Below are 56,620 nucleotides of genomic sequence, written 5' to 3' on the forward strand. Positions count from 1 at the left end.
GGGCCGGGAGGCCCTTGGCGGTGATTCTGAGGGGGCTGGGGGTATTGCGGTCCACTCGGGACGCCGCCCTGTGGTGGCTGGGGCGGGAAGCCCTGTCCCGGCGGCGTGCCGTGCGGTTGCTGGGGGCCCGATGTGGAAGGCTGTCCCTCAGAAGAGGATCGGGGTCCCCCGAGCAGGTCCTGGCCTTCGCCGTCCGGCGGGAGGGGATGTCCGTCGGGACCGTGGTGAGGCGGGTTCGGATGCGTACTGATGGGAGTCTCCGAAGGCTCTGAAGGTGGGACTGGTCCGCGGTTCGCCGTTTTCCCGCGCTTGTGGCGTCCGTATGGGGTCGGCGACCGTGACGGGCGTCTCCAAGGAACACGTCATCGCCCGTCATACCGGGCAAAGACCGGCCTTTGAGGGCCAGCGTAACCAACCCGCGGCCGCGAGCAGGACGAAGCACTCCTGACAACGGGCATAATAAAAGGCGGAGAGGTCACGGATGTGAACCCGTCCCGGCGCTTTTCCGCCAAGACGATGATCCCACCGGTTCGGCCCGGGCGCTCGCTTTGACCTGCGCTAGGGTGGGCGGGTAGGATACTTCGTCGTTGTGCGTTGAGTTGCCGTGGGCCCCAAAAACTCCCGAAGTTGGGTGCCGATCCACGCACCATCGTCTGCGCACTCACGACCGGGTCGTCCTGATTGGACATGGGACATCCGGCCAACGTAACAGCCCCGCAACAGCGAGGGCTGTTTCCGGCCCCGCACCCGTTGGGGTGTTCCGTAATACGAGTCCACCATCCCGTTCGGGATGGGGCAGCCGAATGAAGAGCGAAGGCGAACGATCGTGCGTACATACAGCCCCAAACCAAGCGATGTCCAGCGTCAGTGGCACGTTGTCGACGCTACCGATCTCGTGCTCGGGCGTATGGCGAGCCAGATCGCCACGCTGCTTCGGGGGAAGAACAAGCCTTACTACGCGCCCCACATCGACACCGGCGACTTCGTCATCGTCGTGAACGCCGACAAGGTCGCGCTCACCGGTAAGAAGCTCGACCAGAAGCGCGCCTACCGCCACTCCGGTTACCCCGGTGGTCTGCGTTCGGTCTCCTACGCCGACCTGCTGGAGAAGAACCCCGAGCGGGCCATCGAGAAGGCCATCAAGGGGATGCTGCCCAATGGCACCCTCGGCCGCCAGATGGCCAAGAAGCTCAAGGTGTACACCGGTCCTGAGCACCCGCACCAGGCCCAGCAGCCGGTTCCGTTCGAAATGACCAAGATCGAGCAGCCCGCGTAGGCGTTCGCAGACTTTCACAGGAAACACGAGGTTAACCGTGGCCGAGCCCACCGGCATCGAAGAGGTCGCCCAGGACGTCGCTGAGAACCCGGAGGATTTCCCCTCCGAGTACACCAGCGAGTCGGACGAGCAGACCGCCGCTTACGTTCCCACCGCGTCCGGCCCCAGCGCGGGCACCGGCCGTCGCAAGAAGGCCGTCGCCCGAGTGCGCATCACGCCGGGTGCGGGCGAGTGGAAGATCAACGGCAAGTCCCTTGAGGACTACTTCCCGGACAAGGTCCACCAGCAGACCATCAAGGACCCCTTCACCTCCCTCGGGTTCGACGGCGCCTATGACGTCTTCGCCCGTCTGGACGGTGGCGGCCCCAGCGGACAGGCCGGCGCCCTGCGTCACGGCATCGCCCGTGCCCTGGCCTCGCTGGACCCGGAGAACAACCGCCCGACCCTGAAGAAGGCCGGTTACCTCACCCGTGACGACCGCGAGGTCGAGCGGAAGAAGGCCGGTCTGAAGAAGGCGCGCAAGGCTCCGCAGTTCTCCAAGCGTTAATGCTCATGCGCCGACACACGCTCGGCTGAGCTTTGGCCCGTACGTCGTCCCCTCAACAGGGGACGACGTACGGGCTTTTGTTTTTGTCGGTGGCTCTCTTCGCCACGCTGAACTTCACCGGTACCGGACGCCCGGTGCCGCTTTCGAAAGGGGCTGTCCCTGTGGCACGGCTGTTCGGAACAGACGGTGTACGCGGTCTCGCGGGACGCGACCTGACCGCTGCGCTCACCCTGGAACTGTCCATCGCGGCGGCGCGCGTGCTCACCCGCGCCGACGGCGACCGGCGCCCGTTGGCCGTCGTGGGCCGTGATCCCCGAGCCTCCGGGGAGTTCCTGGAGGCCGCCGTCGTGGCCGGGTTGGCCAGCACCGGCGTGGACGTCGTCAAAGTGGGTGTGCTGCCCACCCCCGCCGTCGCCCACCTCACCGGTGTGCTGGGAGCGGACTTCGGTGTGATGCTCTCGGCGAGCCACAACCCGGCCCCGGACAACGGCATCAAGTTCTTCGCCCAGGGCGGTCAGAAGCTCGCGGACGCCCTGGAAGAGGAGATCGAGGGCATGATCGACGTGCCCTCCACCCCGGCCGTGGGCGAGGAGATCGGTCGGGTCACCGAGTCCCACGACGGCGCCGAGCTGTACACCCAGCACGTCCTGAATTCGCTGCCGCACGGTCTCCAGGGCCTGAAGGTCGTCGTGGACTGCGCCAACGGCGCTTCCAGCACGGTCGCCCCGGAAGCACTGCGTCGGGCGGGCGCCGAGGTCATCGCCATCGGTGACGCTCCCGACGGGCTCAACATCAACCAGGGCTGCGGTTCCACCAGCCTGGGCGCGCTCCAAGAGGCGGTCCGTCTGCACGGCGCGGACGCCGGTATCGCCCACGACGGCGACGCCGACCGTTGCCTGGCCGTGGACGCCGACGGCGACGTGATCGACGGCGACCAGATCCTGGCGATCCTGGCCACCGAGGCCAAGGAGGCCGGCCGGCTGGTCGAGGACACCCTCGTGGTGACGGTCATGTCCAACCTGGGACTCAAACTCGCCATGCGGCGCGAGGGCATCAACGTGGTGGAGACCGCGGTGGGCGACCGCTACGTGCTGGAGGAGATGAAGCGCGGCGGGTTCGGTCTGGGCGGCGAACAGTCCGGTCACGTGATCCTGCTGGACCACGCCACCACCGGGGACGGTCTCCTCACCGGTCTGCACCTGCTGGCCGCGATGGCCCACCACAAGCAGGGGCTGGCGGAGCTGGCCAAGGTCATGACCCGGCTCCCGCAGGTGCTCATCAACGTGCCCGACGTGGACAGGGACCGAGCGACCGAGTCCGAGGAGCTCGCCGCCGCGGTGCGCGAGGCCGAGGCCGAACTGGGCGAGACCGGTCGGGTACTGATCCGTCCCAGCGGCACCGAGCCCAAGGTCCGCGTGATGGTGGAGGCGCCCGCGCTGGAACAGGCCACCGCGGTCGCCGAGCGGCTCGCCGGCGTCGTGCGGTCCGCTCTCGGCTAGAGCCCGTTCCAGGCCCTTTCCCTGCTGAGGATTTTTCGGTTTTTCGCGCGCATCCGGGCACAGAGTGGTCCGGGTGCGCGTTTTCGTTGGTGTCGATGCGGCTCTGTCCGAGGAGCGGCTGTCCAGGATCGGTGGAGTGGAACGATCATGACGACGAGCGCGCGCTATGGGCACTCACTGACGATCGGTGTGGACATCGGTGGCACCAAGGTCGCCGCGGCCGTGGTGACCCCGGGCGGACGGGTGCTGGCCCGGTTGCGCACCCAGACCCCCGAACGCAGCAAGAGCCCCTCCGTGGTGGAGGACACGATCGTCGCGGTCGTGTCGGAACTTCGCCAGGAGTACACCGTGCGGGCCGTGGGTGTGGGCGCGGCGGGGTTCGTCGACGAGCGAAGATCCAAGGTCCTGTTCGCCCCCCACCTGTCCTGGCGGGAGGAGCCGCTCAAGGACGCTCTGTCCGTACGCCTGGGGCTGCCCGTGGTGGTGGAGAACGACGCCAACGCCTCCGCTTGGGCCGAGGTGCGAGCGGGCGCCGCCCGAGGCGTGGACGAGGTGGTGGTCGTGAACCTGGGCACCGGGATCGGCGGGGCGATCGTCTCGGAGGGCCGGTTGCGCCGAGGTCGCTACGGTCTGGCGGGTGAGTTCGGACACATGATGGTGGTGCCGGGTGGACACCGCTGCGAGTGCGGTAACCGGGGCTGCTGGGAGCAGTACGCCAGCGGCAACGCCCTCACCCGGGAGGCACGCGAACTGGTGGTGGCCGAATCACCGGTGGCCGAGGCGCTGCGCCAGGAGGTGGGCGGTGACCCGGATCTGATCACCGGGCCGGTGGTCAGTGAACTGGCGCGCAAGGGCGACCGGGCCTGCCGGGAGCTGATGGAGGAGGCCGGCACCTGGCTGGGGGTGGGGCTGGCCAATCTGGCGGCGGCGTTCGACCCGGAGTTGTTCGTGATCGGTGGGGGAGTGTCGGAGACCGGTGGACTGTTGCTGGATCCGGCCCGGCGGGCCTTCGCCAAGGGGCTGACCGGACGCGGGTATCGCCCCGAGGCGCGTGTGGTCGCGGCGGCCCTGGGCAACGAGGCGGGTGTGATCGGCGCGGCTGACCTGGCCAGGGATTCTCTGCCCCGCGCCCGCCGAGGTCTCCGCCAACGCCGCTTGGGTGTCCTGCCCAAGCGGCGGTGAGCTAACGCCGAGCGGTCAGCGCCTGCACGTCGATGTCCATCGCGAAGGGCACGTCGAGCTTGAGCCGTTCCCTGGCGATGGTGATCGGCACGTACCGGGGCTCCCTGGTCCCGTCGATGAGTTCCATTCGAGGGGCCTCTGGAGGAATCCGCTCCATGTCGTCGATGGTCCAGCCCCCGGGCGGGGGGAGGAACCAAGCGGGAAGAGGGCGCTCGGCAGGGGTGTCACCCCGAGGAGTCGTCGGCATGACAGGAACATAGCGCTCCGTGATGACGTCGTCACCGCGATGGCGGTTCACTCGTCCCGGACGGTGATGCCGGTGTTGGCGGCGAGTGCGGGGGCGAGCGCGATGAGTTGGGCCTGTCCGATGACGGCGCCCGCGAGTGACTCGAATCCGGAGGCGAGGTCGAGTTCGCTCGCCCCGCGCAGGTCCACTTCGCGCAGCTTGGCCTTGGCCAGGTGCACACCGCGCAGGGCCGAGCCAGGGAAGGTGACTCGGGTCAGGGACGCCTCGCTGAAGTCCACGTCGTCCAGTACGCAGTCCTGGAAGACCACGTCGACCATGTGCGAGGCCCGGAAGTTGACCCCGCTGAGCTTGCAGGAGGAGAACACCACGCGCTGGATCTCGCAGCCGAAGGACACGGTTCCGGCGAACATGCCGGCCAGGATGTGACTGTCGAGCCAGGTGCACTCGGCGATGTCGGTGCCGATCATGCGCACGGTGTGCATCCACACGTCGACGAACCGGCACCGGCGCATCACCCCGCTGTCCCACTGGGTGGCGGTGAAGGCGCTCTCGATGAACCGGGCACCGGTGAGGTTGATCCTGGTGAAGGTGTCGCCGTCGAAGTGGACGACCTCGTGGAGGTCGGCGTGGAGCTGATCGGGGGCGAAGGGGAGCAGATCCTCGGCGTAGGTCAGGTCTGAGAGCACGGTGGGGATGGTGTGGTCGGTCACGGGGTCCTCTCCCGGAGGCGGCCCTGCGGCGGGTCGCGGGGTGGACACGGGCGAGGCGGCGATTTCGCACCTGAGGGCACCACGGTCTCCTGGCCCATGGAACCTACCACCGCACCGAACGGCATCGCGGCCGGTCCGCGCGGTGTACGGACCGCTGCTTCAGACGCGGGTCTGCGCTGCTCGCGCAGGTAAGTAATGGGAGGCCGGCCGACCAAAGCGGTGAAGCGGCGGGCCGGGTCCTCGTCCATCAGTCGCAGTGCCGGGCCGACCACGGCGTCGCCGTAGGTCCGGTGCCAGGAGGTGGGCGGTGACTCGGATCTGATCACCGGGCCGGTGGTCAGTGAACTGGCGCGCAAGGGCGACCGGGCCTGCCGGGAGCTGATGGAGCCCCAGTTTCATGGTCATGCCCACCAGGACCTCGACTCCTTCGGGCGCGAAGCCTTCGAGCGCGTGTGTCGCCCTCGTCTTCATCCGGGAGTGGAATCTGTTTTGTGGTGTGAGTAGGACGAGGGTTCCGTCGATGAGTTCCATTCGAGGGGCCTCTGGAGGAAGCCGCTCCATGTGTTCGGCGGTCCAGCCCCCGGGCGGGGTGAGGAACCAAGCGGGGAGAGGGCGCTCGGCAGGGGTGTCACCCCGAGGAGAGGTCGTCATGGCAGGAAGGTAGCGCGTGGTGACGACGTCGTCATCGCCGATCTGAACGCCGGGCGCGGCGAGGCGATCACCAACGTCGCCTGGGTGGACTCCGTCGGTTCTAAGCGGCCAGGGAACGTACGTCGAACCTGATGGGGAAAGGCACCTCTACATCGAGATGTTCACGAATGATGGCCATGGGGACGTAGCTTCTGGTGGTCTCGTCCAGTTCGTACACATGGACAGTGGTGACCCCGTCCTCGTCCTCGACCCACCAGAAGTGCGGGATCCCGGCTTCCGCGTACTTCACCGGCTTGACGTTGTGGTCACGGAAACAGGATTCGGGGGAGACGATCTCGATGACCAGGAGTACGTCTTCGGGAGGGATGTGCGTGCGCCTTCGCCTGTCCTTCGAGGACTCGCTCGAATCCCGGTAGACGACGACGTCCGGCTCCGGACGCTGGTACTTGCCCAGTTTGGTGGTCATCTCCATGGACACCCTGATTCCGGATGGGGCCGCCTGTTTGAGCAGGTACACCAGCTCCCACATCGCGTCACTGTGGAACACGGTCCGGGGGGACGTCACGATGGGCCTGCCGTCGATGAGCTCCATCCGGGGAGCTCCCGGAGGAAGGTTGTCCATGTGATCGCCGGTCCAGCCCCCGGGCGGGGTGAGGAACCAGTCGGGGAGCGGCTCGGCCATCGAATCCTCCTGGGTCGATTCCTGGCCCACTAGGGCGTGTCAGTTAATTCGGTCGTCTCGTCAGCGGGCTACCCAGTCCGGTGCCCACACATCGTGCGGGGTTCGCGGGTCTGTAGTACGCAGATGGTTGCGTAGCGCGGTCAGCACAGGGTGCTGGTCTCCGCTGCGGAACAGCAGAACGTGCGGATAGACCGGGGTCGGTTCGTGCAACGGGATGCGCCGTAGATCGTGGGTCTGGGGCCACAAGTACCGGTCCCCGCTGCCGACGAGGGTGGCCAGCGAGGACGAGTCGGCCAGAGCGTCCATCAGGGCCTCGTCACCGAAGTTGGGGCCGAGCGCGTCGATGCTCAGGCCAAAGGCATCGGACAGCGCCTGGTAGAACATCGCCCACTCCGTGCTCGGTCTGATTCCGGGGATCCAGATGCGGTGACCGCCCAGGTCCGCAGGACTGACCCAGGGCATGTCAGCCAGCGGGTGGCCGGGTCCGACCAGGAGCTCCAGCGGTACCTCCAGAAATCGTTCGGCGCTGATTCCGGCCGGGACCTGGTCTGCCGGCAGCGCACGGAAGGACGCGTCGACGATCCCTTCGAGCACCGCATGGGCGGCCTGGGAGGCGTTCTCCTTGCTCAGCGTGACTACGTCCATGTCCGACTCGGAATGGGAGCGGTAAAACCGGTAGACGGCCTGGGCCGGGGCGATGCGCCGGTTGAGCACATCGACGCGCAAGGGACGGCTGCCGGGGCGCACGGCCTGCTCGGCCTGCTCGATGGTCGCCAGGACCTTCTTGGCGTGTGGCAAGAAGACCTGCCCGTCCATGTTCAGCCGGGAGCCTCGGGAAGTCCGCACCAAGAGCGTGACCTCGATGTGCTTCTCCAAGGCCGCGATCCGTTTGGAGACCGCCTGCTGGCTGATCCCCAGCTCGTCGGCCGCAGCCTGGAACTGTCCGGTCTCGGCGACAGCCACGAACGTTCGCAGTACTTCGATATCCACGCTTCCACCCTACTTCCACAACTATTGGTTGTGCCTGGCGTGGCGCAGAGTTGTTTGATCAAGTGTTCTGCGCCGTGGTGGGATCGGTGCATGTCTACCCGTACAGAGCAGACCATGTATGTCCAAACGCCTGAGTTCGCGCGTCACGCCGAGCGGATCGTGGAGGTGACCGATGCGACGTCTCGACTGAACGTGCTTCCCTTCAGCGACAGCGAAGGTCGCGCGAAACTACTTTCTGTTGTGTTCGGCGGCCCGCTGCCAGAGTCGGTGGTGATTTACCCGCCGTTCTTTACCGAGTATGGGCTTAACACGACCTTCGGGGAGAACGTCTTCGTCAACCAGGGATGCACCTTCATGGACAAGGGAGGTATCCGAATCGGGAACGGCGTCATGATCGCCCCGAAGGCCAGCCTCATCACAGGAGGCCACCCGCTACACCTGCCTGAGCGCCGCGAGTACCTCTCCTTCGCTCCGATCGTCATCGAGGACGACGTCTGGATCGGGACCGCTGCCGTGATCACGCAGGGGGTGACCATCGGCGCCGGTGCGGTGGTAGCAGCCGGTGCGGTGGTCACTCGTGATGTTCCTGGCGGCACCGTGGTCGCGGGAGTGCCCGCCCGGGTGATCAAGACGATTGACTGATCCCGGCCGAGCCGCAGACCCGGCTGCGCAGCACCTCAGCCGTCTGATCCAGATGCCTCGATAACGCTCGCTGGCCGCGGGTGTGACGTGGCCGGTCACGGTGTTACCCACGATTAACCGAACCCGGTTCTAGTGTGTGGGTCACATCCTCGGTAGAGTTCGGCACATGGATCTCAATGGAATCTCCGCCCTCGTCACGGGCGGCGCGAGTGGCCTGGGCGAGGCCACCGCCAAGGAACTCGCCTCCGCCGGTGCCACCGTCGTCATCGCCGACCTGAACGCCGAGCGCGGCGAGGCGATCGCCAAGGAGATCGGTGGCGTCTTCGTCTCCACCGACGTCTCCCAGGAGGACCAGGTCAAGGCCGCCGTCCAGGCCGCCGCCGACACCGGTAAGCCCTTCCGTGTCGCGGTGTCCTGCGCCGGCATCGGCTGGGCCACCCGCACGGTGGACCGGAACGGTAACCCCCACGACCTGGACAGCTACCAGAAGGTCATCCAGGTCAACCTGATCGGTACGTTCAACGTGCTGCGCCTGTCCGCGGCCGAGATCGCCAAGACCGAGCCGATCAACGAGGACGGTGAGCGCGGCTCGATCCTCAACACCGCCTCCCTCGCCGGTATCGAGGGTCAGATCGGTCAGATCGCCTACTCCTCGTCCAAGGGCGGCGTGATCGGCATGACCCTGCCGGCCGCGCGCGACCTCGCGGCCGTCGGTGTCACCGTCAACACCATCGCCCCCGGCATCCTGGAGACGCCCATCTACGGCGACGGTCCCGGGTCGGAGGAGTTCAAGCAGAAGCTGGCCGCCCCGGTCCCCTTTCCCAAGCGTTTGGGCACCGCCGCGGAGTTCGGCAAGCTGGCCCGGACCCTGCTGGAGGTCAGCTACGTCAACGGTGAGGTCGTCCGGATCGACGGCGCCCTCCGCATGCCCCCGAAGTAGGAGGACGACGTGTCCGACGAGGTTCTCTACACCCACGAGGACGGCATCGCCGTCATCACCATCAACCGGCCCAAGGCCAAGAACGCGGTCAACGCCGCGGTCGCCGCCCGGATCGCCGAGGCGCTCGACGACATCGACGCCCGCGATGACGTGTCGGTCGGCATCATCACCGGCGCCGGGGGCACCTTCTGCGCCGGGATGGACCTCAAGGCGTTCATGAAGGGCGAGGTCCCGGTGGTCGAGGGGCGCGGGTTCGGTGGGTTCGCCGAGCGCGGCCCGAAGAAGCCGCTGATCGCCGCGGTCGAGGGTTACGCCCTCGCCGGTGGTTTCGAGGCGGTGCTCGCCTGCGACCTGGTCGTGGCCGCCGAGGACGCCAAGTTCGGCATCCCCGAGGTCAAGCGTGGCCTGGTCGCCGGTGCCGGTGGCCTGCTGCGCTTGCAGAACCGCATCCCGCGCAACATCGCGATGGAGTTCGCCCTGACCGGCGACTTCGTCGACGCCGAGCGCCTGGCGAAGCTGGGTCTGGTCAACCAGGTCACCGCGAGCGGCGGCGCCCTCGAAGGCGCCAAGGCGCTGGCCGCCCGGATCACACCGAACGGTCCGCTGGCGCTGAAGGTCTCCAAGGAGATCTTCCAGGCCTCCGACGACTGGACCAGCGACCAGATGTGGGACAAGCAGAACGAGCTGGCGGGCCCGGTGTTCGTCAGCCACGACGCGATGGAGGGCGCGGCGGCCTTCGCCGAGAAGCGCGCCCCCGTGTGGAAGGGCGAGTAGCCTCACCCCGCACCCCGGCGGTCGCCCTCTCCGAGGGTGGCCGCCCTCGTCGTTCTCGGGACTTTCGTCCTCGCACGTGGGTGTCCGGAAGCTGACGAGGCGTGTGTAATCTGGGGGTGTCCAGCGAGCTCCTCCCAGGAAACGACCCAGTGTCCCTTGTTCCCACCTGGAGTCGGGCCGCCGGCGGTTCGCCCGCTGTTCTGGCGATCGCCGACTCCGCTCCGCGCGCACACCTGTCGGCCAAGATGCTCGGCGACCTTCCCGATTCGGGGGGCGCCATGGGGCTGGCCGTGTTGCGCTCGGCCGATACACCCTCACCCGCCCGCATTCGTGCCGCGCTGGAAGGCACCCGGCACGCCGGCCGGCGGATTCCGCTGTTGACCGTTGGTCAGGTGCGCCGGCTCATTCGGCGGCGACGCCCCGACGCGGTGCTGCTCAACTGCTCGGGCCCGCACGTCGAGGCGCTGTCCTGGTCGAGTCGTTCCTTCCTGCGCCGGTACCGGCCGGTGGTGGCCTCGTCCCTGCCCGTGCCCGCGCTTCCGGCTTCCGAGGGCGAGTGGATGCACCGGTCGAGGGTGGACCTGGTGGTGGCGCACAGCCACCGCGAGGTCGACGAGTACACCACCCTGGGGGAGAAGCTCGGCCTCAGGGGCCGGGTCGGGTTGGCGAGCCTGTTCCCCGAACGCGGCGAACGTTCCGGGCCAGGCGCGCGGAAACGGATCGTCTTCGCCGCACGGCCGGGGCAGCCGGCCGGGGCACTGGGTTGTGAGGCGCTGCTCTCGACGCTGTCCGAACTCGCCACCGACCGCCCGGACCTCGAAGTGGTCCTGCACGTGGGCGAGGAGGGCCATCCGGAGTTGATGGGCGTCCGGCAGTCCATGGTGGAGTCGGGGCGGGTCTCGCAGGTCTCGCCGGTGGTGGAGTCTGGGCCCCTGCACGAGCAGTTCGAACGCGCTCGCGGGCTGGCCGCGTTGGGTTCCCTGCCGGTGCTGGCGGCCGTCGCGGCCCAGGTGCCCGCCCTTGTTCTCACCGACTTCGGTGTGGGCTGGGACCAGGGGAACACGGTCTTCGAGGGCAGCGGCCTGTTCGGTGATCTCAAGGATCTGAGAGCCTGCCGGTTCCACAAGCCGAATGATTCCTGGGGCGAGCAGAACCACTTCCACTCGACCTCGGACGATGACTGGGTGGCGCACCTGTACGAGCTGTGCGCCCGCGCCACCGGAGGCCTTCTCTAGCCTTCTCGCCGAGGTTTGGAGGTCGGGTGTTCATTTCGTGCCCTGCCCACGGAGACGGCCCAAGGTCACCAGGGACGCTCCCCAGAGTGAGAGCAGGATCAGTACTCCCAGGCGTGCCACGGGAGGCTCCTCGGTGATGGTGAAGGTGTCTCCAGCGGCAGTGACCTCCCAAGAGCACACATGACCGGGAGGAAACCAGGACCAGTCCGCTGTGCCGTACAGAGAGCTGTCCGGTGTCAGTGGGCAGGCCAAGGGCCCGCTGGTGTACCACTCCAACCCGAGCAGGGCGATCCAGGACGCGGTGGCGATCAGCCACAGAACGACCCAGCCGATGAACCACGGTGAGGTCGAGCTCTTTCGATCTGTCTTGTGCACAGAGGTTCGATACCAGCGCATGGGCACGCCGAAACTCTGAGAGAAGGCACGATGGCCAGGCCGGACAGAGTCGGGGTGCCGTTGTCCGAGGGGGAGCGCGGCCGCGAGGAGCGGTGGGGTGCTTGGCCGGGTCAGTGCCTGAGGGTGATCAGGAGGCTGGACCATTCGTGGGGATCGAAGGCGAGGTGGCCGTGTTCGCGGTGTTGGGTGTCGCGGACGAGGACGTAATGTCCTTCAGCGACCTCGATGCACTCGCCACCGTGTCCACCGCTGTAGCTGCTCTTATGCCACTGCATGGGCCGCCTCTACGAGGGTCGGGTATCCCGGTCGATACCGAGATACCCGTTGGCGTCAGCGTAGAAGAGTGTTCAGGAGGCTGGACCATTCGTGGGGGTCGAAGGTGAGGTGGCCGTGTTCGCGGTTCTTGGTGTCGCGGACCAGGATGCTCAGTCCCTCGGCGACCTCGACACAGTTGCCTTGCGCCCCTGTGTACGAGGAGACGTGCCACGTTAGTGGGGCGGGGGCTTCAAAGGGCTTCATGTCACCATCCAAGTTGTCGCTTTTTAGTGGCCGATCCGCTGGATCGCAATCTTGATAAGGCCCTCGGTCTCGACGCTGGGGGCCGAGTCCTGCCACAGGCTGTCGAACATCTGCCTGTGCATGGAGATCTCCTCTTCGGCTTCCAAATAGATGGCACCGCCGGAGTACTCGATGTAGGCGAGAGCGTAATCTCTGCCTACAACCGAGTAGTCGAGGAGAACGAACGATCCATAGCTGGCTGCGTGAGAGCCGCTGCTGAACGGGAGTACCCGGATATCGACGTTCTCTTGCTGGCTCAAGGCGAGTAGATAGTCGAGTTGCGCCCGGTGTCCCTCAGATCCTCCGACCTGTCGGTGGAGGGCTGCTTCGTTGATGACCGCCTGGAAACCAGCGGGGCTCTCTCCGGTGAGTTTCTCCTGCCGGCGCTGTCGAAAGTTGACCGATTCCAGGATCAGCTCCTCGGAGTCGCGCACCTGAACACCCTTCTCGATGATGGCGCGCGAGTACTCGGGGGTCTGGAGGATGCCGGGGATCCACTCGGGTTCGTAGGTGCGGATCCGGTGCGCCGCAGTCTCGATCCCGACGAACAGGCTGAACCAGTCGGGTAGCGCTGACTTGTAGCGCTGCCACCAGCCCGGCTGTTTGGCCGCGTAGGCCAGATCAGCCAACGACTCGATCAAGTCCGCTGACACGCCGTAGTGCGACATAAGGAGGCGCGCGTCCCCCGGGGAGATAGTGCTTTCCCCCCGTTCCACGCGCGACAGGGTGGCTTTGCTGAACCCGGCGACCGCAGCGGCTTCGGCGGAGGACCGCTTGCCGCGTGCCTCCTTCAGGAAGTTGGCCAGGCCAAGCCTGGCGACCATCGGGCTGCCTACCGACACCGAGTTCCACCTCTCCGCAAAGACTTGGGCGTTGCCCTTCAGTCTCTCGCATGGGTGGAAGCAGCCACAACTTTCTGCAACTCTCTCTATGAGATTTTCATGAAGAGTGTTGCAGTGAGTTAAATCTCGGTGCATCATCGAAGTTAGCAGGGTGTGACGAGATGGCTACCAAGGTCACCGTGCCTGCTGTGTTCCGGCTGCGGGCGAACCCTGCTCGCAGTGGTCTGCTTCGACTGTGGGAGATGGCTATGGGTGCTGTTCGGATACCGGGGCCGCGGCGGCCTGATGGTGGTGGGGTGGGTTGGCCGTCGGCACGCTGGTCCTACTTCGGCGGAACGCTCTCCGACGTGCGTCGTCTGCGGGACTGGTGTGGGAGTGAGCCGGGGCTGCAAAACCAGCGCGGGGACTGGGTGCGGCTGGTGGCCAGTGAACTTGCCACCAACGCGGTCCTGCACACCGCGACCGGGGAGAAGTACGGCCGCATGGGCGCTTCCATCGAGGTCCTCCACGACCGCGCCGTCCTCTGCGTGCTCGACCAGGGGGCCAAGGCCGGTCGTCCTACGTCGGTGCCGCGAGTGCGAGAACAGGGGCCGAACGACCTCTGCGCCGGCGGCAGGGGCCTGTGGCTGGTGGACCGGATCGCCGAGCACTGGTGGTGGGAGGGCCAACACGGATTCCCCCTGGAACTGTGGGCGACCATTCCGCTGGATCGGGATCCGAGCGCGTAACCACAACCCCCAGAAAAACGAACACCCCGGGCGGTGGGTGCAACCACCGCGCCGGGGCTGATCAACCACCTGACAACACCAGGAGGATGACTGTGCAGCACCCTATCGGCCGACACCACCGACGATGCCGGAGTCTCACCGAACACCTCTGGGCCCTCTTCGCCCTCACGTTGGCGGCGGCGCTGGCCTACGTGTTCATCCCGAAGAAGCGCGTCCAGGCGGCGATCGCTCCCGCCCCGAAAAGGGCCGAGCTTCCTACCCCGGAACCGAGCCCGCCGCCCCCGGAGGACGACTACCGCCACCCCGACGAATACGCCGGCGCGCTGGTCCGCCCGTACCTGGCCCCTCTGATCCCCCGCCCCCGGGTACCGGTGGGCGACCTACTGGCCGAACCCGAACCACTTCCCGCACCCGAGGACGACCTCACCGACCTGACGGCGGCGATCCGCACCTACCTGCGGGTGTGCGGCTGACGGCCAGAGCGCGAGCAGATCAGGGGTGCTGACCCTCGCGGAGGGTCATGGCGGCGTCGAACAGGGTGGGCTCGCCCTGCGGCACCGCCTGCCCGACCGCGTCCAGGATCTGGGGCTCCATCACCACAGCCAAGGACCGTGAGAACGCGTACGACATGTGGTCGGTGTCGTAGAAGACCAACTGATTACCGATCACCCCGTGGCAGACCCCGTCCTCGCACAGGTAGTCGGTCAGGTCCAGGAACCGGGTGTTGTGCGGAACGTTCGTCAGGTCCTTGAACGGCGGTTCCTCGGCCATGGACTCCGCCTTGGGCGACGAGCACTGGTCACGGTCGTTGCGGTCCACGCAGTCCGGCACCGGGAAGTCGAACCGGGGCGTGTCCCGCATCGCGAGCACGTCGACGCCCATCCGGTCGAGCAGGTGCCAACGGTCCACGAAACCGGCGGGCACGTGTTCGTCCTCCTCACGACTGGTGAGCGAGGCCAGGGTGAACACGGCGTCGGGCACCAGTTCGGCGAGCTCGGTCATGACGTCGGCGTTCCAGGCGGTGCACTCGGGGTAGGCCTTGCCCCGGTACAGCTGTTCCTCGGAGCTGAACTGGCATCCGTTCTTGGTCAACGTCACCAGACGCCACCCGTGCTGGTCGGTGAGAGTACGCATCGCCTGGAACCAGTGCCGCACGTGCGAACTACCGACCATGGCGATCGTGTAGTCGGAGTCCGGGTCGCCGAACTCGCACGAGACGACCTCGGTGTCCTCGGCCACGGCGTTGCACGAGCGGGTCTGGTCGACGGTCTCCTTGGCGACGGTGGTGGTGTCCGGGTGGATCGGCAGTTCGGGCAGTACTGCGGCCGTTTCCTGGTTCAGGTGGACCGCGGCGCCGGGGTAGGAGAGCGGGTTGGAGCTCAGCTCCATGCGCGTCTGCCGGTCCTGTTCGATGGAGTGGGCCCACAGGGAACCGGCCGCCAGCACCGGAATGATGAAGATGACACCGGCCGCCAGCGACCAGCTCGGAGTGCGAAGGTTCCGCGTCGCCCGGGTCACACCACCCTCGATCACCCAACCGGTGAACAGGGCGGCCGCGAACGAGGAGCCCAGCACCAGGAGACCGCCGGTCATGGAGGGCCGGACCCGCTCGGTCAGCTCCAGGTAGACGATCAGCACCGGCCAGTGCCACAGGAACAGCGTGTAGGCGTGCCCGCCCAACCAGGTCAGGGGACGCACCCCCAGAAGGCGGTTGGCGGAGAGCCGACCGTTCGCGTTCTCGCCCGCGCCCGCCAGGATGACGAGCAGGGCCGCTGTGGTCGGCCAGAGGGAGGCGAAGCCCGGGTAGGGGACCGAGTCACCGATGACCAGGCCGCACAGCACCAGGCCGGCCAACCCCAGCCACCCGGCGATCATCCGCAGCGCGTGGGGCAGGTTCACCCGGTGCACCACCAGGGCCAGCATCCCGCCCAGTGCCAGCTCCCACAGGCGGGCGCCGGTGTCGAAGTACGCCCAGACCGGCTCGGTCGCGGTGATCCACAGCGAGTACGCCAGGGACACCACGAACACCGTGCCCACCGCCGCGAAGGCGACGTGGCGCACCCTCACCCCCAGCCGCACGGCGACGAACCCGGCGACGGTGATCAGCACCGGCCACAGCAGGTAGAACTGCCCCTGCACCGCCAACGACCAGAAGTGCTGCACGGCACTGGCCGCGGAGTTGTCGGCCATGTAGTCGACCGAGCCCGTCGCCAGGTGCCAGTTCCCGTAGTACAGGACGGCGGCGCGGACGTCGTCGATCACCGTCGTCCACTGCGAACGCGGGAAGAACAGGTAGGTCATCACCAGTACGGCGCCGAGGACGACCGCCCCGGCGGGGAACAGGCGTTTGACCAGCTTGGTCCAGAACGCGGCGAAGTCGATGCGGCCGTTGCGTTCCATCGCCCGGACCAGTGATCCGGTGATGAGGAAGCCGGTGAGCAGCAGGAACACGTCGACGCCACCGGAGACCGTGCCGAACCAGATGTGGTAGACGGCGATCAGCAGGGCGGCGACGGCGCGTAGCCCCTCGATGTCGGAACGATGACGTGGGCGCGCTGGTGTGGTCACGGGCGTTTCGACGACATCGGTGACACGCGAGTGAGCGGGAACGGACACAGGTCAGCCTCGTGCTCGATGAAGGTGGGGGCAGGGGGCGGCCGGATGTGGCGGTTCGATGCGTCCGAAGTGTGGTTCTCGGCGCCGATGGAGATGCCCTGCCGAACCAGTATCGGCACCCGTCGGGAGTGACTTGTGTGTCCAGGCCGTCCTGTTGTCGAGTCGAGATGGAATCTGTGTGAAGGCGTAGCCCTGAGCTGCGAAAACGGGTGCCCTGGGTCACATTCCCGGGCTCGTCGGCCCGGATGGCCCCCGGCCGACCCTCCCTGGCGAAGGCTTATGGGCCGATTCGGGGACGTGTGCCGCTCAGGTCTTGTTCATCACGTTTAGATCTACCTGTCACTTTTGACAACCTTGTGGTTCATCGCCGCGTCACCTACAGGTGGTCCTTGAACGCGGCGGGTGCCCTGTCCGGCGACCCCCGCGTGAGCTACCGCGACCTCTACGCCCCTACCCCCGGCGAACATCCCCCTGACCTACACCTCGCTCACCATCGGAGTTCAGGGAAATGCCCTCCTTCACCCTCGCAGACGTGCGAGACCAGACCTATAAACCACGGGACTCGTGGTGGACGGTCTGGCTAGTCGACCCGCTCGCCTCCCGGCTGGTCAAGGCCACGGCGAACCGCACCAACATCACTCCGAACCAACTCACCGTGGCGGCCCTGATCCTGGGCCTGCTCTCCGCGGCGTGCTTCTTCCTCGGGGACTGGTACTGGCTTCTGGCCGGTGCCCTGCTGTTCCACCTGAGCTTCGTCCTCGACTGTATGGACGGCAAGATCGCCCGTCTGAAGGGCAACGGCTCGGTCTTCGGCAGCTGGCTGGACTACGTCTTCGACCGCATTCGCGTGCTGCTCTGCGGTATCGCCCTCATGGGCGGCCAGTTCGCGGTCACCGGCAACCCCGTCTTCCTCTGGGTCCTGCTGGCCATCGTCTTCACCGACATGTTCCGCTACCTGAACTCGCCGCAGATGGCGAAGGTCCGCTCGGCCATGCGCCGCCACATCGCCCAGGCCATCCGTGAGGTCGAGGAGCACGCCGACGGACAGGACACCGGTCGGGTCCGCCAGGCCGCCGGTGGCTTCGTCGGCGGCGACGACAACGTCAACGACGGCATGGGCGACGAGGAGAGCAGCGTCTCCATCGGAGGAGCCGAAAGGGTCCAGGCCCCCGCCACGGCGTCCGACGACGAGTCCGAGACGGACGAAGAGGGGGGCCTCAGCCCCAACCGCACGGCCAAGCACCTCCAGAGCACCGCTCTGCAGAAGGGATTCGACAAGCGTTTCCCCTGGTACCGCAGGATGCGCGACATGCTGTGGGCCAACCGGATCCGTCCGCACCTGTTCAGCGGCATCGAGTTCCAGATGGGCGTGTTCATCGTCGCCCCGCTGGTCGGGATGTTCTCCGTGACCGGGATGGTCGCCACCATCATCGGTTCCGCGGTGTTCATGCTCGCCTTCGAGATGCTCATCATCTACAAGCTCTGGCTGTCCACCCGAGAGTTCGTCCGGGTCACCCAGAACATGAACGAGACGCTGGAGTCGCTGGACCTCAGCGGTCTCCAACGGCACAATCCGGCGGCCTGACCGGCCCCGGTTCCCACGGATCGTGGGTGTGAGTGGCGCGTCCCCGGCTCGGGGACGCGCCGCACCCGTTTACGGAGACCGTGGGACCACGCCCGGGAACCTGGTGCCGCGCCAGGATCAGCCCTTGACGTCGTTCCCCGCGTCGCCGCTTCCCGCATCACCGCTTCCCACGCCGTCGCTCTGCGCCGCCCGGTCGGCGGCGAGCATCCGCCGGTCCGGCACGAAGACGCCCAGCGCCCAGTGCAGGAGGAACGCCGCGATCAGGCCGATCACCCAGCCGTACGACGCCAGCGGGCCCGCCACGGACAACAGCGCGCCGACACCGAAGGCGAGCAGGGCACGCCAGTTCCAACCCCCCGAGTACCAGTACTCGCCGTCTCGGCTGAACAGGGCGGGCAGGTTGATCCGGGTGCGGCGCAGCAACCAGTAGTCGGCCAGCAGGATGCCCGCCACGGCGCCGAGGATGCCTCCGACGGTTCCGAGCCACAGGAAGATGTAGGTGTTCTCGTCCTCCAGGAGCTTCCACGGGAAGATCAGCACCCCGAGGACGCAGGTGATGAGCGCACCGGTGCGGAAGCTGATCCAGTTCGGCTTGAGGTTGGCCAGGTCGTAGGCGGGCCCGACCAGGTTGGCGGCCACGTTGGTGGACACCGTCGCCAGCAGCACCACGAAGATCGCGAACAGCAGCCCGAGGCCGGAGTCCATCTTGTCCACGACGTCGATCGGGTTCCAGATCGGTTCGTCGTACACGGCGGCGGTGCCCGCGGTCACCATCACCGCGATCAGCGAGAACAGCGTCATGGTCGTGGGCAGCCCCAGGGACTGACCCATCACCTGCGCCCGCTGGGTGGAGGCGAACCGGGTGAAGTCACTGATGTTGAGGGTCAGCGTCGCCCAGTAGCCGATCACGCCCATCAGGGACGGGAAGAACAGCGCCCAGAAGGACGGGCCCCAGTCCAAGGGCTGATCCGCGGCCAGCATCGGGCCGAAACCACCGGCCTGGGAGGCCATCCACACCAGCAGCGCGACGCCGCCGAGGATCATCAGGGGCGCGGCCCACAGCTGGACCTTGCGCACACCCTCCATGCCCCACAGGATGATGGCGACCTGGGCCAGCCAGAACACCCCGAAGGACAGCCACAGCGTCCACGGGTATCCGCCGAACTCCGCCGCGTTCATCCATTCGGCTCCGAACAGGCGACCGGTCAGCACGTACACGCCCTGGCCGCCGATCCACGTCTGGATGCCGAACCAACCGCAGGCCACCGCCCCGCGCAGCAGCGCCGGCAGGTTCGCGCCGCGCACACCGAAGGAGGAGCGGGCGAACACCGGGAAGGGGATGCCGTACTTGGCCCCCGCGTGTCCGGTCAGCACCATCGGCAGCAGCACGATGATGTTGCCCAGCACGACCGCGAGCATCGCCTGACGCCAGTCCAGCCCGGCGGCGATCAACCCGCTGGCCAGCGTCCACGCGGGGATGCTGACCGACATGCTCACCCACAGGGCGGAGAAGCTGCCGGTGCCCCAGTTCCGTCTGGTCATGGGTACGGGCTGGAGGTCGTCGTTGACGAAGGGGCCGGCCGGCAGGGTGGTGCCCTCCGGCAATGAGACACGGCCGTCGGGATGGGTGATCTGCGTGGTCGTCTCGGGTTTCGGTGGGGCTTGGGACACGGGACACCTTCTCGGTGGTGCTGACGGGGATCCGTCGCGCGGGCACGACGGCGGGCTCACGCGCGGGGCCGGGGAGGACCGAAGCGGGTTCGGTTTCAGGCCGTCGACCATCCTCACACGTCGTCGGGGTCGCGATGACGTTGACGGTACGCGGGCGGTGGGGCCGGACCCCGGTGTCGGGGTCCGGCCGGCGGGATCCACGACGGGCCCGCGTCCTCTCAGGACACCGCCGGGACGACCTCGCGCCCGTAGGTGTCGATCACACCGTCGACGTCGTCGTGCATCGCGTAGACGGCGAACTGGTCCACACCCGCGGCGCGCAGCCGATCCAGCTTCTCCAGGTGTTCGTCGACCGTCCCGATCAGACAGAACCGGTCGATGATGGTGTCCGGCACGAACTCGGTGTCCGGGTTGTCGACCCGGCCGTGGTGGCTGTAGTCGTAGCCCTCGCGGGCCTTGACGTAGTCGGTCAGCTCCTGGGGCACCATGTCCGACCGCTCCCCGTACCGAGAGACCAGGTCGGCGACGTGGTTGCCCACCATCCCGCCGAACCAACGGCACTGCTCCCGGGCGTGGGCGCGCTGCTCGACGGAACCGTCGGTGACGTAGGCGGGCGCGGCCACGCACACCTTCACCTCGTCGGGATCGCGCCCGGCGTCGGCCGCCGCCGCCCGTACCGTCTTGACCATCCACTCGGTCAGATAGGGGTCGGCGAGCTGCAGGATGAACCCGTCGGCCTGCCGGCCCACCAGGTCCAGGGCCTTGGGCCCGTAGGCGCCCATCCACATCGGCAGGGAGCCCTCGCTCACCCACGGGATGCGCAGGGGAGCGCCGTCCACGTCGGCCTCGCGTCCTTCGGCGAGGTCCTTGATCGCGGTCATCGCCCGCGACAGTCGGTCCAGGGTCGCGGGCCTGCGACCGGCCACCCGCATCGCCGAGTCGCCCCGGCCGATGCCGCAGACCGTCCGGTTCCCGTACATGTCGTTCAGGGTGGCGAACAGCGAGGCCGTCACCTCCCACGCGCGGGTGCTCGGGTTGGTGACCATGGGTCCGAGAACCAGGCGCTCGGTCCGTTCCAGGACGCGGCTGTGGATGACGAAGGGTTCCTGCCACAGCACCACGGAGTCGAAGGTCCACCCGTGGGTGAACCCCTTCGCCTCGGCGCGCACCATCCGTTCCACCAACAGGTCGGCGGGCGGATCCGTCTGGAGGACCAGTCCGATGTCCATGTGTCCCCCTCAGATCAGGTACTGGCAGGTGGACCTGGGCACGTACGAGCCGTCACCGGCCGAACCCAGGTAGGAACCCCGGTCCACGATCACGCGGCCGCGGGAGAGCACGGTGCGGGCCCGGCCCGTCACCCGTTTCCCCTCGTAGGCGGAGTAGTCCACGTTCATGTGGTGGGTCTTCGCCGACAGGGTCTGCTCGGCGTTCGGGTCGTACACGACCAGGTCGGCGTCGGCGCCCGGGGCGATGGTGCCCTTCTTCGGGTACAGACCGAACATCCGGGCCGGGGTGGCGCAGGCCAGTTCGATCCAGCGGCGGCGACCGATGTGCCCTTCCACCACGGCCTGGTGCAGCAGGTCCATCCGGTGCTCCACCCCCGGCATTCCGTTGGGGATCTTGGAGAAGTCGCCCGCGCCCAGGTCCTTCTGTCCGCTGAAGCAGAACGGGCAGTGGTCGGTGGAGACCACGGACAGGTCGTTGGTGCGCAGGGCCCGCCACAGGTGGGCCTGGTGCTCCTCGGGCCGCAACGGGGTCGAGCACACGTACTTGGCACCCTCGAACCCCGGTTGGGCGAGGTGGTCCACCGTCAGGAACAGGTACTGCGGACAGGTCTCGCCGAAGACGTTGAGCCCCAGGTCCCGGGCCCGGGACAGCTCGGCCACGGCCTCGCCCGCCGACACGTGCACCACGTACAGCGGAGCACCCGCGACCCGGGCGAGCTGGATGGCGCGGTGGGTGGCCTCCGATTCCAGGAGGGCCTTGCGGACCTCCCCGTGGTGGCGCGGGTCCGTCCGGCCCTCGGCCAGGGCCTGCTCGACCAGCACGTCGATGGCGATGCCGTTCTCGGCGTGCATCATGGTGAGCGCGCCGTTGGCGGCGCCGCGTTGCATCGCCCTCAGTATCTGTCCGTCGTCGCTGTAGAACACGCCGGGGTAGGCCATGAACAGCTTGAACGAGGTGACGCCCTCGTCGACGAGGACGTCCATCTCCTTCAGCGAGGACTCGTTGACGTCGGACAGGATGGCGTGGAACGCGTAGTCGATCGCGCACTTGCCGTCGGCCTTGGCCATCCACGAGTCCACCCCGGAGCGCACGGACTCGCCCGGCCGCTGGATGGCGAAGTCGACGATGGTCGTGGTGCCGCCCCACGCCGCCGCGCGGGTGCCGGTCTCGAAGGTGTCCGACGAGTACGTCCCGCCGAACGGCATCTCCATGTGGGTGTGGCCGTCCACTCCGCCGGGGACGACGTAGTGGCCCGTGGCGTCGATGACCTCGGCGTCGCCGTCGGCCCAGGTGCGGGCGGCGTCACTGCCGCGCAGGGCGAGGGCGACCACCTTTCCGTCCTCGACGAGGACGTCGGCTTCGACCTCCTCCGCCGAGGTGATGACGAGGCCACCGCTGATGAGGGTCCGGGTCATGGTCTCATCCCTCCGTCAGCGGGCCGTAGGCGTCGGGCCTGCGATCGCGGTAGAACGCCCACTGCTGACGGACCTCCTCGACCATGTCCAGATCCAGGTCGCGGACGACCAGTTCGGCCTTGGTGTCGGAGGCGACCTCGCCCACGAACTGTCCGCGAGGGTCGACGAAGTAGCTGCTGCCGTAGAAGTCGTTGTCGCCGTACTCCTCACGGCCGACCCGGTTGATGGCGGCGACGAAGTACTCGTTGGCCACGGCGGCTGCGGGTTGTTCGAGCTTCCACAGGTGCGCGGACAGGCCACGGCTGGTCGCCGACGGGTTGTAGACCAGTTGCGCGCCGGCCAGGCCCAGGGCACGCCAGCCCTCGGGGAAGTGCCGGTCGTAGCAGATGTAGACGCCGACGCGGCCGACCGCGGTGTCGAACACCGGCCAGCCGAGGTTTCCGGGACGGAAGTAGTACTTCTCCCAGAACCCTTTGACCTGTGGAATGTGGTGCTTTCGGTACTTGCCGAGATAGGTGCCGTCGGCGTCGATGACGGCGGCGGTGTTGTAATAGAAACCGGGCTTCTCGACCTCGAAGATCGGCAGGACCATCACCATGTTCAGTTCCTCGGCGAGCGCCTGGAAACGTGTGACGGTGGGGCCGTCGGGTACGGGCTCGGCCCAGCGGTGGTGTTCGGGTTCCTGCACCTGGCAGAAGTAGGGGGCGTTGAACACCTCCTGGAACCCGATGATCCCGGCGCCCTGCGCGGCGGCTTCACGCGCGTACCGCTCGTGGACGTCCAGCATGGATGCGGTGTCTCCGGTCCACTCGGTCTGTACGAGTGCGGCCCGGACATTGTGCGGCATGGTTCCCTCGCTCCTGGTCGAGCACCTGACCTGCGCTATAGAGACCGCACCTTAGATAAGAGATGAATGACCGGTCAATATCCGACATCCGGGCGGGCAGGATAAGAGTGGGTTAACCACATTCGCACTTGTGCCGTATGGGGATATATAACCTTTATGGGGCATTATTTATTCAGAGGATCGAACAAGTTAGAGAGCTCTCGACGGGGAAATTTCATGTCCGCGTACATGCGTCGGGGCCGCCGGATCGAATCCGGCGGCCCCACCCGTGCGACGTCGGCGGCGACGTCGGTGTCCCGCGTCAGCCGGTGACGTCGATCTCGACCTCGTTGCCGCCGAGGGTCTCGGCGCTCAGACCCATGTGGGAGATCTGCGAGGGGTCCTCCACGTCGAACACGATCGCGGTCTCGTAGCTCTCACCGGGCTGCAGATCGATGAGCATGCTGTCCTCGGTGTAGTCCCCGGTGGCGTCGTAGTCCTCTTCGATCTCTTGACCGTCGTAGGTGTAGAGGTGCTGCTCGTCGCGCCAGAAGTCGTCGGAGGCCGAACCGGCCGGTTCGAGCTCGATCCACACCGCGACGTACTCGCCGATCGGGGTGTGGTCGCCGGCCTCGGGGAGACCCGCGTCGATCTGGGTGATGGTGAAGCGCAGACCGTCGTGCTCCACCGTTTCGCCGATGCCCGGCATGTCGGGGTTGGAACGCGTCTCGTTGCCCAGCCCGGATTCGGTGTCGGATCCGGAACCAGAACCGGAGCCGGTTCCGTTCTCGTCCTCGCCCGTGCCCTCGGACCCGCTGCCGCTGCCCTCGGCGCTGCCGCCCTCGCCCTCACCGGAGTCACCGAAGACGAAGACGAGCAGGACGACCAGGACCACGCCGATCACGAAGAGGCCACCACAACCCAGGCTGATCCACAGCCAGGGCGAGGACTTCTTCGGCTGCGGCTGACCGTAGGGCCCACCGGGAGGGGGACCCATCGGCGGCGGACCTCCGTAGGGCCCGCCGGGGGGCGGCGGACCTCCATAGGGTCCGCCGGGAGGGGGCGGGCCGCCGGGAGGCATTCCTCCGGGAGGCGGCCCCATGGGCGGTTGCCCACCGGGGGGCGGAGGTCCGTAGGGAGGAGGCTGACTCATGGCGGGGCCTGGCTTTCTGAAGACTGATGTTGTGCCGTTGGCTGAGACGCCGCCCGACTTGTGTCGGTTCCAAGAGGGAGAGGCACGCTTCGACGATACCGAAGGGGTGAGAGTCGAGGTCGACGTGGACCCGGAGCGATGCCTTGGACGTGAGGGTCTCGGTGAAGGGTGGGACGCCGGCCCGCGCCGATCGGTTCTGAGAAGGTGGGCGCATGGCACGACTGCTCATCGTTCACCACACCGTATCGCCCGCCACGCGCGAACTCCTGGACGCGGTCCTGGAGGGTGCGCGCGACGACGACGTCGAAGGGGTGGAGGTCCAGGTCAGGGCGGCACTGGCGGCGACGCCGTCCGACCTGTTGGCGGCCGACGCGGTGATCCTCGGTACACCCGCCAACATCGGTTACATGTCGGGTGCGCTCAAGCACTTCTTCGACACGGTGTACTACCCGGTCCAGGTCGACCGGAAGGGGATGCCGTTCTCCCTGTACGTGCACGGCGACAACGACACCTCCGGCGCGGTGCGTTCGGTGGAGTCCATCGCCAAGGGCATGGGGTGGGAACGGCACCGGCCCCCGGTGACGGTGACGGGCCGCCCCGACGCCGAGGCCCGGGAGGCCTGCTGGGAGTTGGGGGCCGTCACCGCCCTCGCCGCCCTGGAGCACGCAGGACCCGAGTAGGTCCCGGTAGTCCCGGTAGGTCCCGGTGGGTCCCGAGCAGGAGGGTCCGCCGCCCCGGGAAGGGTGTGACCAGGGGCGGCGGACCGGCTCTTCCGGTAAGGAATCGGAGAGAGGCCGACGGGGCCTACAAGAGATCCCACGCCTCGGTGAGGACCTTGCGCAGGATCCGTTCGATCTCCTCGAAGTGCGCCGGTCCGCAGGTCAGCGGTGGGGCGAGCTGGATCACGGGTTCGCCTCGGTCGTCCGCGCGGCAGATCAGCCCGGACTCGAACAGTGACGAGGAGATGAACCCCTTCAGGAGGGTCTTGGACTCCTCCGCGCTGAAGCTCTCCTTGGTCTCCTTGTCCCGGACCAGCTCGATCCCGTAGAAGAACCCGTCACCGCGCACGTCGCCGACGATGGGCAGGTCCAGGAGTCTTTCCAGGGTCTGCCGGAACACGGGCCCGTTCTCGCGGACGTTGTCCAGCAGGCCCTCGCTCTCGAACAGGTCGAGGTTGGCCAGCGCGGCGGCGGCGGCGACCGGGTGGCCCGCGAACGTGATCCCGTGCAGGAACGCCGCCCCGTCCTCCTGGAAGGGGGCCATCAGTCCCTCTCGGGCGATCACTCCGCCCAGCGGCACGTATCCGCTCGTCGCCCCCTTGGCGAAGGTGATCATGTCCGGTACGTAGCCGTACTTGGTCGCGCCGAAGTACTCGCCCAACCGGCCGAACGCGCAGATCACCTCGTCCGAGACCATCAGGACCCCGTACCGGTCACAGATCCGGCGGACCCTTCGCAGGTACCCGGGCGGGGGCGGGAAACAACCGCCGGAGTTCTGCACCGGCTCCACGTACACCGCGGCCACGGTCTCCGGGCCGTTCTGGAGGATGGCCTCCTCGATCTGGTCGGCGGCCCAGCGCCCGAACGCCTCGGGGTCGTCCCCGTGGACCGGGGCGCGGTAGTGGTTGGTGTTGGGCACCTGGATGGTGCTGGGGACCAGGGGTTCGAAGGGGCTCTTGATGTCCTGGAGTCCGGTGATGGACAGCGCGCCCATGGTGGTGCCGTGGTAGGCGATCCTGCGGCTGATCACCTTGTGCCGGGTGGGCTGCCCGACGGCCTTGAAGTACTGCCGGGCGAGTTTCCAGGCGGACTCCACCGCCTCGGAGCCGCTGGTGGTGAAGAAGACCCGGTCGAGGTCGCCCGGGGCGAGGCCGGCGATCCGGTCGGCGAGTTCGATGGCCTTGGGGTGGGCGTAGGTCCAGATCGGGAAGTAGGCGAGTTCACGGGCCTGTTCCGCGATGGCGTCGGCGATCTCGGCCCGCCCATGGCCCACCTGGGAGACGAACAGGCCCGAGAGCCCGTCGAGGTAGCGCTCGCCCCGGTCGTCGTAGACGTACTCACCTTCGCCCCGGGTGATGACCGGAACGTCGGCCTCCCGGTACGCGGCCATCTCCGTGAAGTGCATCCACAGGTGATCCTTGGCGGCCCGTTGCAGGTTCTTCGAGTTCAGACGAGGTTCCACTGGAGCTCTCCGAGTTCTCTGGGCGGTGCGGTGAGCGGAACGGGCCGTGTGCGGGGCCACGAATTCCAACGCGCCTTTCTCAACAGAAATAGTCGCATCTTGTACTCCCGTGTCAAGTATCCGTAGGGAATCTCAATCTTTACAACGGAATCCCTCGCCACCTCTTGAACTCGGAACACGGGGCCGGCAATGTTGCAGATCACAGTCCGTCGCGCGCCGTGACGCGCCGACCGCAGGGGAGCCGTCGTGAGCCAGGGGCCCGAACTCGATCACCTCCGCAACTTCGTCGGCGGCCGATACGTGGACTCCGTCGAGGGCCGTCGCGCCGACCTCGTCGACCCCGCCACCGGCAAGGTCTTCGCCACCGCCCCCATCTCCGGCGCGGAGGACGTCGACGCCGCCTTCAAGGTCGCCCGACGCGCCTTCGAGGAGGACTGGCGTGACTGGACCCCCGCCGAACGGCAGATCGCGCTCAACAGGTTCGCCGACGCGGTGGAGGCCCGCTCCGACGAACTCGTCGCCGCCGAGGTCCGCAACTGCGGCAAACCGATCGCCCTCACCAGGTCCGAGGAGATCGGCCAGGTCCTGGACGCGCTCCGCTTCTTCGCCGGCGCCACCCGGAACCTGGAAGGCCGCGCCGCCGCCGAGTACCTGCGCGACCACACCTCCTGGATCCGCCGCGAACCCCTCGGCGTGGTCGGCCAGATCACCCCGTGGAACTACCCCATGGCGATGGCCGCCTGGAAGATCGGGCCCGCGCTCGCCGCCGGCAACACGATCGTCCTCAAGCCTTCCGACACCACCCCGGTCTCCACCCTCCTCCTCGCGGAGATCGCCGCCGAGTTCCTGCCCGACGGCGTCCTCAACGTGGTCTGCGGCGACCGGGACACCGGCCGCGCGCTCGTCGAGCACCCCGTCCCCGCGCTGATCTCCCTCACCGGTTCCACGCGCGCCGGTTTCGAGGTGGCGCGGGCCGGCGCCCTCGACCTCAAACGACTCCACCTCGAACTCGGCGGCAAGGCGCCCGTCGTGGTCTTCGACGACGCCGACGTGGAGAGGACCGCCGCCGGCATCGCCGAGGCCGGCTTCTTCAACGCCGGTCAGGACTGCACGGCCGCCACCCGGATCCTCGCCGCGCCCGGTGTCCACGACGACCTCGCCGCAGCCTTGGCCGAACTGGCCCGGGGCACCGTCACCGCGGGCCCCGACGACCCCGCCGCCGCCTACGGTCCGGTCAACAACGCGAACCAGCTGGCCCGGGTCACCGGTTTCCTGGACCGGACCCCCGACCACGCCGAAATCCTCACCGGCGGTTCCCGGGTGGGGGAGGAGGGCTACTTCTACGCGCCCACCGTCGTCTCCGGGCTGCGCCAGGGCGACGAACTCGTCACCGACGAGATCTTCGGCCCGGTCCTCACCGTCCAGCGCTTCACCGACGAGGACACCGCCGTGGCCTGGGCCAACTCGGTCGAGTACGGGCTGGCCTCCAGCGTGTGGACCAAGGACCACGCCCGCGCGCTGCGGGTCTCCCGCCGCCTGGACTTCGGTTGCGTGTGGATCAACACCCACATCCCCATCACCGCGGAGATGCCGCACGGCGGCTTCAAACACTCCGGCTACGGCAAGGACCTGTCCACGTACTCCTTCGAGGAGTACACCCGCGTCAAGCACGTCATGAGTTACACCGGCGACTGAGTGGAGCCGGACCGTCCGACAGGGAGGCTCCGCGGGGGCGACCGGTCGGACGGCTCGGCCCGACCGGTACCAGATCCGACGGGAACACCCCCCATGGTCACCACCAACAGCAGTACAGAGGAGCCCGCCGAGGCGACGAGGCGGGGCGAGGTCGCACCGGCCATCGGCCTGGAAGGCGTCGCCAAGTCCTACCGGTCCGGCTCGGAGACGGTGCGGGCCGTCGACGGGATCGACCTGGAGATCGCCCGTGGCGAGTTCTTCTCCCTCCTGGGACCCTCCGGGTGCGGCAAGACGACCACGATGCGCATGATCGCCGGGTTCGAGGAACCCACCGAAGGGGTCGTCCGCCTCTCCGGCCGCGACGTCAACGGGGTCCCCGCCAACCACCGCGACGTCAACATGGTCTTCCAGAGCTACGCGCTCTTCCCGCACATGAACGTGGCCGCCAACGTCGCGTTCGGACTGCGACGACGCCGCGTCCCCAAGAAGGAGATCAAGAGGAGGGTCGACGAGATCCTGGACCTCGTCGAACTCGGTCCCCGGGCCGAGCACCGCCCCTCACAGCTCTCCGGCGGCCAACAGCAACGCGTGGCACTGGCCCGCGCCCTGGTCAACGAACCCGGCGCCCTCCTGCTCGACGAACCCCTCGGCGCCCTGGACCTCAAGCTCCGCCAGTCCATGCAGGTCGAACTCAAACGCATCCAGCGCGAGGTCGGCATCACCTTCGTCTACGTCACCCACGACCAGGGCGAGGCCCTGACCATGTCCGACCGGGTCGCGGTGATGAACGGCGGCCTCGTCGAACAACTCGGCACGCCCGCCCAGATCTACGAACGGCCCGCCACCCGCTTCGTCGCCGACTTCATCGGAACCGGCAACCTCCTCCCTGGGAGGGTCGAGAACACCGACGGCGCCGGACCGTACCGGGTCGCCCTGGGATCGGGGACGACGGCCCTCGTCGCCTCGCTTCCCGAAGGCGCCGGCACCGGAACCGAGGTGCACCTGACGGTACGCCCGGAGAAGATCCGGATCGGTGTGGAGGACCCCGGAGGCGAGCTGACGACGATCCCCGGAACCGTCAGCGAGACCGTCTACATGGGCGCCTCCACCCACTATCAGGTAGCCCTGCCCGGAGGCGCCGAAGTGATCGTCCACCGGCAGAACTCCTCCGACGCCACCCTGGCCGCGACCCGCGGTGACCGGGTCTGGCTCTCCTGGGAACCCCACCACTCCTACGCCCTGCCTTGACCCCGTCACACGACTACCTCCCGAACCACCACTACAGGGAACGACACCGCAATGCCCCCCATGAACAACCCCTTCCGCGCGCACCTGAACCCGGCTCTCCTGCGTGGTCTCACCCGGGCCCGACGTGGCGGTCGTCCGTCACCGTTCGGACCCACCCGCCGCCGCACCCTTCAGGCCGGTGGCGCCGCCGCCGCTGCGCTGGCCCTGTCCGCCTGCGGCGTCGGCGGTCAACAGCGGGACACCACCGCCGACGAGGACTACTGGGCTGACAAGGAGGAGACCGGTACGGTGCGCTGGGCCAACTGGCCCCTGTACATGGACTCCGACCGCACCCAGCTGACGCAGTTCACCGAGGCCACCGGCATCGACGTGGAGTACCACGAGGACGTTCAGGAGACCTCGTCGTTCTTCGGGCAGATCCAGCCCAAACTCGCCAACGGCGACGACCTGGGCTACGACATGATGACCGTGACCAACGGCTTCGAGTTCACCAAGCTGATCGAACTCGGCTACCTGGTGCCCCTGGATCACCTCCAGCTGCCCAACTTCGCGAACTACGCGGGCGACCTCTACAAGAACAGCGCCTTCGACCCCGGTAACCGCTACAGCGTCCCCTACGCCTCCGGGGTGACCGGCATCGCCTACAACCCGGAGTTCGTCGACCGCGAGATCAAGAGCATCGCCGACCTGTGGGACCCCGCCTTCGAAGGCAAGGTGGGCATGTTCGGCGACCCGCAGGAGATCGCCAACTTCGGCCTGCTGGCCAACGGCGTCTTCCCCTCCGAGTCGAACGAGGCCGACTGGGAGGCCGCCGCCGACAAGCTCCGCGAACAGCGCGACGCCGGGATCGTGCGTGCCTACTACGACCAGGACTTCATCCAGCCGCTCACCAACGGCGACCTGTGGCTCACCATGGCCTGGTCCGGCGACATCTACCAACAGAACGCCGAAGAGGGGACCGACCTGAGGTTCATCGTCCCCGAAGAGGGCGCCACCCTCTGGACCGACAACCTCATGATCCCCTTCACCTCGCAGGCGCCCGTCGACGCCCTCAAGCTCATGGACTTCCTCTACGAGCCCGAGATCGCCACCGGACTCACCGAGTACATCAACTACGTCTCGCCGGTGCCCCTCACCCAGGAGGTCATGGCCGAGTGGGCCGCGGGGGAGAGCGACGACGAGCGCGCCGAGGCCCTCCTGGAGATGTCGGAGAGCTCACTGATCTTCCCGACGGAGGACGACTACCAGAACCTGCACAACTACGTGACGTTGGAGACCGACGACCAGGACGCGTTCGCGTCGATCTTCCAGGAAATCACGCAGAGCTGACGGCCGACCCGGCCCCGAACCGATCCCGAGTGATCTCATGAGAAACCGCAAGGCGACGCCCTACCTCCTGGTCCTCCCGGCCTGGGCGTGGCTGGGGATGTTCTTCGTGGTCCCCATCGGCGGGATGCTGTCGCTGTCGTTGACCACGGGCAACGTGGTCACCGGCTTCCAACAGACCTTCGAGGTGGGCAACTACGTCGACGCCGTCGGCACCTACTGGGAGCAGATCCTGCGCTCCCTGTCCTACGGCGCCTGCGCGACCCTGATCTGCATTGTGGTGGGCTACCCCATGGCCTACTGGATCGCGTTCCGGGCCGGGCCGTACAAGTCCGCCTACCTGCTGCTGCTCCTGCTGCCGTTCTTCGTCTCGTTCGTGCTGCGCACCATCTCCTGGCGTTTCCTGCTCGCCGACAACGGCATCGTGCTCCAGACCCTGAAGTCGATCGGCCTGGCCCCCGCCGACCTCCAGGTGCTCAACTCCGCACCCGCCGTCGTCCTCGGCCTGGCCTACAACTTCCTGCCGTTCATGGTGCTGCCGATCTACGCGGTCCTCGAACGGATGGACCACAGGATCGTGGAGGCCGCGCACGACCTGTACGCCGGTCGGGTCCGGGCATTCACCCAGGTGATCCTCCCGGTGTCCCTGCCGGGTGTGTTCGCCGGCGTACTGATGACCTTCATCCCCACCAGCGCCGACTACGTCAACGCCTCGGTCCTGGGCGGAGCGGACAACATCATGATCGGCAACGTCATCCACACGCAGTACCTGGTCAACAACAACTACCCGATCGCCGCGTCGATCACCTTCGTCCTCATGGGGCTGCTGCTCCTGGGCATCTTCGGATACGCGCGGGCCCTCGGCACCGAACGGGTCATGGAGGTGCACGCCTGATGAGCGCCCGTCTCGACGTCGGTCCTCCGACGGCCCCCGCGAACGGCCCTGCGCCGACCACACCTGGGACCGCCCGGACCCGGCCGCGCCGCCACGTGGACTGGGGACGCCTCTACACGTGGCTGGTCCTGGCCTGGCTGTTCACGCCCATCCTGTTCATGGCGGCGTTCAGCTTCAACGACCCCGCCGGCAAGCACAACATCACCTGGCAGGGCTTCACCCTGCGCTGGTACGGCGACATCCTCGCCTACCCCGACCTCACCCAGGCGATGCTCAACTCGGTCAGCATCGCCCTGCTGACCATGGTGGGCGCCGGGACGCTCGGCACCCTGCTCGGTCTGGCACTGGGGCGGTTCTCCTTCCGCGGTAAGCAGCTCACCAACCTGGTGATGTTCTCCGCGATCAGCGCCCCCGAGGTGGTGCTGGGCGCGGCCCTGCTGTCCACGTTCCTGATGGCGAACGTGACCACGGGGTACTGGACGACCGTCATCGCGCACGTGATGTTCTGCGTGTCCTTCGTGGCCATCACCGTCAGGGCCCGCGTCATCACCCTGGACCCGGCGTTGGAGGAGGCCGCCCGAGACCTCGGCGCGGGCCCCTTCACCACGTTCCGGCTGATCACCTTGCCGATGCTGTTCCCCGCCATCATGGCCGGAGGGCTGCTGGCCTTCGCACTGTCCATCGACGACTACATCATCACCACGTTCGTCAGCGGCGACGTGACCACTTTCCCGCTGTGGGTGTGGGGCTCCACAAGGGTGGGAATCCCACCGCAGGTGAACGTGATGGGCACCCTGCTGTTCGCGGTCGGGGTGGCCATGGCGGTCGTCAACATCGTCATGGTCCGTCGCCGCTCCTGACCCCCGCCCTGGAAGAAGGGAAGAGAGAACCGTCATGGTGGAGAACATCGGCACCGAGGCGTCCCGGGCCCTGGAGGGCGCGCGTCCCCGGGTCTTCTGGCTCGACCCCGACGTGCCGGGGCACGACGTCCCCGAACCGGCCCCGCCCCTGACCGAGGACGTCCACACGAACCTGGCCGTGGTGGGCGCCGGGTACACCGGGCTGTGGACCGCGCTGCTGGCCAAGGAACGCGACCCCGAACGCGACGTGGTCCTGATCGAGGCCCGCACCACCGGCTGGGCGGCCTCCGGGCGCAACGGCGGGTTCTGCGCCGCCAGCCTCACCCACGGCTTCGAGAACGGGGAGCAGCGCTGGCCGGAGGAGATCGACGAACTCGAACGCCAGGGCGCGGCCAACCTCGACGCCATCGAGGAGACCGTCCGCCGCTACGACATCGACTGCGAGTTCGAACGCACCGGCGAAACGCTCGTGGCGACCGCGCCCTGGCAGGTCCGGGACCTGGAGGAGGCCGCCGCCGCCCTGCGCGAGCGTGGCCTGGACACACCGCTGTGGGACGCCGAGGGGACCAGGGACCGCATCGACTCGCCCACCTACCTCGGTGCCCTGCACGAACCCGACGGGGTGGCGATGCTGCACCCGGCGAAGCTGGCCTGGGGACTGCGGGCCGTCTGCGAGCGCCTGGGTGTGCGGATCTTCGAGAACTCCCCGGTACGGGACATCGTCCGGACGCCGCTGGGTCTGCGTCTACAGACCGGTACCGGGTCGGTGCACGCGAGCAAGGTGGCCTGGGGCGGGGGTGCCTTCCCCGGCCCGCTGCGCCGGCTCAAGCACTATCTGGCCCCGGTCTACGACTACGCGCTGATGACCGAGCCGCTCACCGACGAGCAGAGGGACTCGATCGGTTGGAAGGGGCGCGAGGGGGTGTCCGACGCCGCCCACTTCTTCCACTACTACCGGCTCACCGCCGACAACCGGATCCTGTGGGGCGGCTACGACATCGTGCATCACTACGGCGGCAGGGTGCGGCCCGAATACGAGCAGCGCCCGGAGACCTTCCACAAGCTCGCCGAGCACTTCCTGGAGACCTTCCCGCAGCTGCGCGGGATCCGCTTCAGCCATACGTGGGGCGGGGTGATCGACACGTGCAGCCGTTTCTCGGTGTTCTTCGGTGACGCCTATGACGGACGGCTGGCCTACGCGGCCGGATACACGGGCCTGGGGGTGGGCGCCACCCGGTTCGGGGCGCAGGTACTGCTCGACCGGCTCGACGGGCTGGACACCGAACGCACCAGGTTGCGGATGGTGCGGGAGAAGCCGTTGCCGTTCCCACCGGAGCCGGTACGTTCGATCGGCATCGAGCTGACCCTGCGGGCGACGGCCTCCGCCGACCGGAACGAGGGGCGCCGCAACCTGTGGCTGCGCGGCCTGGACTCGGTGGGTATGGGGTTCGACAGCTGACCCCGGGAACCGGTCACTCGACCACACCCGACCCGGAACAGCGCTTTTCCGGCAAGGGGCGGTAATTCTGTGTCAAGGGTTGCCATCCGGGACGAGCGGGGCGGCGTGGCGTCCTCCGTACGTCCTTGCCCGGGGTCAGGATGGATCACGGACCGCGGGGGAGCTCCGAAAGGTGACCCGCTCCCCCCGCGGCCATTCCACCTCACACCGATCCACCGCGTGGCCGCCTACCGGCCCAAGATCCTCAGGCCACGCGGTGACAGCGACGAGGCCGACGCCCGAGCTTCACGGGCGTCGGCCTCGATGTCGTTTCCGGGGTCGGTGCGGTGTCGGCGTGGGGGCGGTTCAGTACCCGCGCCAGGACTGCCGGTCCTGGTGGTAGCCGATCACCCGGGGGTGCATCATCGTGGACTCCTGGACGTCCTCTTCCCGGCGGTCCATCGGGAACACCTGGGCGGCCTCCAACAGGGGCTCGTCCAGGTACCGCAGCTCAGGGGCGTCCTCCGGCATGCGCAGCTCGGGCGCGCCGTTCAGGGTCCCCAGGTAGAAGCCCCAGTTGCCGAAGGTCGGCACGTCCACGTTGTACGGGGTGACCCCGATCCCCGCCTCCTCCAGAGAGTGGCTCACGCCCCAGTAGGCGTCGGGTGCGAAGAACGGTGAACCGGCCTGGACGACCAGCCTGCTGTCGCCCTCCATCGCCTGCCCGATCAGCGAGTAGAACTCCACCGTGTACAGCTTCGAGGTGCCCACGTCCGTGCCGTCGGGCAGGTCCGCGATGACCACGTCGAAGTCCTCGGCGTTGTCCCGCAGCCATTGGAAGGCGTCGGTGTTGATCACCTCGACCCGGGGATCCCGCAAGGAATCGTCGTTGAGCTCGCGGATCACCGGATCCTCGGCGGCCAGCTCGACCACCGCGGGGTCCAGGTCGACCAGCTTCACCGACTCGACGTCGTCGTAGCGCAGGATCTCCCGCAGGGCCAGGCCGTCGCCGCCGCCCAACACCAGCACGTCGTCGTGCGGGCCGGCCATCGCCGGGTGGATGAGCGACTCGTGGTACCGGTACTCGTCCAAGGTGGAGAACTGCAGGTCGCCGTTGAGGAACAGGCGTGTGTCCTTGCCGTCCAGGGACTGGGTGACCACGATCTCCTGGTACTCGCTGCGGTCGGCGTGCACGATCGGATCCCGGTACATGGCCTGCCGGGCGTCCACCTCGAAGCGCTCGGCGTAGAAGTAGGCCGCCCCCAGGATCGTCACGATGACCACGAGCCCGATGGTCAGCCCCGCGTACGCGAGGCGGGTGAGCTCGGTGCGGAACAGCCACAGCACCACGGCCATACCGATCACCGCGTTGAGCACGCCCACCATGAGGGCGCCCTTGGGCAGGCCCAGCAACGGCAGCAGCAGGAACGGGAAGGCCAGGCCACCGATGAGGCCGCCCACGTAGTCGGCGGCGAACAGGTCCGCGACCGCCTCCGAGGCGTCCTGCTTGCGGATGCGCTGGATGAGCGTCATCAGCAACGGGATCTCGATGCCGATGAGCATTCCGATGAGGAACGCCAACAGCACCAGGGTCGGCTGGTAGGCCGCCGCCGACAGCCAGGCGAACGATCCGTACAGCAGCAGGATGGACAGGCCGCCGACCAGGGACAACAGCCCCTCGACCACGGCGAAGGCCAGGGCGGGGCGGGATTGGTAGCGCTTGGACAGCAGCGAACCCACACCCATGGCGAACACCATCACCGACAGGACCACGGAGGCCTGGGTGATGGTGTCGCCCAGCAGGTAACTGCCGATCGCGACGAGAGCCAACTCGTACACCAGGCCACAGGCGGCACAGATGAACACCGCGAGGAGCACGAGGAACCGGGCCAGACGCGGTGTCACCGGAAGTCGTATCCGTGCGGAGCCCGGGGTGTCGGGGTCGGCGGCCTCGGCGGCCGGGGTGTCGGTCACACTACCGCTGCTTTCTGGAGAAGAACTTCTAGGAGATGGCCGCGGCCACGACCAGGGCGATGGAGAAGTGCGCGGTCGCGCTGACCCACGTCGCCGGGTGCCATTCGGGGTCGCTGATCATGTGGCTGACCCGACCCGGGATGATCAGGTCGATCAGCAGGAAGGACAGAGCCATCACGACCAGGCCGATGAGGCCGAAGATCGTGGCGGAGAGCAGACCCGCGCCCAGGCCCAGTTCGGAGTAGCTGGACAGGATCGCGGAGACCACCACGATCGCGGCGCCCAGGGTGTTGGCGGAGACCAGCAGGATGGCGTTCCTGTTCCGGTCCTCCCAGATCAGTTTGTGGAGTTTGCCCGGGGTGAGCAGGTCGGTGATCAGGTAGCCGAGCAGCATGATGACCGTGCCGACCACGCCGTAACCCAGGGCGTAGAGCGAGCTGTTGAGAATTTCGTTCATGGCCTCGTCCGTGTCGGGGGAAGCTCGTGCGTCCGGAGGGACCGTGAGGTACCCCCGACACGGCAGACTACTGGCCTGAGCTCGGCTTACTTACCGAACCCCGATCCACCACCGCGGGTGTCGCTTCCGCTTCCCCCACTGTTGGAGTTGTTGCCACCTCCGCCACCGCCACCGAAGAAGAAGAAACCGCCACCGCCACCACCGCTGCGGCCGTCGCAGTCGTCGGTGGGCGAGGGGCTCGGGGTGCGATCGGCCGACGACGAGGTCGTGCCGCTGGTGGAGCTGTCGCTCGGCTGGCAGTCGGCGCTGTTGCTTCCGCCACAGGCCGACAGGAGCAGCAGCAGGGCGGTGGCGCCACCGACCGCCGCGATCTTGTGTCTTGGAGTGTTGGTCGTGGCCATGGAGGCCTCCTTCAGGGGGTCAGGGTTGTGGTCGTCGTCACCAGTTCGCCGCTTTGCGGATAGGCGTGCCAGGTTCGCCAACGCAGCGAGGTCCCTCCGGAGGTCAGGTGCAGTGCGGTGACCGCTAGAGGGTCACCGGGGAAGGTGACGATGAGCCCGCCGGGGGAATCCGAGGTCTCCTGGTGGATCCCCTCCACCCGGCGGGTCAGTTCGGTGCGAGGCAACGACTCGACGATCGAGTCGAAACGGTAGTCGCCCACCCCAGGCAGGGGGTGCTCGGCGTTGCCGGGAAGCCCGCCGGGAACCCCCGGCAGACAGGCGACCGTCTCCACCGGTGCCCCCGGCCCGGCACCGAGGACCACCTGGTGCGAGGCGCCCAGCACACGGAGTTCGACCGACAAACCGGACACCACGAGGGTGCGGGTGGCGAGTGGGTCGACCAGCGGGTGATTCAGGGTCCAGACCAGGTCGCCTGCGTTGGTGTCGATGAAGGGGGCACTGATGGTCGCACGCATGGGTGAATCAGCTCCCGGGGAAGATCGTGAAGGTTCCGGCGTGGATCTTCTCGCCGGTGCTGACTTCCCAGCTGCCGTGGTCGAAGCGTTCGAAGGCGAGCAGCTTGCCGTCGGTGGACTCGTAGTCCGCGTAGTCCATGCCGCCCTCGGTCTTCAGACCGGTGGTGCCCTCGGAACGGTAGGAGCCGGAGCCCTTCTCCTCAAGCTTGTAGGTGACACCTTCGAGCTCGATGTTCTTGCCCTGGGGCACCATGGTCAGGTCGGGGCGGCCGGCCCACAGGGCCAGCTCCACGTCGGGGTCCTCCTCGACGGAGAGCCAGCGCTTGCCGCCCTCCACCTCCAGGAAGTGCTCGGACCAGGTGTAGCCGCCCTCGGACAGGCGCAGGGTGCCGCGGATCCAGGTGCGCTCGTTGCCCCAGTCGATCATGTCACCGGCCTTGATGGCCAGCGGGTCGCCGGCGGTGTCGGTGGTCGATGAGGCGGCGAAGGGGTCCTGAGGCGGTGGGGGAGCGGTGTCCTGCTTCCGCGAGCGCGAGCGCTGCGTGTAGATCAGGACCCCGATCACGATTCCGACTATGAGAATCAGTAGGAGAAGGAGTTCGATCACCAGAGTTCCTCGTTTCGCGGTGAAGCACGTCTGTCGGTTCCGGGGCGGACGACCCTTTGTTCGCTATGACGCCGGAACGGGGGCTCTGGTTCCGATAACGATGCGATTCGGGAATCTTTCGCGTGGTCGAAGGGTTGGTCAATGCCCGTTCCGCCGGTTCCGTTGTTCCCCGTCCCGCCCACCCTAGGCGGTCGTGTGGACAATGAGGGTGAAAAGGGACAAGGCCCGCGCAGGTCAGCGCGGGGCCAGGGTATCGGGGCTGGTCAGAGGTGGTTTCGTGCGAGTGGGGCTCACGCCTGGGGATCGCCGGTCTCCAACGGGAGCGACGTGTCCCCGCTCCAACGGCTCCACGAACCCGGGTACAGGCGAGCGCGGGTGTAACCGGCGTGTTCCAACGCCAGTAGGTCGTGGCAGGCGGTCACCCCGGAGCCGCAGTAGGCGGTGACGGTGCGCGCGGAGTCCGCGCCCAGGGCGGCGAATCGCTCGCGCAGGGTCTCCGGCGCGGCCAGCAGTCCGTCGGGTCCCAGATTGGTGGGCCACTCGGCACTGCGCGCCCCGGGGACGTGTCCCGCCCGTGCGTCCACGGGGGCTGGTTCGGCGCCGGTGAAGCGCCCGTACACGCGTGCGTCCAACAGCAGCCGGTCGGTGTCGGAGAGCTCGGCGCGCAGTTCCTCGGTGTCCACGATCCGGTCGGCGGGCCACGGCAGCGCGGTCCTGTGCTCGGGAGCGACGGTCACCTCGCCCTCTTCCCACGGGCCGGTCCAGGTCTGGACGCCGCCGTCGAGGAAGGCCGCGGGGGTGCCGAGGGCGCGCAGCATCCACACCATTCGAGCGGCGACCGAACCCCCGGCGTCGTCGTAGACCACCACTGTCGCGGTGTCGCCGATGCCGAGCGCTCCGAGGGAGCGTGCGAAGTCCGAGGGGGAGGGCAGCGGGTGGCGTCCCCCCTCCGCGCTCGCGGGGGCGGCGAGGTCGGTGTCCACGTCGGCGAACACGGCACCGGGGATGTGCCCGGCCCGATGCGCGTCGCGCCCCGAACGACCGTCCATGTACCAACGGGAGTCGACGAGGACGACCTGGTCACGGTGTTCGTGGAGCCACTCGGAGGAGACGGCCACGGGAAGAGTCGGCTGTGACATGGTCGTCAGCCTAGTGGGGCGAGGATTCTTCGCCAGGGTCTCGTGGGGTGGGTCGGAAGGCGACCAGGGCCAGTCCGGTCAGGAGCGGGACCGACAGCCACACCTGGTACCAGAGGGCCGAGTCCAGGTTCGCCCAGGGCATGGTGGTGAGGGCGGCGGCCGCGACGAGCCCGATGGCGAAGGTGGAGAGGCTGCGGGAGGCGCCTCGTGACGATCGCGCGTCGGTCCACAGGTGGCAGGCCAGGATCGCGGAGCCGGACAACCACAGCACCAGGAAGATGCGGTGCTCGATCGGGTCGGGGGCGTGTGCGTTCCACGCGAATGCGACGAGTCCGAGGGACACGGCGAGCACGGCGCCGCCGCCCAGAAATGAGGGGAAGAGAGGCCGGGCGGGGACCTGCGTGTGTACCTCCATGCACACGTCTTTGCCCGCGACGCCCGGAACTATGCGGTCCGCACCACTGTGTCCCGTGTCACTCGCGGAGCCGTGCGCGGTCGGCGCGGTGCACTTTGAGGATCCACCACAGGCCCAGGATCGGCAGGACCAGGGGAATGAACAGGTAACCGCTGCCGAAGTGCGACCAGACGGTGTCCTCGGGGAAGATCCCGCTGGTGAACTCGGACAGGGCGCCCACCACGAGGACTCCGACCATCTCCACGGAGACCGAGACCAGGGCTACCTGGCGGGAGGTGCGGCCCGCGCGGGCCAGGCCGACCGCCGCCACCAGGTACACCACGCCGGCGAACACCGACAGGGCGTACGCCAGCGGGGCTTCCTCGAAGCGTGTCACCAGCTGGTAGGTGCCCCGGGCGGTGGCCGCCAGGGCGAAGACGGCGTACACGGCCACGAGAAGCCGCCCCGGTCCCGTGCGCAGGGTGCGGTCGGGGGTCTGGGATGCGGCTTCGGTGTCAGACAACGGGGCTCCACAGCTGCTCGATGCGGACCAGTAGGACGGGGAGGATGAGGCAGGTGAAGGCGATCACCGCCGGTCCCCACTTGCTGCGCTCCATGAATCCCCACACCGCGCTGGCCGGAGGCAGGAGGGCGACGGTCGCCAGGTAGGAGATCACCATCGCCAGATCGTCGGGGCGGTCACCGCCGACCATGGCGAAGACCATCGCGCCGACCTGGCCGAGGACCAGGAGCCAGAGGACACCCATGCCGATCAGGTGGGGGACCATCATCGGCTGGTCTCGGAAGGTCGAGACGAGGCACCACACGGCCATCGCCAACGACACCATCTGAATCAACATGGTCAGCCAGTCGACCACGTCGCCTCCGCTCGGGTATTCCGGGACGTCCACCCATGTCAGCGGACCGCACGTCTACGACACACGGTAGTACAGCGCAAGTACCGCCCGGTACGGGCATCGGCGGCGTCGAACGTGGTTCGGTGGTCACCGGCCCCGCCGTGGTGTCGTCTCCGGGAGGGCCGGGGCGACACCACGGTCAGCGGGGTCGGTAGAAGACGTTGGTGGTCGCGGAGATCACCTGGAGCTCTGGTGACTCTCGGCCAGAGCACGCGGTCCCGCACCCCCGCCGGGGAAGAGTCGGGTGTGCTGCGGGGGTGCGGGGTCTTCTATTCGCTGTGATTCAGCAGGGCGCGGACGTCGGATTCCCAGAACCTGCGGTGCCCGCCCAGGGTGCGGACCGAAGGCAGGAGCCTCTGTTGCGCCCACCGGGCCAGGATCCACCCCAACCTGCGGTCGGTCGGCCACGTCCACGTCGAAGGCGGGCACCCCCGGGGCTTTGAACTCGTTCCCGGAACGCCTGAGCTCGGCTTCATCGAGGTACCCATCATCGACCAGAAAAGAGCCGCGATCGAGTGCTTCGAGCAGGTGGTCGACTCCATGGCGGCGCATCGCCGCATCCAGTAGTGGGCACAGCGAAAGAGGCCCCGGTGACCAAACCGGGGCCTCTTCGTGTTACCAGAACAGGTGTGAGTCCACCTGTCGGGGGTGGGCCGGGCCAGATGCCTACGCGTCCGTCCCGTTGTGGGGTCGGTACTCGATCAGCGGGGCCAGTAGAAGACGTCCGTGGTCGCGGAGATCACCTGGGCCTGGGCGTCACCGAACTGGACGAGGCGGATGCGGACCCGTCGGCCCTCCGCCAGGTTGCCCTTCCACGAGTAGGTGAAGTGTCCCTGCCCGCCCTTGTGCACGGGGCTGTGCTGGGGGCGGTTGCGGGCGATCTTCCAGCCGCCGTCACCGTCGGACTCGTACTCGGTGGCGCGGATCTGCACTTCGCTGCCGGGGGTGACGCCGTCCAGGGTCACCCCGACGGAGATGTCGTAGTAGGCGCCGTCGGTCTCCTCGACCCCCACCAGCGAGTAGAACTCGCCGGTATCGCCGTCGTGCCGCCGGTCGAACGCCAGACTCGCCCAGTCGCCGGGTTCCAGGGCCTGGGCATCGTCCTTCTCGAACCTGCGGTGTCGGGGCATGTCGTCGTCTCCCTCTGTGTCGTCGGGGTCCTCGGCGAAGGTGCCGTCCTGTACGAGCTTGTAGGCCTTGTCTCCGGGGCAGGACGTGGAGATGAAGTCGCGGTGCCCCGAGACACTGCCCGCGATGGAGGTGTCGGGCTCCATGAGCCACTGCCGAAGGGCCCGGACCGCGTTGATCTGCTCGGGGGTGATCGGGTCCTTGGGACCGGTGGCGAGCGTGCACGAGTAGTGACTGGTGTTGCCGCCGGGTTGGGCGGCCTGGGTGCGATACAGCCCCCGCCCCTCGATCACGTACCCGTGCGGGCACGCCATGAAGGAGTTGCCGGTGAAGTACACCGTGCCCCGTCGGCGGGCCAGCCAGGTCCCGTCGGGGGTGGTGGGACACCAGACGGGACCGTCGTGCGGTTCCCGGGTGCGGGTGACGTCCTCGGGGGAGACCCGGTCCCGGTCGAGCAGGCTCACCCGGTGCCCGTCCCCCCGTTCGTGCCGGACGGCCGCCTTCCCGGCGAGGACGGCGGCGAACAGCAGCGACTCGGCGACCGCCGGGCCGGACGCGACCAGGGTGCCCGGCCCCTCCTGGCCGGTGTCGGACACGACCCGCAGGAACAGGTCGAGTTGTGGGCCGGTCAGGGAGGACAGGAACCCGTGCGAGGGCGCCCCGTCGGGGGCGTGTTCGGTGATCTCCTCGGGAAGGAGATCACCGTGGTCGACGCCCGTGTGCGGTTCCCGGAGCACGCAGACGCGCGCGAGCCGTTCCACCAGGGGGTCGGGCCACTTGGGTTCGGTGGGCGGTGCCTGACAGGGTGCGGACAGCGTGATCAGGTCCCGTGCCCGCAGGGTCGCGCTGGTCGCCCACGCCCGTTCGGGTTCGCCGGTGGCGGAGGGGCGTTCGACGGGCCAGCGGTGTCGGTCGGTGGTGAGGGAGGAATGACCGGCTCCCTCCATCCGGACCAGCTCGCGTGGCACGGCGGGAAAGACGTTGACCGCGGTCAGCGGCTGCCACCGGGAGGAGCCGGTCGTGTGGTCGAGGGTGAGGACGAGGTCGCCCGCGGCGATCTCACGGAAGGTCCGCCACCCGTTCTCGGTGAGGATCTCGGTCTCGGTGTCGACGCAGTACCCGATGTCGGCCCAACCGCGTTCGGGGCCGGTGTGGAAGTCACGGGTGCTGCGCCAGTAGGACAGACAGGCGGAGTGGTCCTTGCCCGCCAGGTTCTGGTCGGCTGAGTCGTAGTGGATGACCAGGCCGGAACGGGGGTTCGCCTGGTCGGCCGGGGAGCTCCCCCAACCTAGATCGGACCTGGACACGTATTTGCTCGGTCGAGGCATACCTCCATTGTCCCCACGAATGACTTCTCTACGTGTTGATCCCATAACAACGAGCGATATGTCCAAAAAGTCGATCGCTTATGGGTGTGGTGGGACAGGTGTTACCCGGCTCCGGTGCGTCACGATGGAACATCCGACCCGTCCTTCGGAGGTTGCCGGTGCTCCCAGCCCACAACGTCAGCGTCGTCCGCGAGGCCGAACAGGCGCTCATGGCCCGCCTGCCCGAAGGCGCCCTCATGCGTCGCGCCGCCACCGGACTGGCCGTGCACTGCTCCCGGATGCTGCCCCGGGTGTACGGCTCCCGCGTCACTCTCTTGGTGGGCAGCGGTGACAACGGCGGCGACGCCCTGTACGCGGGGGCGGATCTGGCCGCCCGGGGTTCCTTCGTGCGCGCGGTGGCCGCCGGGTCACGGCTCCACCCGGGCGGTGCGTCGGCGCTGCGGCGCGCGGGCGGTCGTGTCCTGACCGTGGCGAAGGAAGAGGCACTTCCCGACGACGTGCAGACCGCGCTCTTCGACACCGACCTGATCGTCGACGGGCTCGTCGGCATCGGCGGGCGCGGGGGCTTGCGCGAACCCCACGCCGCGTTGGCCGCCCTGGCCGTGAACTCGCCGGCCCCGGTGGTCGCGGTGGACCTGCCCAGCGGCGTGGACGCCGACACCGGGGAGGTCGCCGGGCCCGCGATCGCCGCCGACGCCACGATCACCTTCGGCACGTACAAGCCGGGGCTGTTCGTCGACCCCGGCGCCGAACGGGCCGGGAGCGTCCATCTCGTCGACATCGGTCTTGGGCCGGAACTGCCCGGGTCCGACCTCCTCCGTCCACAGGCTGTGGACATCGCGCGGCTGCTTCCCACACCGGGGGCGGAGTCCGACAAGTACCGCCGGGGCGTGCTCGCCGTGCGGGCCGGCTCCGACCGTTACCCGGGCGCCGCCGTCCTGTGCGTGGGCGGGGCGCTGCGCACCGGCGTGGGGATGGTCCGGTACGGCGGTGGAGAAGAGGTGCTCTCCCAGGTGATCGCCCGCTGGCCGGAAACGGTCGGCGAGCACCTGGACCCGCGCAGCAGCACCGACCTGACCCCGGGGCGCGTCGGCGCCGTCGTGATCGGTTCGGGGCGAGGCACCGACCCGGCCAACGTGGACGAGGTGAAGGACGTACTGGAGAGCGATCGGCCGGTGCTGCTCGACGCCGACGCGCTCACGTTGGTCGGTGCCGAGGAACACCTCGCCGAACTGGTGCGCGAACGTTCCGCGCCCACCCTGCTCACCCCGCACGCCGGGGAACTGGCCCGGCTGTTGCCCGACACCGAACGGTCCGACATCGAGGCCCGGCGCCTGGAACACGTGTCCCGCGCGGCCTCCCGGTATCGCGCGACCGTGCTGTTGAAGGGGTCGACGACGCTGATCGCCCATCCGGGCGCACCGGTCGTGGCCAACCCGACGGGGACGCCGCTGCTCGCGACGGCGGGTTCGGGGGACGTGCTCTCGGGGATGGCGGGCGCGTTGCTGGCGGCGGGGCTGCACTCGCAGGAGGCCGCCCTGTGCGCCGCCTACCTGCACGGGCGCGCGGCCGTGTTGGCGCGGGACGGCGCCCCGATCAGCACCTCGGACCTGCTGGACGCGCTCCCCCTCGCCCTGAGGGAGGTCCTGGAACAGAAGTGACCGCGGACGGCGATCGCTCTCCAGGTGTCGATCAGGTGAGGGCGCGGGCGGCGTCCAGGCCCTTCTGGACGATGTCGGCGATGAAGTAGTCGCCGGGGTCGCGGGCGTCGTGCAGCAGGGGCACCTTGGACTCGTCCACCCACATGAACTCGGTGTGCTTGCCGACCTCCAGCGTGGGCCGGTTCAGGTCGCCCTCGACGCGGACCAGGTAGTCGATCTCGCGGCGGACGGCCCCGTCACCCGGGTCCCAGTCCAGTCGGTGCAACTCGGCGATCACCTCGCTCAACCTCCACCCGGTCTCCTCGTGGACCTCGCGGGTCAGGGCGTCGAGCATGCCCTCACCCTCCTCGACGTGGCCGCCGACGACGTCCCAACAGTGCGGGAAGACCTTGCGGGTGGCCGACCTGCGCTGGGCGAAGACGTTGCCTCGCTCGTCGATGATCGCGGCCGCGGCCACCCAACGGTGACCATCGGCGGTGTCGGGGAATTCGATCCCCTCGGCGACACGAACGCTCACTCGTGCTCCTTCTTCTCGGCGCGCCTGGGCAGGCGCAGGGTCAGTAGCCGGGCGCGGGGGGCGAGGGCTCCGGCCAGGTCGAACACCGCTTCGCTACGGGAGTGGTCCTCGTCGAGCACGGAGAACAGGTTCACCCCCAGGTAGTAGGTGATCGCGGCGTGGGCGACCTCCCGCGCGGGCAGCAGCCGGCCCAGGGGTGAGCCGCCCACCACACGCTCCCACTGCCCGGCGATGAAGTCGATCCAGGGTTCCGATCGCGTCCGGATCTCCTCGCGCAGCTCGGGTTTGCCGACGGCGGCGGCGACCAGCTGCGTGAATTCGGTGATGTAACCGCGTTCCAGGTCGGTCCGGTGGATCCGGGTGGCGACCTCCACCAGTTCTTCGAGCGTGCGGGCGTTCGACGCGAGCTCTTCGTACATGGCCATGCGCTCGGCGCTGGACCGGTCCAGCGCGGCCAGTAGTAGTTGGTCGACCCCGCCGTAGTGGTAGAAGACCAGCGCCGAGTTGGCCTCGGCGCGTGTGGCGATGGTCCGCGCCGAGGCCCCGGAGTACCCCTCTTCGCGCAGAACCTCGCTCGCTGCAGTGAGCAGGCGTTCCTTGGTCTCCTCGCTGCTTCTGCGGCCTCCGCCGCCACCTTTGGCCATGACCCTCCCTTTCGTCGAACTTCATCATACGGTTTAATCAAGTGATTAAAGCGAATGATTCAATCAGTTGGACAACTGAGAGGAGCCCTCCCATGCCGGAACCGCACGAGCCCGACGACCGTCCCTCCGACGAGGAGACCGCCGCACGCCACGCCGCCGGTCGCCGCGCCGTCCCCGGAACCCCGCCCAGCACGTGGTTCGAGGGGGAGGACCGCGTGCCCGCGTACAGACCCTCGGCCGCCCGCTGGATCCTCGCCGGGATCCTGGCGCTGGGCGTCTTCCCCCTACTCGTGCTCCTGCGGGTGACGAGTCTCGGCGGCCTGGACCAGACCGCCCTGTTCTACGTCGGTCTCCCCGTCGTCCTCGCCCTGATCGTGGTGCTCTCGGCCCGTCCCCAGAGCGCCGTCGGGGTGGCCATGGCCATCACCACCGTCATGCTGCTGCTCTCCGGCCCACTGCTCGGGGAAGGCCTGGTCTGCCTGGTCATCGCGGCCCCGCTGATCTACGGGCTGGTCGCCCTGATCACCTGGCTGGGCGTCGCCGTGTCCGGCCGGGATCGGTACGGACCGCACGCCTTCGTCGCCGTCCCGGTCCTGTTCGCGCTCACCCTGGAGGGGGTCGCCGGCCTCTCCCTGCTGCCTCGGGAGGACACCGGCACGGGGTCCGTGCTGGTGCCGGCGACCCCCGAACAGGTCGCCGCCGCACTCGCCGCCCCGCCCGTCTACGAGGCCCCCGAGGCGTTCTTCCTGGGCGCGGTCCCCTTCCCCGAACCGGTCGAGGCGGTGGGGGAGGGCCTGGAGGCGGGCGACGACCGCCTGATCCACTTCACCCCGCGCACCACCCTGGCCTTGGGCGACGAACCCACTCCGCGCACCATGGAGTTGGAGATCACCGAGAGCCGGATCGACGACGACGGCGGCCGGGTGGTCTTCGACGTCACCGAGGACACCACCCTCGCCCGATGGCTGGACCTGCGCACCGCCACCGCCACCTGGGAACGGGAGGGCGACGCCACCAGACTGACCTGGGAGTTCGACTACACCCGCACCTACGACCCCTCCTGGTACTTCGGTCCGATCCAGTCCTACGCCACCGACCTGGCCGCGGCCTACCTCGCCGACACCTTCGCGGAGGCCGTCCGGTGACCCCCGAACTCCCCGCCCTGCTCGTGCGCGGCCTGGGCCTGTTCCTGCCGCTCGTGGCGCTGATCGTGCTGTGCCTGTGGCGTGCCCCGACCCACCGCGAGACGGCGTCGATGATCGTGGCGTCCGCCTGGGCCCTGCTCACGCTCATCCCACTGAACCTGTACGCGGTGCACGCCGGCTGGTGGTCCTTCCACGCCGAAGGCGCCGTGTGGCAGGGACTGCCGGTGGATCTGACGCTGGCGTGGGTCCTGCTGTGGGGAGCCCTCCCCGCGCTGCTGCTGCGCCTGCTTCCGGTCCCCCTGGTCACCGGACTGCTGGTCTGGCTGGACATGATCCTCATGCCGCTCGCCGAACCCGTGGTGGTGCTGGGGTCGCGGTGGCTGCTCGGCGAGATCCTGGGGGTGGCGCTGTGCCTGATCCCCGCGTCGCTGCTGGCCTACTGGACCCGGCACCGGCAACTGCTCACCGCGCGGGTGTGGACCCAGGCGCTGCTCGCGGTCGGGCTGACGGTCGCCCTGCCGGTGTACGTGCTGACCAGCCGGGTCCGGATCGAGCCGCCCACGCCCGAAACACTGTCCGTCCTGGTCCAACTACTGGCCCTGGCCTGCCTGCCCGGTCTGGCCGCCGCCCGGGAGTTCGCCGCCGTGGGACGTGGCACCCCGCTGCCCTACGACCCACCCGAACGCCTGGTCACCAGCGGCCCCTACGCCTACGTGCGCAACCCGATGCAGCTCTCCATGGCGCTCGTGTACCTGGTGCTGGGCCTGCTGCACCCCGTACTGGCGCTCGGCGCGGTGGTCTGCCTCGCCTACGGGGCCGGGTTCGCCTCCTGGCACGAGGGCGGCCGGCTGCGCGCGGACTTCGGCGCCGCCTGGACCGAGTACCGGGCGGGGGTGCGCCCCTGGCTGCCCCGGTGGCGGCCCTGGCCGGGGCGGGCCGAGGGCACCCTGTTCGTGGCGATGGACTGCGGAATGTGCCGCGGGGTGGGCAACTGGGTGGCGACGCGTCGACCCACGGCGCTGCGCATGCGCCCGGCCGCCGACCACCCGGAGGTGCTGTACCGGATCACCTACGAAGGTGCCGACGGCACGCGTTGGAGCGGTCTGGCGGCGTTGGCGAGGGCGATGGAACACCTGCACCTGGGGTGGGCCCTGACCGGCTGGGCCGTGTCCCTGCCGGTGGTGCGTCACTTCCTGCAACTGTGCGCCGACGCCTTCGGAGCCGGCCCACGACCCTCCCGCAAGGTGCCCGTCGTGCCGGGCACATCGTCGAGAACCCTCTCACCTGCCGATACGTGACATTCGGCGACGAACGGAACACAAGTCCCCGACGCGCATGTTCCGGGTGAACCCTTCGCCGTTATGCTCGTGCCGGGCCGCCCCCGTACCGGACCAGTGCCGGACATGGACGGCCCCACGTGCTCCCCACCCCCCGGTACGAGGACACCCATGCAAGAACAGGCCATGCTCGCGCGCGATCTCGTGCTGCGCGTCTGTGCCGCACCGACCGAGTTCGACCCGCAGTGGGTCCGGGCCGGAGGCAAGGTCACCACCCCCTTCTCGGTGCCCCGGGACCGCAACCTCATCCGCGGGATCGTCGACGCGGGCCGCGCCCTGGGCGTGGAACGGCTCCTGGTCTGCCGCACCCGGGGCGAGTTCTCCTACGAACCGGTCACCGAGGTGCCGCTGCACACCGAGACCCTCGTCGACCTCATCCGGGGTTGGGGGGCCGAACCCACCGACTTCCTCGTCTGCGTCGAGGACTTCTCCGCAGCCGTCCTGGTCGCCGCCAACGAACTCACCATCGCCTCCGGCCCCGCCGACTTCGTCCGCGAGATCGTCGGCTCCGACATCCCCGGTGTGCGGGAGGAGTTCGCGGCCAAGGCACAACGGACCAAACGCCCCGAACTGCTGAGTGCCGCCCAGCGATACCACTGCATCGAACCCGGAGCCCGGCACGCCCGGAACCGGGGCCCCGGGCCCGACCTGTACGAACGTCTCTCGCGGCGGGCCGAACGCGCCCGGGTTCGCTCCCCCCGAGCCCTGCGCTCGCTGCGCGCCTCGCGCGGCGGCTGGAACTGGCTCATGGTCGTGGTGCTGTTGGTGGCGCCGCTGAGCGCACCGGAACTCGGTCCCGCCCTGCCCGCCCTGGTCCTCACCTTCGTCCTGCTGTTCCAACTGGCGTTCCTGGCGCGTTCGCGCACCGTGTCCTTCGCGACCCTGATGCGGGTGGTGGCCCTCGGGGTGCTCCTGCTGTGGCCGGTGGCCCTCCTGGAGGGGGCGATCGTGGGGTTGGCCGGCCTGGAACCGTACGACGCGCTCGGCTACACCTACGTGGCGGTCACCGTCGAGGAAGCGGCGAAGTTGGCGCCGCTGCTGGTCTTCGTCTTCCTGGCCCGTCGACGTATGCGTCGCCTGGCCGCCGTCGACATCCTGCTGTTGGGCGCGGCGTCGGGGGCCGGGTTCCAATTGGCGGAACGGTTGTTCACCGAGTTCTCCGTGCCCGCCACGGGTTCCGCAGGCCTGTTCCTGCCCGGTGGCAGCACCATCTCCGGCCCCGAGGGCGAGGTGCTGGCGATCTTCTCCGGGCACGCCGTCGTCACCGGGCTGATCGCCGGCGCCCTGGGCCTGGCCATCGTCGGGCGACGCCGTTACGGAAACTGGACGTGGCTGCTGCCGCTCCTGGCCGCCGGGCTCGTGTACCTGGAACACCTGCACTTCAACGCGCTGCTGGCCGCCGCCACCCTGGACCCGGTCTCGACCTTCCTGCACCGCGTGCTGGGCGGCGGTGCGCTCACCCCGTGGCTGTTGCTGCTGGTCCTGGTGTTCGCGGTGGGCATGGACCACCGGCTGATCGCCTCCGCCGCCGAGACCACGCCCCCGCTGCCGGGACGACCCCCGCTGGCCCGCCTGCGCCGATGGGCGCACGGACGTTCGGTGTCCATGCGGGTGCGGGTGCCCGCCGACATCGCCCCGACGTTCCGTCGCACGGCCCTGGTCGGGGCGGATCTGCCGATCACCCTGGCCACCACCGTGACCGCCATCGTGCACGAGTTCGCCGCCGCGACCCGGGCCGCCCGGCGTGGTCCGGGTGCGCTCTGCGACACCCTGCGCTTCCTGCGCCGACGCCGGGCCAACGCCATGGGGGAGGCCCGGTCCGAGGGGCGGCCGTGGCGCCGCCACCCCTCCCAGGAGGAACTGGCCGGCCAGGCCCGTGAGCTGTCCTTCCGACTGGGGCTGGCGGGTACCGCCACCGGTGCCGTCGCCGTGTCGGCCGCCGCCCTGGCGGTCCTGGCCGGTGCGATGCAGTGGGGTACGTGGAGCATGCCGAACCTCGCCGAACCCGCGTACGCGGTGGTGGCCCTGGACCACCTACAGAACTGGCTGGCCCGCGCCGGCACCGGCGGGATGGTGTGGACCGCCCTGGTCGGCGTGGCCCTGGTCAGCCTGCTGTCCATGGGTAATGGGGTGCCCTACGCGCACCCCCGGATGCGGGAATTCCTGCGCGCACCCTCCGCCAACACCGGCGTCATCCTCGGCATGCTCGCCCCCGGACAGGTGGGCTACGCGCTACCCGCGCTGGTCGGTCTGGTGCTGCCCCGCCGAGCCGACCGCCTCCTCACCCGCTGACCCGAGCGTCTTCGAGGACGGCCAGGTCGTCGGGGAGCATCGGGCGTGCGTGGAACGGTCGAGGGACCAAGGGCTCCTCGAACAACAGGACGGGAACCGACACCAGACCGAGACGAAGGGCCACGGCGATCCGGTGGTTACCGTCGAGGGTGCCGAATTCGTCGTTGAAGCCGAGGCGGAGCGATGTCAGGATCCCGCGCTCCTCGATGTCGATCGTCAGCGCGTCCAGATGACGAGGTGTATCCACGATCGCGGAGCCGACGAGTTCGCGATCGACCGCACGGTAGCGCGCGACGAGAAGGGCCGGTAGGTGGATTCGGGAGGTCTTCATGAGGATCATGATGACGGCGGTCCCGTCAGGTTCGTGGAAGGTGATGCCCTGACTCGGACGGGTTCAGGTCTGGGTGGTGACGCCCAGTGGCGGGTGGAAGATCCGGACGGGGGGCGGGTCGCCCTCGTAGGGCTCCACCCGGACCCTGATCAACTGCCCCGTGCACCCCTGCCCCAGCGAGGACGTTCCCTCGTCCCGGGCCAGCGCGTTCGGATTGCCGTGCACACAGGTCACGTCCGAACCCGACGGGTCGTACCAAACGCCCGTGGACAGCTGCACCACGCCGGGGCGCGGCGCGTCGTCGACCACCACCCCGGCCAGACAGGAACCGCTCGGCCCCGTCACCCGCACCACGTCGCCCTCGGACACCCCGGCCGCCTCGGCGTCCTCGGGGTGCATCCGCAGCGGCGCCCTGCCGTGGACCTTCTGCGCGGCACTGTACTTGCCCATGTCTTGCTGGCTGTGGAAACGCTCGCGCGGCTGGTTGGCCACCAGCACCAGCGGCCGCTCCGCCCCGTCCTCACCCTGGTCGGTGACGGCCGGCCCGGGCAACCACACCGGGTGGCCGGGGCAATCCTCGTACCCGAACGACGCGATGGTCTCCGAGTACAGCTCGATGCGCCCGCTCGGCGTGCGCAACGGACTGTCCTCGGGGTCCTCCCGGAATTCGCCCATGAGCGCCGCGTCCTCGATCCGGCCCGGTATCTCGATCCGTCCCCGCTCCCAGAACCCGTCGAAGTCGGGGACCTCCAGGTCGCGGCGGGCCAGCAGGGAACGCCACCGTCCATAGGCCAGGCGCATCCACTCCCAGGAGGTACGCCCCTCGGTGAACTCCTCCCGCACACCCATCCGTTCGGCCAGGTCGGTGTAGGTGTCGTACTCGTCGCGCGCCTGCCCGTGCGGTGGGACCACCCGGGGCATCGCCCGCAACGCCAGGTCGCCCTGGCTGGCCGCCATGTCGTCGCGCTCCAGCACGGTGGTCGCCGGGATGACGATGTCGGCGTGCCTGGCCGTGGCCGTCCAGTGCGTCTCGTGCACCACCACGGTCTCCGGCCGACCGAACGCCCGGGTCAGCCGGTTCAGGTCCTGGTGGTGGTGGAAGGGGTTGCCGCCCGCCCAGTACACGAGCCGGATGTCGGGGAAATGCCTGCGCTCCCCGTCGTAGTCGTAGGGCTCGCCCGGGTGCAACAGCATGTCGGAGATCTTGGCCACCGGGATCAGCGAGTCCACCGCGTTCGTGCCCTGCGGCATGCGCGGCAGCCCCACCGGGGTCGCGCCACCGCCGTAGTTGCCCATGGAGCCGTACCCCGAGGCGAACCCGCCACCGGGTGAACCCACCTGGCCCAGGCAGCACGCCAGGGCGAGCCCCGCCCACAGCGGCTGTTCGCCGTACTTGGCGCGCTGCACCGACCAACCCACGTTGACCAGGGTGCGCTTCTCCGTCATCCGGCGGGCCAACGCCCGGAGGTCGTCGGCGGGCACACCGCTCAGCCGCTCCGCCCACTCGGGGGAACGTTCCACCCCGCCCGGCTCACCGTGTTCGTCGCGTTCGCCCATCACGTAGGCGCGCAGCCGGTCGGCGCCGACGGTGTACCGGTCCAGGAAGGCGGTGTCGGCCAGCCCCTCGTCGAACAGCACGTGCATGAGCGCCAGCAGCACGGCCGTGTCGGTGCCCGGCTTCAACGACATCCACGTGCACTTGAGGTCCGCGGAGGTGTCGTCGCGCAACGGGGACACCGACACGAACTCCACCCCGGCGTCCGAGGCCGCGCGCATCGCCGGGCCCGCCGTCTGCGCCGCCCGCCCACCGGAGGCGATCCACGTGTTCGACACCCGCAGCCCACCGAAGCTCACGAGGAGTTCGGTGTGCTCGCGGATCCGCTCCCAGGACGGGGCACGGTGCAGGAGCCGGTTGGCGGCCGGCACGCCGATGATCCTCGGGAACAGCACCTCCACCGCCCCGTGGCTATAGGTGGTGCGCGACCGCGTGTACCCGCCGATGGTGTTGAGGAACCGATGCAGTTGGCTCTGCGCGTGGTGGATCCGCCCCGCGCTGCCCCACCCGTAGGAACCGCCGAAGATCGCGGCGTTGCCGTGCCGGGTGCGCACCCGGTCCAGTTCGTTGGCGAGCAGGTCCAGCGCCGTGGACCACTCCACCTCCACGTACTCGTCGTCGGGATCGCCGCGCCGGGGGTCCGCCCCGGGGCCGTGCTCCAACCAACGGCGCCGCACCGCCGGTCGGGCCACCCGGGTGCGGTGGTGCTGGGCGCCCGGTGTGTTGGCCATCAGCGGGGACGGCGCGGGATCACGGGGGTCGGGACGCACCCCCACCACCCGATCGTCCTCGACCTCGACCCGGTAGGCACCCCAGTGCGTGCTGGTCGGGTGCGGCTTCGCGGCCATGTGCATTCCCCCGTGCGATCCACGGGCCCGCCCTCATCGGACCCGGGCCACACTCTATGCACCGCACGGTGCGATGATGAGGCGCGCGGGCCCGGACGGGACCCGTCTCACACCACGGGAGAACACGCCATGGCAGAACCGAGGTCGCGACGGTCGGTGCTCGCGGTACCGGGGTCCAATCCCCGGTTCGTGGAGAAGGCACGAGGATTGGACGTCGACGCGTTCTTCCTCGACTTGGAGGACGCGGTCGCTCCCCTGGAGAAGGAGACGGCGCGCACCACCGTGGTCGAGGCGCTCACCGGTGGCGGCTGGGAGGACAAGGTCCGCTCCGTGCGGGTCAACGACATCTCCACCGAATGGGCCTACCGCGACGTCATCACCGTGGTCGAGAACGCCGGCGCCCACCTGGACACCCTGGTGCTGCCCAAGGTGACCGCCGCCCGCGACATCCACTGGCTCGACACGCTCCTCACCCAGATCGAACGCGCCATGCGCCTGCCCGTCGGCCGGATCGGCATCGAGGCGCAGATCGAGGACGCCAAGGGCCTGGTGAACGTGGACGAGATCGCGGCCGCCTCCCCACGGCTGGAGAGCCTGGTCTACGGTCCCGCCGACTTCATGGCCTCCCTCAACATGAAGAGTCTCGTGGTCGGCGAGCAACCGCCCGGATACGACACCGGCGACGCCTACCACCACGTCCTCATGCGCATCCTGGTGGCCGCCCGAGCCCACGGGATCCAGGCCATCGACGGCCCCTACCTCCAGATCCGCGACGTCGACGCGTTCCGTCGCTCCGCCGGACGCACCTCCGCGCTCGGCTTCGACGGCAAGTGGGTGCTGCACCCGCTCCAGGTGGAGGCCGCCAACGAGGTGTTCGCTCCCTCCCAGGAGGACTACGACCACGCCGAACTCATCCTCGACGCCTACGCGCACGCCACCACCGTGGACCGGCGCGGTGCCGTCATGCTGGGCGAGGAGATGCTCGACGAGGCCTCCCGGAAGATGGCGCTGGTGGTGGCGGGCAAGGGCCGCGCCGCCGGAATGGAGCGCACCCGCGCCTTCGACCCGGACGCCTGACCCCGGCCCGCCCGGAAACGCCACACCCCGTTCCTGACGGCTTCTTACCGCTCTCTCACCCTGGTGAGAGAGCATGGGCGCATGGAAAGCACCGCCACCGTCCTGGTCGCCGACGACGACCGGGCCATCAGGGAGTCCCTGGAACGCGCCCTCCAACTGGAGGGGTACACGGTGCGCACGGTCGCCGACGGCGTCCAGGCCCTGGCCGCCGTCCACGCGGAGCCCGCCGACCTGCTGGTCCTGGACGTCATGATGCCCGGGGTCGACGGCCTGGGGGTGGCCCGGGTGCTGAGGGCCGAGCACGACCGCACCCCCATCCTCATGCTCACCGCACGGGTCGAGACCCCCGATCGGGTGGCCGGGCTGGACGCCGGCGCCGACGACTACCTCGCCAAACCCTTCGAGCTCGACGAACTCCTCGCCCGGCTGCGCGCCCTGCTGCGCCGCGCCGCGCCCATCACGGAAGGGTTCGACGAAGAGGCGCCCCTGCGGGTGGGGGAACTGCGCCTGGACGCCCGAGCCCGGCGCGTCTGGCGCGGCGAACGCGAGGTGGAACTGTCCAAGACCGAGTTCGACCTGCTCGAACTGCTCATGCGCAACTCCGGCATCGTCCTGGACCACACCACCATCTACGACCGCATCTGGGGTTACGACTTCGGCCCCGAGTCGAAGAACCTGGCGGTCTACATCAGCTATCTGCGGCGCAAGCTGGAGGACGGCGGCCCACCGCTGATCCAGACGGTCCGAGGTGTCGGTTACACGCTGCGCCAGGGGTGATTCGAGGGTGTCCGTTCCGCACAGGGAGTCCGTACCGGAGTCACGTGTCCAGGAGGCGGCGCGGCACAGCGTGCTGCTCAACCCGGGCGACTGGCGGCTCGGTACCCGCTTCGCCGTGCTCTTCGCGGCGGTCGCCGCCGTCACCATCGCCCTGATCGGCATGCTCGCCTACAGCACCGCCGCCTCGCTCATCCGGGCCGACGCGGAGGACGAGTTCGACAGCGCGGTGCAGAACCTGTCCCGTCAGCTGATCGCCTCCGCCCAGGAGAGCCACGACGTGCAGGAGAACCGACTCTCGTTCCTGGCCCCGGGCAGCCTGGACGCGCAGATCCTGGGCCCCGACGGAAGCTGGGCGCGGCTGCTCACCAATCAGCACGAGATCTCCTCCTTCCACCCCACGTCCGAGGAACTGGAGGTCGCTCGCGCCGATGACCCCGGGGTGGAGAGCAAGCGGGAACTACAGGTCCACGATCAGGCGTACCGGGTGGGCACGGTCTCGATGGGCGAGGGGCGCGGCGCCGTCCAACTGCTGCAACAACAGTCGCCGATCGAGCAGATGGTGGGTCAGCTGGCCACGCAGATCCTGTGGGTGGGTCTGTTCGCCGCCCTGTGCGCGGCCTCGGTCGGCTGGTTGGTGGGACACCGCATCACCGGCAGGCTGGTCCGCCTGACCGAGGCCGCCGAGTACGTGAGCTCCACGGGTCGCCTCGACCCGGTCACCACCACCCGCAACGGGCGTGGCAACGGGGGAGCGCCCGAGGGCGGCGCCGGTGGTCCGGGCGTCGGCCCGGAGGAGCCCGGACACGACGAGGTGGGCCGGCTCACCAGCGCCTTCAACGGAATGCTCGCCCGATTGGCCCGTTCCAAGGACGAACAGCGCCGTCTGGTGCAGGACGCCGCGCACGAACTGCGCACCCCGCTCACCAGTCTGCGCACCAATGTGCAGGTCCTGGGCCGGATGGAGCGGCTCGGCCCGGACGCGCGGCAACGGCTCTTCGACGACCTCCAGGGCGAGACCCGGGAGCTCACCGGTCTGGTCAACGAGCTGGTCGGACTGGCCACCGGCGACCACGAGGACGAGACCCGCAGCGCGGTGGCGCTCTCCGGTATCGCCGAACGCGTCGCCACCCGAACCCGACGTCGGACCGGTCGCGAGATCCTCGTCGACGCCGACGACAGCCTCGTGTGGGGCCGCCCCAGCGCCCTGGAACGGGCGATGTCCAACCCCGTGGAGAACTCCGCCAAGTTCGACCCCGACAGCACCGGTCCCATCGAGATCCGTGTCCGCGCGGGTGTCGTGGAGGTCTTGGACCGGGGGCCGGGCGTGGACCCCGCCGAGATCGGCCATCTCTTCGAACGCTTCTACCGGGCCACCGTCGCCCGGGGGCTGCCCGGTTCCGGGCTCGGGCTCGCCATGGTGCAAGAGATCGCCCGCGACCACGGGGGAGAGGTGTTCGCCCGTAACCGGGAGGGCGGCGGCACCGCGATCGGGTTCGCCCTGCCGCTCTACCTGCCGCCGGAGAACGAGGCGAACGCCC

The 56,620-nt window shown here is 68.7% G+C and carries 56 protein-coding genes (2 of these 56 running past the window's edge); 25 read left to right on the forward strand and 31 right to left on the reverse strand.

Features of this window, described 5'->3' with window-relative positions:
* The first annotated feature begins 826 nt into the window (after positions 1-826).
* From rplM to BQ8420_RS13505, 4 genes are all read left to right on the forward strand, one after another.
* Positions 827-1,276, forward strand: a complete 450-nt coding sequence (gene rplM, locus BQ8420_RS13490) for a 50S ribosomal protein L13 (protein ID WP_087098971.1) — start codon at positions 827-829, stop codon at positions 1,274-1,276.
* A gap of 37 nt (positions 1,277-1,313) precedes the next feature.
* Complete coding sequence (gene rpsI, locus BQ8420_RS13495; protein WP_087098973.1) at positions 1,314-1,823, forward strand: 30S ribosomal protein S9; 510 nt, start codon at positions 1,314-1,316, stop codon at positions 1,821-1,823.
* A gap of 161 nt (positions 1,824-1,984) precedes the next feature.
* Entirely contained in the window at positions 1,985-3,322 is a 1,338-nt protein-coding gene (gene glmM / locus BQ8420_RS13500; protein ID WP_087098975.1) for a phosphoglucosamine mutase, read from the forward strand.
* Positions 3,323-3,469: 147 nt separating this feature from the next.
* Positions 3,470-4,504 carry an ROK family glucokinase gene (locus BQ8420_RS13505; protein WP_087098977.1) on the forward strand — a complete coding sequence of 345 codons (1,035 nt, stop codon included), beginning with the start codon at positions 3,470-3,472 and terminating at the stop codon, positions 4,502-4,504.
* A 1-nt stretch (position 4,505) separates the two neighbouring features.
* On the opposite strand, the gene BQ8420_RS32705 is transcribed toward BQ8420_RS13505, so the two are convergent.
* The 5 genes from BQ8420_RS32705 to BQ8420_RS13525 form a co-directional block, all read right to left on the reverse strand.
* Entirely contained in the window at positions 4,506-4,661 is a 156-nt protein-coding gene (locus BQ8420_RS32705) for a hypothetical protein (RefSeq protein ID WP_235006169.1), read from the reverse strand.
* Between the two features lie 137 nt (positions 4,662-4,798).
* Entirely contained in the window at positions 4,799-5,461 is a 663-nt protein-coding gene (locus BQ8420_RS13515; RefSeq protein ID WP_087098979.1) for a pentapeptide repeat-containing protein, read from the reverse strand.
* Complete coding sequence (locus BQ8420_RS32710; RefSeq protein WP_235006189.1) at positions 5,458-5,787, reverse strand: hypothetical protein; 330 nt, start codon at positions 5,785-5,787, stop codon at positions 5,458-5,460. Before BQ8420_RS32710 ends, BQ8420_RS13515 begins: the two co-directional genes overlap by 4 nt.
* Before the next feature lie 425 nt (positions 5,788-6,212).
* Positions 6,213-6,794: a Uma2 family endonuclease gene (locus tag BQ8420_RS13520; protein ID WP_087098981.1), complete on the reverse strand. Its 582-nt coding sequence runs from the start codon at positions 6,792-6,794 to the stop codon at positions 6,213-6,215.
* A gap of 60 nt (positions 6,795-6,854) precedes the next feature.
* Positions 6,855-7,784 (reverse strand): LysR family transcriptional regulator, encoded by a 930-nt coding sequence (locus BQ8420_RS13525; RefSeq protein ID WP_087098983.1) that lies wholly within the window; start codon positions 7,782-7,784, stop codon positions 6,855-6,857.
* A 114-nt stretch (positions 7,785-7,898) separates the two neighbouring features.
* On the opposite strand from BQ8420_RS13525, the gene BQ8420_RS13530 reads away from it, so the two are divergent.
* The 4 genes from BQ8420_RS13530 to BQ8420_RS13545 all read left to right on the forward strand — a co-directional run bounded on the left by BQ8420_RS13530 (position 7,899) and on the right by BQ8420_RS13545 (position 11,375).
* A complete protein-coding gene (locus BQ8420_RS13530) occupies positions 7,899-8,426 on the forward strand; it encodes a DapH/DapD/GlmU-related protein (protein WP_087099093.1) in 528 nt (175 codons plus the stop codon).
* Positions 8,427-8,592: 166 nt separating this feature from the next.
* Positions 8,593-9,366, forward strand: coding sequence for an SDR family NAD(P)-dependent oxidoreductase (locus tag BQ8420_RS13535; RefSeq protein WP_087098985.1), 774 nt, complete (start codon positions 8,593-8,595; stop codon positions 9,364-9,366).
* Positions 9,367-9,375: 9 nt separating this feature from the next.
* Positions 9,376-10,140 (forward strand): crotonase/enoyl-CoA hydratase family protein, encoded by a 765-nt coding sequence (locus tag BQ8420_RS13540; RefSeq protein WP_087098986.1) that lies wholly within the window; start codon positions 9,376-9,378, stop codon positions 10,138-10,140.
* A 149-nt stretch (positions 10,141-10,289) separates the two neighbouring features.
* Positions 10,290-11,375, forward strand: coding sequence for a DUF6716 putative glycosyltransferase (locus BQ8420_RS13545; RefSeq protein ID WP_087098988.1), 1,086 nt, complete (start codon positions 10,290-10,292; stop codon positions 11,373-11,375).
* A 30-nt stretch (positions 11,376-11,405) separates the two neighbouring features.
* On the opposite strand, the gene BQ8420_RS13550 is transcribed toward BQ8420_RS13545, so the two are convergent.
* The 4 genes from BQ8420_RS13550 to BQ8420_RS13565 form a co-directional block, all read right to left on the reverse strand.
* A complete protein-coding gene (locus BQ8420_RS13550; protein ID WP_087098990.1) occupies positions 11,406-11,750 on the reverse strand; it encodes a hypothetical protein in 345 nt (114 codons plus the stop codon).
* Between the two features lie 131 nt (positions 11,751-11,881).
* Complete coding sequence (locus tag BQ8420_RS13555; RefSeq protein WP_087098993.1) at positions 11,882-12,046, reverse strand: DUF397 domain-containing protein; 165 nt, start codon at positions 12,044-12,046, stop codon at positions 11,882-11,884.
* A gap of 55 nt (positions 12,047-12,101) precedes the next feature.
* Positions 12,102-12,290 (reverse strand): DUF397 domain-containing protein, encoded by a 189-nt coding sequence (locus BQ8420_RS13560; protein WP_087098995.1) that lies wholly within the window; start codon positions 12,288-12,290, stop codon positions 12,102-12,104.
* Between the two features lie 23 nt (positions 12,291-12,313).
* Positions 12,314-13,171 carry a helix-turn-helix transcriptional regulator gene (locus tag BQ8420_RS13565; protein WP_160049306.1) on the reverse strand — a complete coding sequence of 286 codons (858 nt, stop codon included), beginning with the start codon at positions 13,169-13,171 and terminating at the stop codon, positions 12,314-12,316.
* A 296-nt stretch (positions 13,172-13,467) separates the two neighbouring features.
* Between BQ8420_RS13565 and BQ8420_RS13570 the strand changes: the two genes are divergently transcribed.
* Both BQ8420_RS13570 and BQ8420_RS13575 read left to right on the forward strand, forming a co-directional pair.
* Complete coding sequence (locus BQ8420_RS13570; RefSeq protein WP_235006171.1) at positions 13,468-13,899, forward strand: ATP-binding protein; 432 nt, start codon at positions 13,468-13,470, stop codon at positions 13,897-13,899.
* A gap of 92 nt (positions 13,900-13,991) precedes the next feature.
* Positions 13,992-14,372 carry a hypothetical protein gene (locus tag BQ8420_RS13575; protein ID WP_087099002.1) on the forward strand — a complete coding sequence of 127 codons (381 nt, stop codon included), beginning with the start codon at positions 13,992-13,994 and terminating at the stop codon, positions 14,370-14,372.
* A gap of 19 nt (positions 14,373-14,391) precedes the next feature.
* Here the strand turns inward: BQ8420_RS13575 and BQ8420_RS13580 are convergent, their stop codons facing one another.
* The gene (locus BQ8420_RS13580; protein WP_087099004.1) at positions 14,392-16,515 is read right to left on the reverse strand and encodes an acyltransferase family protein; all 2,124 of its coding nucleotides are present in this window, start codon (positions 16,513-16,515) and stop codon (positions 14,392-14,394) included.
* A gap of 532 nt (positions 16,516-17,047) precedes the next feature.
* On the opposite strand from BQ8420_RS13580, the gene BQ8420_RS13585 reads away from it, so the two are divergent.
* Positions 17,048-18,100 carry a CDP-alcohol phosphatidyltransferase family protein gene (locus tag BQ8420_RS13585; RefSeq protein ID WP_235006177.1) on the forward strand — a complete coding sequence of 351 codons (1,053 nt, stop codon included), beginning with the start codon at positions 17,048-17,050 and terminating at the stop codon, positions 18,098-18,100.
* Between the two features lie 117 nt (positions 18,101-18,217).
* Here BQ8420_RS13585 and BQ8420_RS13590 read toward each other — a convergent pair whose 3' ends face one another.
* From BQ8420_RS13590 to BQ8420_RS13610, 5 genes are all read right to left on the reverse strand, one after another.
* The gene (locus BQ8420_RS13590; protein ID WP_087099008.1) at positions 18,218-19,771 is read right to left on the reverse strand and encodes an NCS1 family nucleobase:cation symporter-1; all 1,554 of its coding nucleotides are present in this window, start codon (positions 19,769-19,771) and stop codon (positions 18,218-18,220) included.
* A 218-nt stretch (positions 19,772-19,989) separates the two neighbouring features.
* Complete coding sequence (locus BQ8420_RS13595; RefSeq protein ID WP_087099010.1) at positions 19,990-21,000, reverse strand: TIGR03842 family LLM class F420-dependent oxidoreductase; 1,011 nt, start codon at positions 20,998-21,000, stop codon at positions 19,990-19,992.
* Between the two features lie 9 nt (positions 21,001-21,009).
* Positions 21,010-22,416 (reverse strand): dihydropyrimidinase, encoded by a 1,407-nt coding sequence (gene hydA / locus BQ8420_RS13600; RefSeq protein ID WP_087099012.1) that lies wholly within the window; start codon positions 22,414-22,416, stop codon positions 21,010-21,012.
* A gap of 4 nt (positions 22,417-22,420) precedes the next feature.
* Positions 22,421-23,263, reverse strand: a complete 843-nt coding sequence (locus BQ8420_RS13605) for a nitrilase-related carbon-nitrogen hydrolase (protein ID WP_087099014.1) — start codon at positions 23,261-23,263, stop codon at positions 22,421-22,423.
* Positions 23,264-23,564: 301 nt separating this feature from the next.
* Positions 23,565-24,239 (reverse strand): DUF4352 domain-containing protein, encoded by a 675-nt coding sequence (locus tag BQ8420_RS13610; protein ID WP_235006179.1) that lies wholly within the window; start codon positions 24,237-24,239, stop codon positions 23,565-23,567.
* Positions 24,240-24,607: 368 nt separating this feature from the next.
* Here BQ8420_RS13610 and BQ8420_RS13615 point away from each other — a divergent pair, with 368 nt between their 5' ends.
* A complete protein-coding gene (locus BQ8420_RS13615; protein WP_087099018.1) occupies positions 24,608-25,075 on the forward strand; it encodes a flavodoxin family protein in 468 nt (155 codons plus the stop codon).
* Positions 25,076-25,199: 124 nt separating this feature from the next.
* On the opposite strand, the gene BQ8420_RS13620 is transcribed toward BQ8420_RS13615, so the two are convergent.
* On the reverse strand, positions 25,200-26,576 hold the full coding sequence (locus tag BQ8420_RS13620; protein ID WP_087099020.1) for an aspartate aminotransferase family protein: 1,377 nt from the start codon (positions 26,574-26,576) through the stop codon (positions 25,200-25,202).
* A 246-nt stretch (positions 26,577-26,822) separates the two neighbouring features.
* Here BQ8420_RS13620 and BQ8420_RS13625 point away from each other — a divergent pair, with 246 nt between their 5' ends.
* From BQ8420_RS13625 to BQ8420_RS13650, 6 genes are all read left to right on the forward strand, one after another.
* Positions 26,823-28,271 (forward strand): gamma-aminobutyraldehyde dehydrogenase, encoded by a 1,449-nt coding sequence (locus BQ8420_RS13625; RefSeq protein WP_087099022.1) that lies wholly within the window; start codon positions 26,823-26,825, stop codon positions 28,269-28,271.
* Positions 28,272-28,364: 93 nt separating this feature from the next.
* Complete coding sequence (locus BQ8420_RS13630) at positions 28,365-29,519, forward strand: ABC transporter ATP-binding protein (protein ID WP_087099024.1); 1,155 nt, start codon at positions 28,365-28,367, stop codon at positions 29,517-29,519.
* A 60-nt stretch (positions 29,520-29,579) separates the two neighbouring features.
* Positions 29,580-30,848, forward strand: a complete 1,269-nt coding sequence (locus tag BQ8420_RS13635) for a PotD/PotF family extracellular solute-binding protein (protein ID WP_087099095.1) — start codon at positions 29,580-29,582, stop codon at positions 30,846-30,848.
* A gap of 37 nt (positions 30,849-30,885) precedes the next feature.
* Positions 30,886-31,740, forward strand: a complete 855-nt coding sequence (locus BQ8420_RS13640; protein WP_087099025.1) for an ABC transporter permease — start codon at positions 30,886-30,888, stop codon at positions 31,738-31,740.
* The gene (locus BQ8420_RS13645) at positions 31,740-32,600 is read left to right on the forward strand and encodes an ABC transporter permease (RefSeq protein ID WP_087099026.1); all 861 of its coding nucleotides are present in this window, start codon (positions 31,740-31,742) and stop codon (positions 32,598-32,600) included. The genes BQ8420_RS13640 and BQ8420_RS13645 overlap by 1 nt, the downstream gene beginning before the upstream one ends.
* A gap of 34 nt (positions 32,601-32,634) precedes the next feature.
* A complete protein-coding gene (locus BQ8420_RS13650; RefSeq protein WP_087099028.1) occupies positions 32,635-34,059 on the forward strand; it encodes an FAD-binding oxidoreductase in 1,425 nt (474 codons plus the stop codon).
* A 345-nt stretch (positions 34,060-34,404) separates the two neighbouring features.
* Here the strand turns inward: BQ8420_RS13650 and BQ8420_RS13655 are convergent, their stop codons facing one another.
* The 10 genes from BQ8420_RS13655 to BQ8420_RS13705 form a co-directional block, all read right to left on the reverse strand.
* Positions 34,405-36,012: a polyamine aminopropyltransferase gene (locus BQ8420_RS13655; RefSeq protein ID WP_087099030.1), complete on the reverse strand. Its 1,608-nt coding sequence runs from the start codon at positions 36,010-36,012 to the stop codon at positions 34,405-34,407.
* A gap of 28 nt (positions 36,013-36,040) precedes the next feature.
* Entirely contained in the window at positions 36,041-36,469 is a 429-nt protein-coding gene (locus tag BQ8420_RS13660) for a DUF350 domain-containing protein (RefSeq protein WP_087099032.1), read from the reverse strand.
* Positions 36,470-36,555: 86 nt separating this feature from the next.
* On the reverse strand, positions 36,556-36,870 hold the full coding sequence (locus tag BQ8420_RS13665; RefSeq protein ID WP_087099035.1) for a hypothetical protein: 315 nt from the start codon (positions 36,868-36,870) through the stop codon (positions 36,556-36,558).
* Positions 36,871-36,881: 11 nt separating this feature from the next.
* Positions 36,882-37,385: a DUF2617 family protein gene (locus BQ8420_RS13670; protein ID WP_087099037.1), complete on the reverse strand. Its 504-nt coding sequence runs from the start codon at positions 37,383-37,385 to the stop codon at positions 36,882-36,884.
* A 7-nt stretch (positions 37,386-37,392) separates the two neighbouring features.
* Positions 37,393-37,992 carry a DUF4178 domain-containing protein gene (locus BQ8420_RS13675; RefSeq protein WP_087099039.1) on the reverse strand — a complete coding sequence of 200 codons (600 nt, stop codon included), beginning with the start codon at positions 37,990-37,992 and terminating at the stop codon, positions 37,393-37,395.
* Between the two features lie 290 nt (positions 37,993-38,282).
* A complete protein-coding gene (locus BQ8420_RS13680) occupies positions 38,283-39,131 on the reverse strand; it encodes a sulfurtransferase (protein WP_087099041.1) in 849 nt (282 codons plus the stop codon).
* A gap of 10 nt (positions 39,132-39,141) precedes the next feature.
* Positions 39,142-39,546 (reverse strand): hypothetical protein, encoded by a 405-nt coding sequence (locus BQ8420_RS13685; protein ID WP_087099043.1) that lies wholly within the window; start codon positions 39,544-39,546, stop codon positions 39,142-39,144.
* Positions 39,547-39,604: 58 nt separating this feature from the next.
* Positions 39,605-40,048 carry a hypothetical protein gene (locus BQ8420_RS13690; RefSeq protein ID WP_087099045.1) on the reverse strand — a complete coding sequence of 148 codons (444 nt, stop codon included), beginning with the start codon at positions 40,046-40,048 and terminating at the stop codon, positions 39,605-39,607.
* Entirely contained in the window at positions 40,041-40,403 is a 363-nt protein-coding gene (locus BQ8420_RS13695) for a hypothetical protein (protein WP_087099097.1), read from the reverse strand. The genes BQ8420_RS13690 and BQ8420_RS13695 overlap by 8 nt, the downstream gene beginning before the upstream one ends.
* Before the next feature lie 740 nt (positions 40,404-41,143).
* The gene (locus BQ8420_RS13705; RefSeq protein ID WP_235006182.1) at positions 41,144-42,898 is read right to left on the reverse strand and encodes an N-acetylmuramoyl-L-alanine amidase; all 1,755 of its coding nucleotides are present in this window, start codon (positions 42,896-42,898) and stop codon (positions 41,144-41,146) included.
* Between the two features lie 158 nt (positions 42,899-43,056).
* On the opposite strand from BQ8420_RS13705, the gene BQ8420_RS13710 reads away from it, so the two are divergent.
* The gene (locus BQ8420_RS13710; protein WP_235006184.1) at positions 43,057-44,559 is read left to right on the forward strand and encodes an NAD(P)H-hydrate dehydratase; all 1,503 of its coding nucleotides are present in this window, start codon (positions 43,057-43,059) and stop codon (positions 44,557-44,559) included.
* A gap of 31 nt (positions 44,560-44,590) precedes the next feature.
* Here the strand turns inward: BQ8420_RS13710 and BQ8420_RS13715 are convergent, their stop codons facing one another.
* Positions 44,591-45,076, reverse strand: coding sequence for an NUDIX domain-containing protein (locus tag BQ8420_RS13715; RefSeq protein ID WP_087099052.1), 486 nt, complete (start codon positions 45,074-45,076; stop codon positions 44,591-44,593).
* Entirely contained in the window at positions 45,073-45,720 is a 648-nt protein-coding gene (locus BQ8420_RS13720) for a TetR/AcrR family transcriptional regulator (RefSeq protein ID WP_087099054.1), read from the reverse strand. The genes BQ8420_RS13715 and BQ8420_RS13720 overlap by 4 nt, the downstream gene beginning before the upstream one ends.
* A 92-nt stretch (positions 45,721-45,812) precedes the next feature.
* Between BQ8420_RS13720 and BQ8420_RS13725 the strand changes: the two genes are divergently transcribed.
* From BQ8420_RS13725 to BQ8420_RS13735, 3 genes are all read left to right on the forward strand, one after another.
* Positions 45,813-46,865, forward strand: coding sequence for a hypothetical protein (locus tag BQ8420_RS13725; protein ID WP_235006186.1), 1,053 nt, complete (start codon positions 45,813-45,815; stop codon positions 46,863-46,865).
* Positions 46,862-48,163 carry an isoprenylcysteine carboxylmethyltransferase family protein gene (locus BQ8420_RS13730; RefSeq protein ID WP_087099056.1) on the forward strand — a complete coding sequence of 434 codons (1,302 nt, stop codon included), beginning with the start codon at positions 46,862-46,864 and terminating at the stop codon, positions 48,161-48,163. Before BQ8420_RS13725 ends, BQ8420_RS13730 begins: the two co-directional genes overlap by 4 nt.
* A 150-nt stretch (positions 48,164-48,313) precedes the next feature.
* Positions 48,314-50,494: a PrsW family glutamic-type intramembrane protease gene (locus BQ8420_RS13735; protein ID WP_200815926.1), complete on the forward strand. Its 2,181-nt coding sequence runs from the start codon at positions 48,314-48,316 to the stop codon at positions 50,492-50,494.
* On the opposite strand, the gene BQ8420_RS13740 is transcribed toward BQ8420_RS13735, so the two are convergent.
* Together BQ8420_RS13740 and BQ8420_RS13745 are read right to left on the reverse strand one after the other, a co-directional pair.
* The gene (locus tag BQ8420_RS13740; RefSeq protein WP_143847247.1) at positions 50,484-50,825 is read right to left on the reverse strand and encodes a hypothetical protein; all 342 of its coding nucleotides are present in this window, start codon (positions 50,823-50,825) and stop codon (positions 50,484-50,486) included. The two genes, BQ8420_RS13735 and BQ8420_RS13740, sit on opposite strands and share 11 nt — an antisense overlap.
* Before the next feature lie 63 nt (positions 50,826-50,888).
* Positions 50,889-53,228 carry a molybdopterin-dependent oxidoreductase gene (locus BQ8420_RS13745; RefSeq protein ID WP_200815927.1) on the reverse strand — a complete coding sequence of 780 codons (2,340 nt, stop codon included), beginning with the start codon at positions 53,226-53,228 and terminating at the stop codon, positions 50,889-50,891.
* Between the two features lie 129 nt (positions 53,229-53,357).
* Here BQ8420_RS13745 and BQ8420_RS13750 point away from each other — a divergent pair, with 129 nt between their 5' ends.
* The 3 genes from BQ8420_RS13750 to BQ8420_RS13760 all read left to right on the forward strand — a co-directional run.
* On the forward strand, positions 53,358-54,305 hold the full coding sequence (locus BQ8420_RS13750; protein ID WP_087099064.1) for a CoA ester lyase: 948 nt from the start codon (positions 53,358-53,360) through the stop codon (positions 54,303-54,305).
* An 81-nt stretch (positions 54,306-54,386) separates the two neighbouring features.
* A complete protein-coding gene (locus BQ8420_RS13755; RefSeq protein WP_087099066.1) occupies positions 54,387-55,082 on the forward strand; it encodes a response regulator transcription factor in 696 nt (231 codons plus the stop codon).
* A 70-nt stretch (positions 55,083-55,152) separates the two neighbouring features.
* Positions 55,153-56,620: the 5' portion of a HAMP domain-containing sensor histidine kinase gene (locus BQ8420_RS13760; RefSeq protein ID WP_087099068.1), read on the forward strand. 20 nt of this gene lie beyond the right edge of the window; 1,468 of the gene's 1,488 nt are visible here — the first part of the coding sequence; it begins with the start codon at positions 55,153-55,155; its stop codon lies beyond the right edge, outside the window.
* On the reverse strand, positions 56,589-56,620 hold the final stretch of the coding sequence (locus BQ8420_RS13765; protein ID WP_087099070.1) for a glycosyltransferase. Its footprint extends 1,243 nt past the window's final position; the window shows 32 of its 1,275 coding nt (coding positions 1,244-1,275); its start codon lies off the right edge, out of view; it ends in the stop codon at positions 56,589-56,591. The genes BQ8420_RS13760 and BQ8420_RS13765 overlap by 52 nt on opposite strands.

Origin of the sequence: Nocardiopsis sp. JB363, assembly GCF_900143625.1 — a bacterium.
In the GTDB taxonomy this organism is placed as follows: domain Bacteria; phylum Actinomycetota; class Actinomycetes; order Streptosporangiales; family Streptosporangiaceae; genus Nocardiopsis.

Excerpts from the sequence above, each read along its gene's own strand:
- BQ8420_RS13505 (WP_087098977.1), top strand. The coding sequence starts at position 3,470 with ATGACGACGAGCGCGCGCTATGGGCACTCACTGACGATCGGTGTGGAC.
- BQ8420_RS32705 (WP_235006169.1), bottom strand. The coding sequence starts at position 4,661 with ATGGAGCGGATTCCTCCAGAGGCCCCTCGAATGGAACTCATCGACGGG.
- BQ8420_RS13520 (WP_087098981.1), bottom strand. The coding sequence starts at position 6,794 with ATGGCCGAGCCGCTCCCCGACTGGTTCCTCACCCCGCCCGGGGGCTGG.
- BQ8420_RS13530 (WP_087099093.1), top strand. The coding sequence starts at position 7,899 with ATGTATGTCCAAACGCCTGAGTTCGCGCGTCACGCCGAGCGGATCGTG.
- BQ8420_RS13535 (WP_087098985.1), top strand. The coding sequence starts at position 8,593 with ATGGATCTCAATGGAATCTCCGCCCTCGTCACGGGCGGCGCGAGTGGC.
- BQ8420_RS13555 (WP_087098993.1), bottom strand. The coding sequence starts at position 12,046 with ATGCAGTGGCATAAGAGCAGCTACAGCGGTGGACACGGTGGCGAGTGC.
- BQ8420_RS13560 (WP_087098995.1), bottom strand. The coding sequence starts at position 12,290 with ATGAAGCCCTTTGAAGCCCCCGCCCCACTAACGTGGCACGTCTCCTCG.
- BQ8420_RS13595 (WP_087099010.1), bottom strand. The coding sequence starts at position 21,000 with ATGGACATCGGACTGGTCCTCCAGACGGATCCGCCCGCCGACCTGTTG.
- hydA (WP_087099012.1), bottom strand. The coding sequence starts at position 22,416 with ATGACCCGGACCCTCATCAGCGGTGGCCTCGTCATCACCTCGGCGGAG.
- BQ8420_RS13605 (WP_087099014.1), bottom strand. The coding sequence starts at position 23,263 with ATGCCGCACAATGTCCGGGCCGCACTCGTACAGACCGAGTGGACCGGA.
- BQ8420_RS13610 (WP_235006179.1), bottom strand. The coding sequence starts at position 24,239 with ATGGGTCCCCCTCCCGGTGGGCCCTACGGTCAGCCGCAGCCGAAGAAG.
- BQ8420_RS13615 (WP_087099018.1), top strand. The coding sequence starts at position 24,608 with ATGGCACGACTGCTCATCGTTCACCACACCGTATCGCCCGCCACGCGC.
- BQ8420_RS13630 (WP_087099024.1), top strand. The coding sequence starts at position 28,365 with ATGGTCACCACCAACAGCAGTACAGAGGAGCCCGCCGAGGCGACGAGG.
- BQ8420_RS13635 (WP_087099095.1), top strand. The coding sequence starts at position 29,580 with ATGAACAACCCCTTCCGCGCGCACCTGAACCCGGCTCTCCTGCGTGGT.
- BQ8420_RS13640 (WP_087099025.1), top strand. The coding sequence starts at position 30,886 with ATGAGAAACCGCAAGGCGACGCCCTACCTCCTGGTCCTCCCGGCCTGG.
- BQ8420_RS13645 (WP_087099026.1), top strand. The coding sequence starts at position 31,740 with ATGAGCGCCCGTCTCGACGTCGGTCCTCCGACGGCCCCCGCGAACGGC.
- BQ8420_RS13650 (WP_087099028.1), top strand. The coding sequence starts at position 32,635 with ATGGTGGAGAACATCGGCACCGAGGCGTCCCGGGCCCTGGAGGGCGCG.
- BQ8420_RS13660 (WP_087099032.1), bottom strand. The coding sequence starts at position 36,469 with ATGAACGAAATTCTCAACAGCTCGCTCTACGCCCTGGGTTACGGCGTG.
- BQ8420_RS13665 (WP_087099035.1), bottom strand. The coding sequence starts at position 36,870 with ATGGCCACGACCAACACTCCAAGACACAAGATCGCGGCGGTCGGTGGC.
- BQ8420_RS13670 (WP_087099037.1), bottom strand. The coding sequence starts at position 37,385 with ATGCGTGCGACCATCAGTGCCCCCTTCATCGACACCAACGCAGGCGAC.
- BQ8420_RS13680 (WP_087099041.1), bottom strand. The coding sequence starts at position 39,131 with ATGTCACAGCCGACTCTTCCCGTGGCCGTCTCCTCCGAGTGGCTCCAC.
- BQ8420_RS13685 (WP_087099043.1), bottom strand. The coding sequence starts at position 39,546 with ATGGAGGTACACACGCAGGTCCCCGCCCGGCCTCTCTTCCCCTCATTT.
- BQ8420_RS13705 (WP_235006182.1), bottom strand. The coding sequence starts at position 42,898 with ATGCCTCGACCGAGCAAATACGTGTCCAGGTCCGATCTAGGTTGGGGG.
- BQ8420_RS13720 (WP_087099054.1), bottom strand. The coding sequence starts at position 45,720 with ATGGCCAAAGGTGGCGGCGGAGGCCGCAGAAGCAGCGAGGAGACCAAG.
- BQ8420_RS13725 (WP_235006186.1), top strand. The coding sequence starts at position 45,813 with ATGCCGGAACCGCACGAGCCCGACGACCGTCCCTCCGACGAGGAGACC.
- BQ8420_RS13735 (WP_200815926.1), top strand. The coding sequence starts at position 48,314 with ATGCAAGAACAGGCCATGCTCGCGCGCGATCTCGTGCTGCGCGTCTGT.
- BQ8420_RS13740 (WP_143847247.1), bottom strand. The coding sequence starts at position 50,825 with ATGAAGACCTCCCGAATCCACCTACCGGCCCTTCTCGTCGCGCGCTAC.
- BQ8420_RS13745 (WP_200815927.1), bottom strand. The coding sequence starts at position 53,228 with ATGGCCGCGAAGCCGCACCCGACCAGCACGCACTGGGGTGCCTACCGG.
- BQ8420_RS13750 (WP_087099064.1), top strand. The coding sequence starts at position 53,358 with ATGGCAGAACCGAGGTCGCGACGGTCGGTGCTCGCGGTACCGGGGTCC.
- BQ8420_RS13755 (WP_087099066.1), top strand. The coding sequence starts at position 54,387 with ATGGAAAGCACCGCCACCGTCCTGGTCGCCGACGACGACCGGGCCATC.